Source organism: Bacillus sp. CH_48, from assembly GCF_038008465.1.
Classification (GTDB): domain Bacteria; phylum Bacillota; class Bacilli; order Bacillales; family Bacillaceae_G; genus Bacillus_A; species Bacillus_A thuringiensis_S.
In genome coordinates, this window is the sequence record NZ_JBBOZF010000001.1 from 5,507,076 (window position 1) to 5,562,997 (window position 55,922).

Sequence of the window (55,922 nt, forward strand, 5' to 3'; positions counted from 1 at the left end):
GGCTGTGTGAGTCCAAGTTCTGGTCCTATAACATGAACGATCCCTTGCTCTTCATCTCCGATATCCGCTAATGGCACCTGAAATTGTTTACAATTTTCCCGAAGTGTATCTAGTTGCTGCTTCGCAATACGATCGGTAATATTCCAAACATCTTTCGTTGGAATATTATGATCCATCGTTGCAAATGTTAAATCTGGTCTGCGGACTCTTCGATTTGTAAGCCGCAAGCCTTCAAAGGCTTGCGGTGACGTTACTTCATGAACAAGATGTAGATCGATATATAATAAATCCAATCCATTTTCATTAGTCGCAACTACATGTCTTTCCCAAAGCTTATCTAGTAACCTTTTCCCCATTATTTTTCTCTCCCTACTAACGCTTGCTCTTCCATTTCTTGAATAACTGCCTTTGTAAATGAAATTGTCGTTTCAGTCCCCCCGATATCTGCTGTACATTTTCCTGATTTAAGGACTGCAGAAACTGCTTCTTCAATTGCATATCCTTCCCTCGTTAATCCGAACGATTGCCCAAGCATCATTGCAACAGAACGCATCATCGCAATTGGATTCGCCTTATTTTTCCCCGCAATATCCGGCGCTGATCCGTGAATAGGCTCGTATAATGAAGGCCCCTTTTCAGCGTGACTTGCTGATGGAAGCATTCCTAATGATCCAGCTAATACTGAAGCCTCATCACTTAAAATATCACCAAATAAATTTTCCGTTACAATAACGTCAAATCTTCCTGGATTTCGAATTAATTCCATAGCCGCTGCATCTACTAAAATGTGTTCTACTTCCACATTTGGGTAGCGAAGTGCTACTTCTTCTGTCACAGTTCTCCATAGTTTACTAGACTCTAAAACATTCGCTTTATCAATAGATGTTACTTTTTTCTTCCGCTTATTCGCTAATTGAAAAGCATACGAAACGATACGTTCAATTTCATGGCGATGATACGTAAGTGTATCTGTCGCCACTTCTTCCGTTCGCTCTTTCGGATAAGAAAAATAAATTCCGCCTGTTAATTCACGAACGACAACGAAATCAATTTCATCCGCATTTTTTAATGGTGATAAATGTGCAGTTGCACTTTCTACCGTTACAGGGCGAACATTCGCAAATACACCGAGTCCTTTTCTTAATGCTAATAATCCTTTCTCAGGCCTTTCTTTCGCACTATCCCACCTTGGTCCACCTACTGCTCCAAGTAAAACCGCATCACTCGCTAAACAGGCGGCAAGTGTTCGCTGTGGTAATGGTTGCCCAGTTAAATCGATAGCAACACCACCAAAGTACTCATCTTGCAAATGAAAATGATGTCCATATAGCCTTTCTACCATATGCAATACTTCCTTCGCACTTTCCATAACTTCTGGACCGACACCATCACCAGCTAAACAAACGATACGTTTTTCCATTTTTAACACTCCTTTTAACTGAATTTTCAGAACTTTAATTTGATAGGTGAGGAAAACTTCTCTCACCTATCAAATATTTATTTCACAAGCGCTATAAGAGATTTTAATTTCCCTGCTGCATGGACATAAGCTCTCGCCGACGCTTCCAATACGTCTTGCGCAACTCCGAAACCTGATATTTGGTGACTACCTTCTTTTAATTCAACATGAACGTGAGCAAGTGCATCTTGACCTTGTGTAATAGATTGTATGCGATAATCTGCCAATTCACATTCTAGTCCTAAAATTCTTTGAATCGCATTGTATATCGCTTCAATACTACCAGAACCAGTGGCTGCATCTTCATATACATTTCCTTCCTCATCCTTCAGCACAACTGTTGCGCATTGTGTACTATTTGATACGAAATGCACTTGTAATTGCGTAATGTTATATTGCTGGGCTGCAAATGCTGCTTCACCAAGCATAAGTGCGCGTAAATCTTCCTCAGTAATTTCCTTTTTACGATCAGCCAATTTTTTAAACGCTTCGAATACCGCATCTCGCTCTTCATTTGTAAATTCATAACCAAGCTCTTTCATTTTTTCCGTAAACGCATGACGGCCAGAATGTTTCCCAAGTACAAAGAGATTTTGAGATTCTCCTATAAGCGCTGGTTCGATAATTTCATAAGTTGTTACTTCTTTTAGAACCCCATCTTGGTGGATGCCTGATTCATGAGCAAATGCATTCGCTCCAACGATTGCTTTATTTTTCGGTACAACCATACCCGTTAACCTGCTTACTAATGTACTCGTCGCCTTAATCTCTTTTAAAGTCATAGAAGGTTCTGCTTTATAAAAATCTTTTCTAATATGAAGAGCAACCGCAACTTCTTCTAACGCTGCATTCCCTGCTCTTTCTCCAATGCCATTAATCGTTCCTTCTACTTGCAATGCTCCGCCTTCAACCGCAGCTAACGAATTTGCTACTGCCATACCAAGATCATCGTGACAATGACAAGAAAAAATCGCTTTTTCATATGATGGAACGGATTCTTGTAAGTATTTGAAAAGAGAATAATATTCTTCTGGATTCGTATATCCAACTGTATCCGGAATATTAATTACATTCGCTCCTGCGCGAATCGCAGTTTCTACTGCTTCAGCTAAAAATGCTCTCGATGTTCTTGTCGCATCTTCTGCAGAAAATTGTACTGTCGGAAATAATGATTTTCCAAGCGTAACCGAACGATGAATACTATTTAACACGTCTTCTTTTGACATACAAAGTTTATATTTCATATGAATATCACTCGTAGCTAGAAATACGTGTAGACGAGGAGATACAGCACCTTTCACTGCTTCATATGCTCTTCGAATGTCACTTTCTTTCGCTCTAGCTAAACTCATAACCGTAGCATTTTGAATTGTATTCGCGATGCGTTTTACTGATTGGAAGTCACCTTCGGAAGCTGCCGCGAATCCAGCTTCCATTACATGAATACCAAGCCTCTCTAATTGCCTAGCAATTTGTAATTTCTCTTGTTCATTTAAATTTACTCCTGGTGATTGTTCGCCATCACGAAGCGTTGTATCCATGAACAAAATCTGCTTCATATTATTTAATCCCTACCTTTACTCGCGGCTGTACGAAAGGCATCATTTCACGTAATTTACGTCCAACTACTTCAATTTCATGTTCATTCTCTTTCTCATTTGTCGCGTGGAAATTTGGTCTTCCTGCTTTATGCTCTGCAATCCAGCCTCTTGCAAATGTACCATCTTGAATTTCTGCTAATACTGCCCCCATCGCTTTCTTCGTATCTTCAGTAACAACGCGTGGTCCTGATACGAAGTCTCCCCACTGCGCTGTATCTGAAACTGAATATCTCATATTTTCAAGTCCACCTTCATACATAAGGTCAACGATTAGCTTCAGTTCATGTAAACATTCAAAATATGCAAGTTCAGGCTGGTATCCCGCATCAACTAACGTTTCAAACCCTGCTTTTACAAGTGCAGTCACTCCGCCGCAGAGTACAGCTTGCTCTCCAAATAAATCTGTTTCTGTTTCTTCTTTAAATGTCGTTTCTAATACACCAGCTCTCGTTGCTCCAATTCCGTCAGCATAAGAAAGTGCTTTTTCAGTCGCAACTCCTGTTGCATCTTGATATACGGCAAATAGTGCAGGAACAGCCCCGCCCTCGGCGAACGTACGGCGTACGAGATGCCCCGGTCCTTTTGGCGCTACTAGAAATACATCTACATTAGCTGGTGGTTTTACTTGATCAAAGTGAACATTAAATCCATGTGCGAACACGAGAGAATTTCCGGCTTGTAAATTTGGTTCAATTTCAGCTTTATATACTTCTGGTTGTAATTCATCAGGCAGTAGAATCATTACTACATCAGCTTTTTCCGCTGCTTCTGCTACTGTATATACAGAAAATCCATCTTCATTCGCTTTATCCCAAGACTTACCTTTTCTTAAACCTACTACTACATCAAATCCGTTATCACGTAAATTTTGCGCATGCGCATGACCTTGCGAGCCATATCCGATGATTGCTACTTTCTTTTCCTTTAATACATTTACTGTTACATCTTTCTCATAATAAACTTTTGCCATTTTCATTTCCCCCTATATTTAAATGATTATTGAATTAACATAACTTGCTTATCTTGTTTTTTCATACTACGTGTAAATGCTGTTACACCTGTTCTCGCAATTTCTTTCAAACCGTATGGTCTAAGTAATTCAATTAACGCTTCCACTTTATCTTGCGTACCTGTTACTTGCACAACTATGGAATCCTTCCCAACATCTATTACAGCGGCTCGAAACGGTTCAATTAAACTATATAATTCCGCCCTTGCTACAGAAGTTGCTACTTTAATAAGAGCAAGCTCTCTAGCAATCATTGCTTCTTCTGTAATATCTGATACTTTCAGAACATCGATTTGCTTATGAAGTTGTTTAATTAACTGCTCAACTTGCTGTTCACTTTCCACATGCACAACTATCGTCATTCGCGATATATCTGATGATTCCGTATGACCTACTGAAATACTTTCAATATTAAAATGTCTTCGTGTCATAACCCCTGTAATTCGGTTTAACACACCACTTTGATTTCGAACTGTCGCTGTAACAATTCTCTTCACCTTTTTTCCACTCCTTCCATTTGGTGAACGCCTTTCCCGGGCGCAACCATCGGCATAACTTTCTCAGATTGAAGTACACGGCAATCAATTAAGACTGGTTCTTTTAATTCAATCGCATGCTTCAACTGCTTCTTTGCAAGAAGTGGATCATCAATACGAACAGCTTTTATACCATACGCATTCGCAAGAGCGACGAAATCTGGTTGACACGACAATAAGGAATGTGAATATCTTTGATTATAAAATTCGTCTTGCCATTGCCTTACCATTCCTAAAGCTTCATTATTTAAAATAAATACTTTAACAGGTAAAGAATGTTCTTTTAATACACTTAATTCTTGTAGAGTCATTTGAAACCCAGCGTCACCAACAATTGCAATGACTAGTTCTTCAGGCTTTGCGATTTGCGCACCAATTGCTGCTGGAAATCCGAATCCCATCGTTCCCAATCCGCCAGAAGTTACCCATTTATCTGGATTTTTCAGCGGATAATATTGCGCTGCCCACATTTGATGTTGCCCAACGTCTGTTGTTACAATCGCTTCTCCTTTCGTGATTTCATATAGCATATCAATCGCGTATTGAGGTTTAATACTTTCAGAGTTTCGTTTATAAGAGAATGGATACTGTTCTTTTCTACTCTTTAATAAAGAGATCCATTCATGATGATTTTCTTTCCTTCCTTCTGGTTGAAGTAATACTTCCAATGCCCGCTTAGCACTTGCAACAATAGGAATTTCAGTCGGCACATTTTTTCCGATTTCTGCTGGATCGATATCGATATGTGCGACAGTCGCTCCTTTAGCAAAATAAGTTAAATTTCCAGTAAGCCGATCATCAAATCTCGCGCCTACATTAATGAGTAAGTCGCATTCATATAACGCCATATTGGCTGTGTAAGAACCATGCATTCCCCCCATCCCTAGAAAAAGTTCATCATCTGGCGGAAAGCCACCAAGACCAAGTAATGTATGCACAACAGGAATTTCATATTTACGCGCAAAACTTGTTAACTCTTTTGATGCTTTCGCATGCAATACACCTGCTCCAGCTAAAATTAACGGCTTGTTTGCAGCACTAATTGCTTGTAATAATTTGTTTATTTGGAGTAAATTCGGTTCATAATTTGGGTTGTATCCTGGTAAATCCATTTGCACATCATTACATCGTTCTCCTTGCTCTACTACCATATCTTTCGGAAGATCGATCACGACTGGGCCTGGTCTTCCTGTTTTAGCAATATGAAATGCTTCTTTAATAATTCGAGGTAAATCTGAAGCCTTTCGCACTTGATAGTTATGTTTTGTCACCGGCATTGTAAGCCCCATAATATCCGCTTCTTGGAAAGCATCACTTCCAATTAACGTTGTTGCTACTTGCCCTGTAAATACAACAAGTGGTAATGAATCAATCATCGCATCTGCTAGACCAGTAATCACATTCGTAGCACCTGGACCACTCGTTGCAATGACAACCCCTGGATTACCAGTAATTCTGGCATACCCTTCAGCAGCGTGAATTGCTCCTTGCTCATGCCTTGTTAAAATATGAGGAATTTCACAATCATACAGTGCATCATAGAGAGGTAAAACAGCACCACCAGGATAACCGAAAATCACTTCTACTCCTTCCTTTTCTAGCGCTTCTAACAATAGCTGTGCACCAGTTGCCAGTTTCTCTTCCGTTTTTGAAGACATTGTTCTTATAAGCCCCCTTTTTGAAAACCTTTATCAATAAAAAAAATCCTACGTCCACACTCCAGCTATGTGCTGAAGGGACGAAAGATTTCGCGGTACCACCCTTCTTTGCAAGAATACTCTTGCCTCAGTGACCCATAAATGGATCTAGCTAATAACGGAGCTACCGTCTAAGCCTAGACAAATGCTTCAGCTTAGCACTCAAGGGCGATGTTCGTCGACGTGAACCATCGGTTTTCAGCAACCACCGACTCTCTGTGAGGCTTCACAATCAACTACTCCTCCCTCTCAACGCTTTCTTATGTTATAAAAAGTTGTTATCCAACTTTATTTTCTTCGTAAATTTTCTCTCCATCTTCTATAACTAACTTTCGGAATTCTTCCAATAAACGATTCGTATGTGGACCCGTTTGCCCTAAACCAATCGTTCTACCATCTACTGTCGTAACAGCAATAACTTCAGCAGCTGTTCCTGTTAAAAACACTTCATCAGCTACATATACATCATGTCTTGTAAATAACTCTTCTCTTACGTCATATCCAAGTTTTTCGCCGATTTCTAAAATGGCGTTTCGTGTAATACCTTCTAACGCTCCAGCAGAACTTGGTGGTGTAATTAATTTATTTCCTTTAACAATAAACACGTTATCTCCTGATCCTTCAGCAACATATCCTTGATCATTTAACATAAGTGCTTCTTGTACTCCAGCTAATTTCGCTTCAATACGAACTAAAATATTGTTTAAGTAATTTAAAGATTTTACTTGAGGGGATAAAACATCGGGACGATTTCGGCGCGTTGCAACTGTTACAACTGGAATCCCTTTCTCATAATATTCTTGTGGGAATAAAGATAATTGTTCTGCAATTACTACTACATTCGGCTTCTTACATGAATCGGGATCCAATCCAAGATTTCCTGCTCCTCTTGATACAACAAGGCGAATGTATCCATTAGATAATTTATTTTGTCGAATCGTCTCAACAACAATATTCGTTACTTCATCTAATGAATATGGAATTTCTAAAAGGATTGATTTTGCTGATTCATACAACCGGACAAGATGCTCTCTCAAACGGAAAACATTACCGCTATAAACTCTAATTCCTTCAAATACTCCATCGCCATATAAATAGCCATGATCATATACCGAAACTTTTGCTTCATCTTTCGGAACAAATTCTCCATTTAAGAAAATCCATTGCTCATTCACTGGAAGTGCCTCCTATGTTCTATGAATTTTTTATTGTTTCCTAGTTTACTCTCCTTTTTAAATAAATCAAGTAAATTTTTAGAAAATTTATAATTTTTAATCGTACGTACATCTTTAATTATATTGATTTAACAACATTGTTAACGTTTACAAAAAGTCTGAAAATTTTTTTCGCCAATTTTCACTAAAAAAATATTTGTTTAAAAGAAGGATTTTCATCAATTAATACGAATCTATTGTATTCAATAAACGGACGTCCGATTTTATAAATCCGAGAATATATAACGACTTTTGCTGAAAAAGGGGGAAAATAACAAAAATAGCGCTGTCTAAAAATAACATTCATATTTTTCATTTCGTAATCATAATCCTATTTTTAAAAAACAATTTGTCAAAATGAAGGAGGAAATAAATATGGCATGTGTACAAATTAAAGGAACGAGACAAGAGGTAGTAGAAATGTTGCAATTATTTGATCTAATGGACACGAAAGGTTTTTGTAAATTCGATAATTACGTAGAGGTAGAACCAAACACGCAAGAACATAATCATTTTATTGCTTCAATCGACATCCATTCAAATACTTCTTCTGCACAAGATACATTAAACGATCAATTCGTTAGTCAAATGCTTACTGGCGTATATAACGACTAAACAAAGATTTACTTCCTACCGTCTTTTCATAAATATATGCAGTGAACTTGAGCATACTAGCAATTAGATGGTAGGAGGTGAGAATTATGGCTAGAATTGGCGTTGAAAACTCATTAACAGACGTTCAACAAGCTCTTCAGCAACAAGGTCATGAAGTTGTTACACTTAACTCAGAACAGGATGCACAAGGGTGTGATTGTTGCGTTGTAACTGGGCAAGATTCTAATGTGATGGGCATTGCAGATGCATCAATTAAAGGATCAGTCATTACAGCTCACGGTTTAACAACGGATGAAATTTGTCAACAAGTTGAAATTCGCACTTAAAAAAAGAAAGAGGACTCCTTTTGAAAAGGAGTCCTCTTTTTTATATTCACCTAACGGGAAAGTAACATATACTGGATGAAAGCCCTACCTCTCTCTCATCATTACGGTTCCACTGACCGCTCCTTGATTCACTAGTATACCTATAAAGCTTACACTTATAATTTATAGGGTTTGTTCACAAAAGTTGTTGGTAAGACTACCCGATCTTTCGCAAACTTTTCGTATTACATTTATAAGATTTATTTACTTTATACTAGCTGTAACCGAGACACGAATTAAAATTTTAACATCAATAAAATAAATTGTCAACATTTTTTGTAAATTAAAAACAGACAGTAACGGTTTGTCTGTTTTAGAATGGAGCTTTTTCTTTTATTACATATACAACAAAACCGCTTACTAACATACATAAACCAACTACTAAGTTTTTGATATTAATCATAAATTCCTCTCCCTTATTCCACACATCATATATATTTACAGTTCAATTATTCCGATCATCCTAAAGCGCACTTTTTCTAATATATCATAATTCCTAAAAAATGCAAGTTCACTTTTGGCGACCATTTACAAATTTATCTACAGTGCTTGGTACCGTATTTAAAGCCTTTTCAATTAAATGTGTACTACTATTGAGGTGTAATACTTGCACACCGTTAGAACCGACTACTAAAAAAGCAACTGGGCTAATAGAAACCCCAGCCCCGCTTCCTCCTCCAAATGGATGCCCTTGCTTTTTCTCTTTATGCTGATTTTGCCCACCGTTATGTTTTTCAGTAATGAAATCCCCTTTAAAATCACTTCCACCAGCTCCAAAACCAAAAGCCACCTGAGATACTGTTAATACTACATTTCCGTCAGCTGTTGAGACCGGGCTCCCAACAATTGTATTTACATCTACCATCTCTTTTAAATTTGTCATTGCCGTTTTCATTAAATTTTCAATTGGATGTTCCATTATGTATTGCACCCTTTCCTCATTATTCCTTTTTATACTTTCCAAAATAGAGGAAGTCATACTAACTTTTCCTATTTCAAGAAAACATTTTCCTCCTTTTAAAAGATACTACTCCCTGTACATGCTCCGGTATAGTGAAACTTTAATCAGTAGGATGTGTACGTAGCTCGACTCCCACAAATAGCAGGATAAAAAAGAAAAAGAGATACATACTACTATTGAACCTTGTTATGAAAGGAGTCATGACTTTGACTGAGAAATTTGATGATTATAAAAGAAGAGATAGAATAGATAGTGATTATAGTGACTATAAAGAAGAGTACGCCGCTGAGGTTGCACCACAACGCATTGATTATGATTACGATGATAAAGACGATAAAGATGTTGTAAAATCATCCGCCGCTGGATCAACTGCTGGTTTTATCGCTCTTGCGCTATCTATCTTATCGCTATTTACATTCCCAACACTATTTGGTCTTGTTTCTGTTTTACTCGGTATTTACGCTTATAATCGCGGAGCTACTGTAACTGGCGGTATCGCTGCAGTTGTCGGTGGGATTGCTGCACTTATCGCAATTTTATTCCGAGTAGCACTTATTGGTTTATTGTTCTCCCTGTTCTAAAAAAGAAAAAGGTATCTCGCTTAACGCGGGATACCTTATCCTGTAAACACATCTTCCGATGGATATTTTATTTTTTGTTTTGCTGGTCGCGCTAAAGAAAACACAAGTGTTAACGGTCCAATTAATCCGCAAAACATAACAAACATAATAATACATTTTCCGAATGCCGAGAGCTTTGCAGTAATTCCCATCGTTAATCCGACTGTGCCAAACGCTGATATTGTCTCAAATAATAATTGAATAAAGCTGAAGTTTTCTGTAAGCATTAATATAAATACCGCTGTAAAAATAAGTATTTGACTGGCAACAGCAATCGCTAAGGCCCTCGTTACTGTCGACATTTTAATTGTACGCTGAAATAAAACAATTTCTTCCTTTTTTCTAAAGAAAGAAAGGACAGATGTAATTAAGATAACAAACGTTGTTAATTTAATTCCTCCACCTGTTGATACACTTCCTGCACCAATAAACATTAAAATCATCGTAAATAATATAGATGATTCTTCCATACCTCCATAGTCAATCGTATTAAATCCAGCTGTCCGCGGGGTAATACCTTGAAAGAAGGAAGCCCATAGTTTTTCATTTAAAGATAAATTCCCTAACGTCTTCACATTATTATATTCCAATACAAAAATTACAATCATTGCTATAACATTTAACACTACTGTTCCAATAATCATTATTTTTGAGTGAAGTGATAATTTTCGAAAACTGCGACTATACCATATATCAATTAATACGGTAAAACCGAGTCCACCTATTACAATTAAAGAGCAAATCCCAATATTAATAATGGGATCCCCTACATATCTTGTTAAATTATCTGGCCATAAAGCAAATCCTGCATTATTATAAGATGCAATTACATGAAAAATACTATAGTATAAACCTTTTCCAAAACCAAACTCTGGAATAAAGCGAAACGATAAAAAGATGACCCCAATAAGCTCAATACAAATCGAAAATATAAAGACACGCTTTACTAATTTTACAAGACCACCTATATTTGTTTGATTAAATGCTTCTCCAATTAATAAACGATGGCGTAATCCGATTTTTTTGCCTAATACCCAAACAATTAAAATGGCAATTGTCATAAGACCTAGACCACCTGTTTGAATTAAAAACATAATAACAATTTCGCCAAACATCGTAAATGTACTTGCTGTATCCACTACTCCCAAACCAGTTACGGTCGCTGCTGACGTTGCTGTAAAGAAAGCATCTACCCAACTAATATGTGCTTTCGTTGCGAATGGTAACTTTAATAACAAACCGCCAACCACAATTAAGCAGAAAAAACCTAATGCTAATATTTGTGGTGGGTTTAATCGTATAAGACGATTATACAGCCCTTGTTTTTTTGTTACTTCCATATCACTAACTCCCTTATTAAAGTGAAGCTTTCCCCTCATAAATAAAAAGCTTTTAAAAAGCCCTTAAACAATTGGGACAAACCTTATATTCTTATAATATAGTTGAGCATAATCCTTTTTTTCATAGATTACAACTTTTATTTATATTCAGATTCCTTTTTGTTTTATGCTGGAAAACTATATATCCTAGCTCAATATTGCTAGCAATAACAATTTCATATGTACTATTTTTCAAATCCCCATATCTTTCACTCTATGTTCACATAGAGGTCACATCCACCTTTTATAGTATATGTATCGAAGCTGTTCCTCCCTAATTTTTAAGACATTCCCCAGTGTCTTTGAATAGCTTCCATCCCTAATTAAATTGACATAAATTGTCCCCTTCCTTGACCATCTTATAAATGATGGTCTTATTTTTTTGTCTTTCTATCTTTTCTTTAAAACTTCCTCTCTCTTTCACTCTATGTTCACACAGAGGTCACATCTACCTTTTATAGTATATATATCGAAGTTGTTCCTCCCTAATTTTTAAGACATTCCCCAGTGTCTTTGAACAACTTCCATCCCTAATTAAATTGACATAAATTGTCCCCTTCCTTGACCATCTTATAAATGATGGTCTTATTTTTTTGTCTTTCTATCTTTTCTTTAAAACTCCCTCTCTCTTTCACCCTATGTTCACATGAGAGTCACACCTACCTTTTATAGTATATATATCGAAGTTGTTCCTCCCTAATTTTTAAGACATTCCCCAGTGTCTTAAAGCAGCTTCCATCCCTAATTAAATTGACATAAATTGTCCCCTTCCCTAGACCATCCTATGTGATGGTCTATTTTATTTTCCAAACACAAAATCAGTCTATCTACACTTAAATAAAAAACAAAAAATTCAGAAAATATTGTTAAATTAGGTATTTTTTCAGTATAATTACTTTAGAAAGAACTTTCGCAAAAACAAAAGGGGGGATTTTATTGAAACAAACAAAAGCAATCTTAATCGCATTATTTCTAGGTCTAGTTGTTGGACTCACTCTAAATTTAGCCGCTCCATCTATCTTTGAGCCACTAAATCAATATGTGTTCAACCCAATTGGTCAATTGTTTATTCGCCTTATTAAAATGCTAGTTGTTCCTGTTGTATTCATTTCTATCGTACTTGGCGCTGCCGGCCTTGGAGATCCGAAACAACTTGGAAGAATCGGTTTAAAATCAATTTCATTCTTTCTCGTAACAACTGCGGTTGCCATCTCTATAGCGGTTACATTTGCACTTATTATAAAACCAGGAGCTGGCGGTAATTTTAAAACAGAAGGTCTTAAGTATGAAGGTGCAAAAACTGAAACATCTTTCGTCGAAACATTGCTAAATATCGTACCAGATAACCCAGCAAAAGCAATGGCTGACGGAAACATGTTACAAATCATTGCCTTTGCCGTATTGATTGGACTCGGTATAGCTATTTTAGGAAAACGAGTTCAAGGTATCCATTCATTACTTGAACAGGGCAACGAATTAATGATGTATCTTGTTAATCTCGTTATGAAATTAGCCCCAATTGGAACATTCGGTTTGCTCGCTTCATCCGTTGGTAAAATGGGTCTTGCAGGCGTCGCTGCGATGTTCAAGTATATGATTGTCGTTATGTTAGTACTCATTATTCACGGGGTCTTTGTATATGGCGGCCTATTAAAGGTATTAGCAAAAGAAAGTATCGTCCGGTTCTTTAAGCATTTCGGACCGGTAATGGCAATTGGCTTTAGCACATCTAGCTCTAATGCATCTCTTCCATTTGCAATGAAAACCGCACAAGAGAAGCTTGGAGTTCCAAAAGCAATCAGCTCATTTGTACAACCACTCGGTGCAACGATTAATATGGATGGTACCGCTATTATGCAAGGGGTAGCAACTGTATTTATCGCTCAAGTATACGGAGTTGAACTTACATTACCGCAATTAGCTATGGTCGTATTAACTGCTGTACTAGCTAGTATTGGTACTGCTGGTGTACCAGGTGTTGGACTTGTAATGCTTACAATGGTTTTAAATCAAGTAAATCTACCAGTAGAAGGTATCGCTTTAATTATTGGTATTGACCGTATTCTAGATATGTCAAGAACAGCTGTAAACATTTCTGGTGATGCAATTTGTGCAATGATTGTCGCAAAATCAGAAGAAAAATATAATACTGATCAATCGGCAGCATCTTAAATCAAAAAAGGAGTGAATATATTCACTCCTTTTTTGATTTACTTCCTTTTTTCGAACGATATTCTTTCCCTTTATTATCATTACCAGTTTCAAATTCAGTGCTAAATTCCTGATTAAACTGGCCGGACTTTGGTGATCCTTGATTACCGCTCCCTTTACTACCGTTACGATTCGTCATATTTCTCCCTCCCTTCCTTGTATTAGTAGTATGGCGCTCTATCTTTTTTCATACACATTTTATTTTTTAACATCTACTACACACGAAAGAAGACCTTCCATATATAAGGAAGATCTTCTTTTTCATCACGTAAGCGTTTTCTTGTTTATAATCACTTAAATAAGTTTTTTGGAAATCGAAATCATTACACTCATTTCATCTTCTGAAAGTGCAGAGAATCTTTCTTGTAAATATTGTTTTTTCGCATCTTCCATTTTCGCAACTAAATCTTTCCCTTGTTCTGTAATCTCTAAATACACAACTCGGCGATCCGATGTAGAACGTGAACGAGTTACAAAACCTTTATTAATTAATTTTTCTGTAACAGCTGTAATATGACTATTCGACACATTTAATTCATTTGCTACACGCGATACCATTTCTTTATTCGTACGATTTAATATTCTCAGGACGATGAATTCATTCCACGGTATGTAACCACCGAATATTTTTCCGATATCATTACGCAATGTGCGAAACATAGCAAACACATTTGTCGATAGTTCTTCCATTAATTGCTCTCGATTTTGAGACAACTTTGACAGCTCCTTTTATTTCATTTAGTTAAATAAAAACCTTATTAATAATTTTACATGAAATCTTACTTTTTGTCACCTTATTTTCCCATAATTCGTAGTTTTTTAATAGGTATTTCATGATAAAATGAAGTTAACTTCCAGAAAAAGGGGGTATTTTAATGCATGAGGAGGAGAAATTCTCAAATCTCAGCCTAAAAGATAAAACGATTATCACTAGTATTATTGCTCTTTTTCTCATTATCGTTTTTGCATTTATATTTTTTGTATATGTAGGAATCTTTCAAATTACAGGTATAGAGTATAGTTCACGTACTGCGTTACTTCTCTTTTTTTTATTAATCACTTTCTTAGACAGTATTACATTTTTCATCTTCAGTTTCTTCAAAGCGCTGCTATATCCACTGACACAAAACATGCCAAATTGGATTTCTATTACTCTTTTCTCATTCATTGAAATTACACTAGATTGGTTCGTCATTCATACTGCTGATAATTGGATAGAAAGCGTACAAATGTCCAACACAGCTGAATTATGTGTCGTACTATTCTTTTTCCTCTTAAATAAATTATTAAGTGACGAGAAAGAGTAAGAATACAAGCTTTTCTATATAAAAATTGGTACAATGAAAGCAAATCTTACTAAAGAGGTGTTAATTATGAACTTACAACAATGGGCTGATAAAGGTATGTCCTTTGATACATATGTGAATGAAATGCAAGTAAACCAATACGAGCTACTACACATTTACAATAACTTTTTAATTCCAAATGAATTACTTCCTGTATTAGAAGAACGTCAAAATGACGGCTGGCGTGTTATCGTATTAACTGCTGATTGGTGTGGTGATGCTCTTTTATGCGTACCTGTTATGAAACGAATTTCTGAAGTTGCAAATATTGATATGAGTTTATTAATTCGCGATGAAAACTTAGAATTAATGGATCAATATTTAACAAATGGAACAGCACGTGCGATTCCAATCTTTATTTTCATTGATAAAGATGGAAATGAACAAGCCGTCTTTGGACCACGCGCTCCAAAAGTACAAGAATTAGTAACTTCAATGCGCGCTACATTACCTGAAAAAGAAGATCCAACATTCGAAGAAAAACAAAAAGAAATGTATGCTAATTTCCGTGCTACATTAGCTGATGATACTTCTCTTTGGGAGCATGTAATGGAAAATATGGTGGAAAAAATAGTAAAATAAAAAAACCTGCCGAGCTCGGCAGGTTTTTTTATTACATAATGAAGAAATAGAATACCGCAGCTAAAATGAAACGATAGTAAGCGAACGGTGTTAGTTTTACACGAGATAATAATTTCAAGAATGAAACAATTGCAAGCATCGCAACAACGAATGCAGTTACAAATCCTGTTACAAATAGCGTTATATCTGCTGAGCTTAATACATCCCAGCTTTTAATTAAATCTAACCCACTTGCAGCTACCATCATCGGTACCGCTAAAATGAACGTATATTCAGCTGCCGCTGTATGCGACACGCGAGCTAATAAACCACCACTGATTGTAGAACCAGAACGAGAAAACCCTGGCCAAAGAGCTAAACATTGGAACATTCCAATTGTAAATGCCTGTTTATATGTGATTTCATCTAACGTTCTTGCTGTACTTGGTTTTGAAAACTTCTCAGCAACAATCATTAAAATACCACCGGCTACTAAGCTAATAACAACTGGTCCTGGACCAAATAAAACCTCTTTAATAGTGCTATGGAATAATACGCCAAGTACCCCGGCAGGAATCATCCCGATAATAATATGTAATAAATTTAACGATGGTCCGTCTGTTACTTTTCCTATTCCAACTAACGACCATAGACGCTTCCAGAATATAACAACAACTGCTAAAATCGATCCCAATTGGATAACAACTTCGAAAACTTTCGCTCTCTCATCTTCAAATCCAATTAAATGTCCTGTTAAAATCATATGTCCTGTTGATGATACTGGTAGAAACTCTGTTAACCCTTCAACAGCACCCATGATTAAACCAATTAACCAATCAGCCACAAGTAGTGCCTCCTTAATAACAAATAATATGTAATTTTTTCACACCTTATCATAATACCTTATCCCTTTTCAAAGTGCATCCTTTTTTTATTGGTTTCATATGTTGTAGGCGCGTATTTCTTTTCTAATCTTTGATTAAATTGTATGATAGTAAGAGTTTGTTTTTTTATACGGAAAGGGGATTTTATGAAAGAAACTACTTCATTCTCACAAAAGTTAAAGCAATTTGTATTACTATTTTTTCCGATTTTCGTAACGCAAATGTCATTATTTGCGATGAGTTTTTTTGATACAACAATGTCAGGACATGCAAGTCCAACTGATTTAGCAGGTGTTGCAATTGGAACAAGTATATGGCTTCCAGTTAGTACGGGATTAACAGGAATTTTAATGGCTACTACTCCCATTGTTGCACAGCTCGTTGGATCCAAGAAAAAAGAGGACGTTCCCCACGTTGTCATACAAGCAGTTTATTTAGCAATTTGTGCTAGCTTCGTTGTTATCCTCATCGGTTTCTTCGTCGTTTCACCTATTTTAAACGGCATGCGCTTAGAAGAACCTGTGGAACGAATTGCAGCTCAATTTTTAAGTATTATCGCAATAGGAATTATACCTTTATTCACGTACACTGTTTTACGTGGATTTATTGATGCATTAGGAAAAACTCGAACAACGATGATTATTACATTACTATCATTACCAATTAACGTAATATTAAATTACCTATTAATTTTTGGTAACTTCGGTTTCCCAAAGCTTGGTGGTGTCGGAGCAGCAATTGCTTCCACTGCAACATATTGGTGCATTTTAATTATTACAGTCATTATTATTCAGACGAAAGAGCCTTTTGCCTCTTTTAACATTTTCAAACAATTATATCGTCCTTCTCTTTCGAGTTGGACAGCATTCTTAAAGCTTGGCGTCCCTATCGGATTTGCTATCTTTTTTGAAACAAGTATTTTCGCTGCGGTAACGCTTATGATGAGTAATTTTAGTACGACAACTATTGCAGCTCACCAAGCAGCTATGAACTTTGCTTCCTTGTTATATATGACTCCGCTAAGTTTAGCAATGGCAATGACTATTGCAGTCGGATTCGAAGTCGGAGCAAAACGTTACGATAATGCAAAACAATACGGACTGATTGGAATTGGATTAGCCCTTGCCTTTGCTTTATTATATTCGATTCTTCTCTACTTCTTTGATAATCAAATTGCTTCTATTTATACGACAGATGCAAAAGTTCATCATTTAGCAAAAGAATTTCTTATCTTTGCGATTTTATTTCAAATTTCAGATGCAATTGCAACCCCTGTACAAGGAGCTCTGCGTGGTTATAAAGATGTAAATGTTGCTCTAATTATGACTTTAATTGCTTATTGGATAATAGGTCTACCACTAGGTTACATACTAGCAACGTATACAGAATGGGCCGCAAAAGGCTATTGGATCGGTCTTATTATCGGTCTAGCATTTGGCGCTGCCTTCCTACTTATCCGTCTCTTTCAAGTACAACGAAAATATGCAACACAAAACAGCCGCTAATAATAAAGCGGCTGTTTTCTTTATGCATATTTTTTCTTGTAACGTGTAATATAATGAAAAAGAAAGGTGGGTACATATGGACGACAAAGAAAAAAAGCAATCATTCGATGAAGAATTTGCCCCTGAAATTTCACCTGGATATCGGCAAGATGTACATAAGCCACCTAAATATAAAAACACTTCGTTTTTAATGGGCATTACCATTTTCGCTGCTGTATTACTCATACTTATCATTTTCGTTTATTTTTGATGAAAGGTGCCTATTATATGAAGAAACAAAATTCCAATCGTTCAAAAAGAACTGTTAAAACACAAAAAGGATATGCAGGAGATTCTGTTCATACACTTAAACAAGTCGAGCAAGGAAATTTATATATTGCTCAAAAAGAACTTGGTCAACAAAATGAAAATCTTTAAAGGCCCTTGATTCCTTGAGGGCCTTTTTATTCCGCATTAAGTAGTACACCCCCAAATGTTCTATTGAGCAATGAATTTCCTTTATTGTACGCGCTGCTTTTGTTCTAGCACCATAAATATATTATTAACCTTTACAATTTTCACTTCATAATTCAATTTCATTTTGCTTCTCTTACCATTTTCAGTACCCGCAACGTACGCTACAGCTTGATAAAGAAAACTCTCATCGGTCTCTTCACGTATCTCCTCGTTTGTAAATTTATACTCTAAATCTTGAAAACGATTTGGATAATAATTTCCCATTAATTGTTCATACCCTCTATTTAAAAATAGTTCTTCACCTTTTCGTTTCACATCTTCTTTATTAGTAAACTCAAACACTGATAGTTGCTCGGTCACAAAATGCTCTCCTACCTTTTTCATTTCATTATGAGTTAAATTTTCTATACTTTTGTTCTTTAATTCCTTATTTAACTCGTACTGATCAATCGGTTTAAAGGTAGCAAAAACCTTCTCTTTATATGACCAAAACAATACAAAAGCGATACATAGAGAAATGATTAACAATCTTTTTTTCGTAATACTCCCGCCCTTCTTCATAATGATAGCTATATTTTAACATATAGAAAGAAAATTCTGATATCATAAAGTAGAATAACTTAACTCAGAAACGAGGAACAATTATGGACTCTTACAAACATTATATAAAAGAAGCTTTGCCTAATCTTTCTATACGTTCATATAAACAAAATAAAGGAGGATGGGATAATGTAGCAGTTATAGTAAATGATGAGCTACTGTTTCGTTTCCCGCGAAAACAGGAATATGCAATGCGAATTCCGTTAGAAAAAGAACTATGCACAATTCTCACTCAATCACTACAAGAAATCAAAGTTCCACAATATCACCTAATTTATAAAAATGAATCTGATGAGGTTCCTCTTTGTAGTTACTATACTCTCATTCATGGTGAACCATTAAAAACAGAAACAATTGCCACGCTGGAGGATACAGAGCTGAAAGCAATTATTACAAAATTAGCTACTTTCCTTGCGGTACTACATAGTATTCCTTTAAACCAAGTTACAACGCTATGTTTCCCTATTAGAAAAACATGTACCTACTGGAAAGAGCTACAAACAAAATTAAACCAATATCTCACTACTAACCTTACTTCATTACAGAAACTAGCCTTAAATCGCTTATTTGAAAATTTCTTTGCATGTTTAGCTACATCCACTTTTCAAAACACAATCATTCACGCTGATTTTACACATCATCACATTTTATTTAACAAGCAGAACAAAAGCATTTCAGGTGTTATCGATTTTGGTGATGCGCAAATTGGCGATCCTGCTTTTGATTTTGCAGGACTATATTATGATTTCGGACATGAGTTTACTACATCTGTATATGAACAGTACAGTACACTTATTTCTCATCATGATCCATTACTCATTCACCGCATTACTACCTTTTATCAATACAGTCCTTTACTACATAATATTATTTATAACTTTGAGTCAGAGAATGAACTCGAATTCATTACAAGTACAGAACAGCTAAAAACGATATTACAGGGATGAGATTACATTCTCTCCCTGTATACTCTTTCCTCATACATCATTAACTTTTTATCCATTTCAACAATAACTTTATACAATTGAAATGCCTGTAAGATTTGCAGTTGAATTTCAAAAGGAGCATTTTGTTCTTTTAACCATTGAAATACTTTCGTTTCATCTTTCATTGATTATTCCTCCCTTTATCCCGCTATTTGCGGGCAGTAAGACCCCCACCTCAAAATTCAGCGGAAGCAAAGAAGTTAGGTGGGGATCGGGCTGCCCGTTAAAGCCCGATTGGTTAAGGCTAATAATCAGTGGGTGATGAACAAAACCCCACTGATTAAAGTTTCACTTTATTAAAATCTGCTACAAATATACCGTAAATGATGAAAAGCTTTTCATGTCAATAACAAAAAAGGATGCAAAGTTGCATCCTTTAATGAACTATATTTTTCTTCTGTTTCGCTTCTTTCTTTACTTCTTCCCTTTGGCATTCACTACGAAACGCACAACTTATACACTCAGAACGAAAATGACGCTCAGTATAATGCTCAGGTTGCTGTAACATTTCTTTCATTCTAGATAAATCAGCCATTCCAGTTATAATATCTTCCTGTTTCGGAATGTACTCATACTTAGTTCCTTCTATTAAATTAATAACTTCAATTTTTCCTGGAAGAACGCCGAAAGCTTTATAACTGAATACTGTCATTAGCTTCTGACAAAGAGCAAGCATTTCCTCATCCGCATCGACAACATACTTTTTAATTACAAACGACTCAGCATTCCACTCACCAACTTCAAATGTCAATGACATGTGGACACCTAACTCTTCCATATATGTTTGAAACTTCTCGTATAAAAACAATGGTGGTGTCTGACTATCATCCCTTTCAACAAACTGTAATAAGTGATCCGTTAGCTTCGCTAATACAATATAGTACTCCGTCTTCGAAGCAAACATATTAATCCTTACTTTTTTCCAATACTTTTCTATTAATATTAAAAGTACAATTTTCGTTTGTTGACCCGCAGGTAGCGTGTAATACTCGTTAATAATTTGATTCACAATCATTTGCGCTATTTGTTGCCATTCAAATGAAGAAGGTTCTCTTCTTTTTATATGACGAAAATAAAATTTATGCGGACACCGCATAAAATCATACAAATGATAATCTGTCATCGTTTTGATTGAGATTTTCTCATGCACTTGCTCTTCAGCTCCCTTCTGCCATTAAGAAAGGTGTTTTACAAATTTAGCTCCAAACTGTAAACATTTTTCTACATCTTCATCTTCTGGCGTTAATTCTACTTTTAGTCCTTCTAACACAACTGCTGCTCCGCGCTCTTGTAGCTTTTCTATTAAAATGTCAACCGCCACTCCGTATTTCGGATAAGCCGAATCACATGATCCGAATACGGCCGCTTTTTTCCCAGTTAAATCAATAGAATCCATTGCATCATAAAAATCTAAGAAATCATCAGGAAGATCACCATCTCCCCATGTGTATGCACCTAAAATAATTCCATCATACTGTTCCAATATAGAAGCTTCTGGTGAATCCATAATATCAATAACTTCAATTTCATTTTCTGTTTCACGAATTACGCCGGCAATATGGTCAGCCATTTCCTCTGTATTTCCACTCATACTTGCAAAAATCATTACTAACTTACTCAACTGAACCTCTCCCTTTACTTTGTATCTCTTTTTCTGTTTGAATGCTCTTCTTCTCATCTACATATTCAGACCGAATTACATTTCGTTGCCATTCCATATGCTGATCAACATCTTTATTTTTATCTTTTAATCCCCTCCGTAGAAGGTGAAATTTTTTTCTCATTAACATGTCGCATCCATCCTATTGATAATAATTATCAATTTCAACTATATTTAGATTAATTGACATTGATTATCAATGTCAACAACTATTTTAAAAAAAATGATTAAAATGTACAAGCTTGTCCGTTAGCTATTCATATACTATAAATGAGCATAGTTCTTTCTCAGCCCTCTCTGACGGAAAGAAATAAAAGCAACTGCGATAGAGCGCAGTTGCCTTTTTTTGTTTTTCTATGATTTTAGTAATCTTATAGTAGTCTCTAAGAATAGCTCCACTCCACAAATTAATGCTGATTCATCCACGTCAAATTTCGGATGATGATGTGGATAACAAGTATATATATTTTCATTACCTGTTCCTAATTTAATGAAACAACCGGGTGCTTTTCTTAAATATGCTGAAAAATCTTCCCCACCCATAGAAGGTTCAAGCTTAACAACACGCTCATTCCCAAACAAATGTAGTGCACTTTCTTCTACTACTTTCGTAATATATTCATCATTAATAACAGGATCATATCCATATCGATACGTATATGTATAATCTCCTCCATGTGCTTTTGTAATTCCTTTCACGATTTTCTCAATTTTTTCTTCCGCTTCTATTCTTAATGTTTGATTAAAAGAACGTACAGTTCCCATTAAAGTTGCTGTACTTGGAATAATATTATCAGCCATTCCCCCATGGAACTGCGTAACTGAAACGACTCTTTGCATGAAAGCACTTGTATTTCTTGATACGATATGTTGTAAATTTGTAATAATCTGTGCTCCGATAGCAATAGGGTCAATCGTTTCTTCTGGCCGCGCTGCATGTCCTCCTTTGCCTTGAATCTCAACTGTAAATACGTCTGGAGCTGCCATCATTGGCCCATACGCAATACCTATCTTTCCGCGCTCCAATCCAGACATAACATGTAAACCTATTACATAATCAACACCGTCCATAACGCCCGCCTCGACCATTTCTTGTCCACCACCAGGGTATGCTTCTTCTGCATGCTGAAAGAATAGACGAATTTCCCCTACAAACTCTTCCTTCATATTTGATAACATCTCTGCTGTACTTAATAAAATAGCTGCATGAGCATCGTGCCCACATGCATGCATCACTCCTTTATTTACAGACGTATAAGATTTCCTTGTCTCCTCTTGGATTGGTAAAGCATCTATATCAGCTCGAATCGCAATCACTTTCCCTTGCTTCACGCCTCTTTTAATTGCTAGTACACTATACTTCGTCGGTCTCGTTACTTCAAAAGAAGAAAACGAGCATAATGTATCATATATAAATTGCGAAGTTTCTTTTTCATGAAATGATAATTCCGGATACTTGTGGAAATGTCGTCTCCATTTTATAATGTTTTCTTCTGAAATAAGATCCTTCCAAACCCTCGTCATTAGAGATTCCTCCTTTTAAGAAACTTTAGGAATTCATACATTAACTATGAAAAAATGCAAACAAATATTGCATTTCTATACATTCTCTCAGGGCAATTTTATACATTCACACAATCCACTTCCTATTTACATATCAAACCCATTACAAATTCATGCTGAATGTAATATAATTGCTAAGTTAGGGATTTTCTTTTTTAGTATTTAGTGCTAATATCAGAAAAGAGCCTTTTGACTTATTTTTACCTAAAATGTGGGATTTTGTTTTTTTCACAATAATGTAGGACATGATACCTACAAAGAGCTATTATTTCATTAAGAGAGGGAAAGACATGGAAAGATTAAAAGAGATATGGTCTCGACCACTCACACAATGGGTTGCAAAGACGGTTTATTATCTTGCAATTTTATTTGCATTACTTTGGTTGTATGGATTCCATGATACAAACACAAGTACATTTATTTACAATGAATTCTAGGGTGGGAACGTTATGAAGTTATTAGAACTAATTGAAAAGTGGGCTATTGAAACGCCTGATCAAACTGCTTTTGTTTGGCGAGATGCGAAAATTACGTACAAACAATTAAAGGAAGATTCTGATGCGTTAGCACATTGGATTTCTTCTGCGTATCCAGATGATCGTTCACCAATTATGGTGTATGGCCATATGCAACCTGAAATGATTATTAACTTTTTAGGATGTGTAAAAGCTGGACATGCTTATATTCCTGTAGATTTATCTATCCCAGCTGATCGTGTACAACGTATCGCTGAAAATTCTGGTGCGAAATTACTTTTATCGGCAGCAGCAGTAACTGTAACTGATTTACCAGTTCGCATCGTAAGTGAAGACAACTTAAAAGATATTTTCTTTACTCATAAAGGGAACACTCCAAATCCTGAACATGCGGTAAAAGGTGATGAGAACTTCTACATTATTTACACATCAGGAAGCACAGGTAATCCAAAAGGGGTTCAGATTACTTATAACTGCCTTGTTAGCTTTACAAAATGGGCTGTAGAAGATTTTAACTTACAAACAGGGCAAGTATTCTTAAACCAAGCACCTTTCTCATTCGATTTATCTGTCATGGATATTTACCCATCATTAGTAACAGGTGGTACACTTTGGGCAATCGATAAAGATATGATTGCACGTCCAAAAGACTTGTTTGCTTCTTTAGAGCAATCGGATATACAAGTATGGACTTCGACACCATCTTTCGCAGAGATGTGTTTAATGGAAGCTTCTTTCTCTGAGAATATGCTACCGAACATGAAAACATTCTTATTCTGCGGTGAAGTGTTACCAAATGAAGTAGCTAGAAAATTAATTGAGCGTTTCCCAAATGCAACAATTATGAATACGTACGGTCCAACAGAAGCTACTGTCGCTGTAACAGGTATTCACGTTACAGAAGAAGTACTTGATCAATACAAATCACTTCCAGTTGGCTATTGTAAATCAGACTGTCGCCTTCTTATTATGAAAGAAGATGGCACGATTGCACCTGATGGTGAAAAAGGTGAAATCGTAATTGTCGGTCCAAGCGTAAGCGTTGGATACTTAGGAAGCCCTGAATTAACAGAAAAAGCATTTACTATGATTGACGGTGAGCGTGCCTATAAAACAGGCGATGCTGGCTATGTAGAAAATGGTCTTCTATTCTATAATGGTCGTCTTGATTTCCAAATTAAGCTGCATGGTTATCGAATGGAATTAGAAGAAATTGAGCATCACCTTCGTGCGTGTTCTTACGTTGAGGGAGCAGTTATCGTTCCAATTAAAAAAGGTGAGAAATACGATTATTTATTAGCGGTTGTTGTTCCTGGAGAGCATTCGTTTGAAAAAGAATTCAAATTAACATCTGCAATCAAAAAAGAACTCAATGAGCGATTACCAAACTACATGATTCCACGTAAATTCATGTATCAATCTTCTATTCCAATGACACCAAATGGAAAGGTAGATCGCAAAAAATTATTGAGTGAGGTTACAGCATGACCGCATATGGATCATTTTATTTTTTCGCTATAGTGGGCATTTTATTAATACCTACTATCATAGCTGGATTAAAAGGTAAAATGTTGCGTAAATATAATGCCGTTTTAACATTAGTCATGCTTGCTATTATCTTCTCAGATAAACCAAAGCAAGCAATGATGTTAGCTGCATTTATTATTTGGCAATATGCCCTTATTAAAGGCTATTTAATTTTAAGAAAACAAAATAATAGTACATTCACATTTTGCATAGCTGTTATTTTATCGATTTTGCCTCTTATTTTGGCAAAAATCGCACCATTTGCATCGTTATTACCTGAGTTAAAACTTGTTGTTTTTCTAGGTATATCTTACGTAACATTCAGAGCAGTTCAAATGGTATTTGAAGTTCGTGATGGTTTAATTAAAGAGCTTTCTTTCTTTAACTTCTGGGAATTCGTTTTATTCTTCCCTGCGATTTCAACAGGACCTATCGATCGTTACCGAAGATTCCAAAAAGATATTCAAAAGCCGCCTAGTGCTGAAGAATATCAAAATTTACTATATACAGGACTAAATCGTATTTTCCAAGGTTTCTTGTATAAATTTATTATTGCTTACTTAATAAAGCAATATTGTATGGATCCAGCATTCGCTCAACACGATACAATCTTTTCAAATATGATTTACATGTATAGCTATAGCTTATATCTATTCTTTGATTTTGCTGGTTATAGCTCTTTTGTAATTGGTGTAAGTTATATGATGGGAATTAAAACGCCAGAAAACTTTAATAAGCCATTCCTTAGTCGTAATATTAAAGACTTCTGGAACCGCTGGCACATGAGTTTATCATTCTGGTTCCGTGATTTTATTTACATGCGTTTCGTCTTTTTTGCAACGAAGAAAAAGTTAATTAAGAACCGTTACACAATTTCGTATATCGGTGCATTTTTAAACTTTTTCATTATGGGAATTTGGCATATCCAAGGAAGCGCTGTTGCGCAGTATATTATTTATGGTCTATATCATGCCGCACTGTTTATTTTATTCGATATTTTCGAACGAAAAAACAAGAAGCATAAGTTTTGGCCAAACACTAAATTTACACGCATCCTTGCGATTGTAATTACGTTCCACGTTGTATGTTTCGGTTTCCTAATCTTCTCTGGACACCTTAACAGATACTTTTAATGCACCCTTCTTATTCCATTAAGAAGTTGCACATATAATATATTTCGGATATAAAGGAGATTTTAAAAATGGCAGAATTCAAAGAGCAAGTATTAGATATTTTAGAAGAAGTATGTGAAAACGATATTGTGAAAGAAAACTTAGATGTTCAATTATTTGAAGAAGGTATCCTTGATTCTTTCGCTGTAGTATCTTTATTAGTTGAATTCCAAGAGCGTTTAGATATTGAAGTTTCTATTTCTGATTTTGACCGTGACGAGTGGGCTACACCAAACATGGTTATTAAAAAGTTGGAAGAAATCCGATGAACAAAGCAAAATTTGGTCCGATGCTTTTAGCATTGGCCCTTTTTGCTGTATTCTTACTTATTCCAACGCGCTTCCTACTTCCACTTTTAAGTGATGAAAAAGTAGAACAAGCTGCTACTTCTTTAAAAGAAGAAAAAATTCAAAGTATGATTTTACAGCAAAAGATGTTAGCAAATCCAAAATATCTTCCGATGTACGGTTCATCGGAATTCGCACGTATGGATGCTTTCCATCCATCTAATTATTTTAAAGTAAAGCCTGAAGGGTTCACACCATTCCTTCTTGGACGCGGCGGAACACAAGACCTTGTACATGTGTTAAACTTCGCATCTACAATGGATCAATTGAAAGATAAGAAAATGGTATTCGTTCTTTCTCCGCAATGGTTTGTACCACAAGGTATTGATGAAACGCACTTTGCACCTAACTTTTCAAAGCAACAAGGTTACCATTTCATTTTCAACAATGATTTAAAACCTGAAATGAAAAAACAAATTGCAAAGCGTTTATTAAACTTTGAGATTGTAAAAAAAGAAACTTTATTAAAAATTTCGCTTGAAGGCATTGCTTATGATGATACGAAGTATAAAGTAAAAGCACTTGCTGCTAAACCTTTCGCTTATATTTATCGTAACATTTTAGATCGTAAAGATTTATTTACAGCTATGTTTAATATTAAACCGCACAAAGAAAAGCTTGATCCTTCATTAAAACAAATGAACTGGGAAGAGGCTCGTAAACATGCGGATCAAACAGGTGCAGTAGAATCTGGATCTAATGAATACGGTATTGAAGATGATTATTTCAATAGCAAAATTAAGAAAAAATTAAAGCAACGTGAAGGTTACTTAAAAAATGATGCTTATGACCAATCGCCAGAATATGAAGATTTACAAATTGTACTTGATTTATTAAAACAATCTGGTGCAAAACCGCTCTTCATTTCTGTTCCTGTCAAAGGTCCTTGGTACGACTACGCTGGCTTCCCGAAAGAACGCCGCGAAGCATACTATAAGAAAGTTCATGAGCAAATCGAAAAAGCTGGTTATCCAATTGCCGACTTCTCAAATCATGAATACGATAAATACTTCTTAAAAGATCATATGCACTTAGGTTGGAAAGGCTGGGTTTACATCGACGAAGCCATCCAACAATTTTATAAAGCAAACTAATGAAAAGACCGCTTGAATTACTCAAGTGGTCTTTTTGTATATATTTTGTAATTGCTCGATTGCATTCTCCGCTTCTTTCATAACTCGCTCCACTACATGCTGAGCTGATTCGATTCGTGCCAACGATGCTGCCTGTCCTGCCCAAAGTGACATATATTCTTCCTTATTTTGCTTCGCTGCCTCTTGGCGTATTTTAGAAGTTAATACGTTTTGCACTGGATACATCGGAAGCCCTTCTTCTTTTCCTTCATGTCTCTCTATAAATTCATTCCGGATACCCCGTGCATATTTCCCGGAAAACGCACGAGTTACCGTTGTGCTCGTATCTGTACTATGTAAAACCGCTTCTTTATACACATCGTGCGTAATACTCTCTTCACTTGTTAAAAAGGCCGATCCCATTTGAACACCTTCTGCTCCTAGTGCCAATGCCGCAACAAGCCCTTGTCCGTTCATTACACCACCTGCTGCGACAATTGGGATATGCGGAACAGCCCCTACTAACTGAGGTACTAACGCAAAAGTACCAATCATAGCATCTCGTTCTTTCCCAATAAACGTTCCTCTATGCCCTCCTGCTTCGCTACCTTGTCCGATAATAATATCTACTCCTAGCTCGGCAAGTACTTTCGCTTCCTTCACATGGGTAGCTGTTCCGATAACTTTTATTCCACTTCTTTTTAAATCATTTATTTCTTCTTTTTCTAACGTTTGAAATGCAAAACTAACGACCGGTACTTTTTCATCTAATAGCACTTGTAATTGTTCCTTATAGCTTTTTGGAAGCTTTAACGTTCCTTCTACTTCTATACCTAATTCTCTATTCACTCCGCTTAGTAATACTTTCGCCTCATTTACCTTCTCTTCTTCTATTTGTATCTCTTTCGTTACAAGTAAATTAACACCGAAAGGCTTATCTGTTAGTTCTCTTATTCTATAAATCGCTTCACAAATTTGTTCTGGGCTCATATAGCCCGCTCCAAGCGTCCCTAATCCTCCGCTATTACTTACTGCTGCAACGAGTTCTGGCGTCGTAATCGCGCCTGCCATACCGGCTTGAACAACGGGATACTCAATTTTTAATATGTCTGTTACTCGACTTGTAAACATCATTTTCCCTCCTATTTCCCTTATATCTTCTTTATTTGATAAGCTTTCCCCTGCTTTTGCAAGGGTTGAACTTCATATGAAGCGAATATATTGAAAGATAAGGAGGCTGAGCTTAATGATTTATCCAAATGCATTAAAACAAGGTGATACAGTAATGATTATTGCACCATCTGGTCCACCTACAATCGAAAATGTATTAAAAGGTGTGAATGTATTACAAGAGATGGGGTTATCCGTAATAATCGGGAAGAGTGTTTACGAGAAATATGGATTTTTAGCCGGAAGTGATCAATTTCGGCTTGACGATATACATGAAGCATTTACAAATAATGAAGTGAAGGCAATTTTTTGTGCACGAGGTGGTTATGGAAGTGCTCGTCTTCTTCCTCACATTCAATATGAAGTTATTAGGCAGAATCCAAAAATCTTTTGGGGATATAGCGATATTACAGCTTTACATACTGCTGTTTCACGTTATGCAAAGCTTATAACATTTCATGGTCCGATGATTGAAGAACTAGGAAAAGGTATTGATTCCCTATCTTTATCCTCTTTTAATCAGCTATTCCATCCGTATTCAACCATTTTATGTGCATCAGAATGTATCGTACCTAGCTCTCACAGTACAGTTACAAGTACGTTAGTTGGAGGAAATTTAGCTGTGTTAACAAGTATAATTGGCTCGCCCTACGAGATAAATACGGACAATACACTTTTATTACTTGAAGACATTGGTGAAGAACCGTACCGCATTGACCGTATGTTAAATCAGCTACTTTTATCTGGAAAGTTTAATGAATGCAGGGGCGTTATTTTCACAAGTTGTCACGACTGCACTCCTTCAAAGCCATCTCAATCATTGCAAACAATATTATATGAATATTTCGCACCATATCATATACCTGTCCTATTCGGTTTACCAATTGGACATATAAGTCCAAACATCGGTATTCCACTTGGAGCTACAGCGACAATAAACACAAATAATAAAACAGTCTCTATTTCTTCTGGTATAGCCACTCCATGTTCAAATTAAAAAGGAAAAGCGATTACGCTTTTCCTTTTACTTATAATAATTAAAAATTCGTCCAGATGCGATATCTGCAATTTCTTCTGGAATAAATGTTTTACTTATATCAGTGCCAACATTTAATACAGCTGTAGCATCTTTCTCAATGCTACCAAATAACTCTTTCCCACGTATCGTAATAAGGGGCGTTCCTTCTGGCAACACATCTTTTACAAATTCCATTTGTGTAAAGAACGGAACGATCCATCTACCTTCTCCTTGGAAATGACGCAAACGAAGTATTCCTTCTGTTGCCCCGTCCTCTGCTTCTAGTGAACCAGCAACATAAAACTCAGTAGATAAGAGCAATTCATAAAATTCCTTTTGCTTCTGTTTATCATCCCCTGCTACAACAAGTACCTCTTCTAATTTCTTTACTGAAATTTGCTCCATATGATGCCACCCCTATTTCAAAATGATTGTACTTAGATTATACGAAATATTCTTATTTTTTTCTACATAATTCGCAATTATTTTTTCAAAATAATTTTAATGCTTCTTTTGTCGTCACAATCGTAGCAAACTCTTCATGTAAATTTACAAGTGTCATATTGTGAATATCTTCTGCACTATACTCTTTACCATCTAAACCTTTACGGTTAAAAGTAGCCGTTGCATCACTCACTAAATACGTTGTAAATCCTAAATTCCCTGCCATTCGTGTCGTAGTTTCCACGCAATGATTTGTCGTTAATCCTACAACTACTACTGCATTACATTTGTCCTCTCTTAATTGCTCTTCTAAATTCGTCCCAATGAACGCGCTGTTAACGAATTTCTGAATAACCACTTCACCAGGTAGTGGTTGCACTTCTTCTTTAAAGTTTACCGTTTCCCCTCTCTCATAAAACATTGACCGAGCATCTTCTTTATTTACATGTTGAATATGAAAAACTGGTCGTTTCCTTTTCCTCCATTCTGCTAACAAAATTCTCATGTTTTCTTCAGCAAAAATATTATTTCTCTCGCCCCAATCTTGTAATTGAAATGCCTTTTGTACATCGATTATGATAAGTGCTATTTGATTTGTCATCATTTCCTCCTTAATTTGGCTGTAATTGAAATAGAAAACCAAGTTGTTGTGACGCAGTAATAAAGCAAACATAGGCGCAAAGCTCTACAATTTCTTTTTCTGTCCAATATTGTTTTAATGCGTGAAACATAGTATCATCTATCGCTTTTCGGTCATGAACAAATGTATGCGCAAAAGTAACGGCTACACCAATCTCCTCTGCCTTTTGCACATCATCAGGTCTTCCCTTTGCCATACAGTACGGACATTCATTCCCATACGCTAATGTTCTTCTCACTTGCTCCTTCAACTCTGCTGAAAGAATTCCTTTATTGTACAGTGTATCCTCTAACGTACTCCACGAATGTAATATATCCGAATTATGCCCTAATAACTTTTGAAACTTTGTATCTCCTACATTTGATAATGAAATTCTCTCCATCATTTCCCCTCCTATTTCCTTCTGTTTTATTGTAAAATAAATAACGTTCACTTTACATTTCATATGAATCTTAATTTATATTTTCCCTTTACAAAAATCATTATTTTACTGGAGGTATATTTACAAATGCAACTAGACCGTATTGATCGAAAAATTTTAAATGAATTATATAATGATAGTCGCCTTTCTATGCGTGAATTGGCGAAACGAGTAAACTTATCTGCTCCGTCTACTGCAGAACGTGTTCGTAAACTTGAAAGTGAAGGCGTTATTCAAAAATATACAATCGATATCGACTATAAAAAAGCAGGACTAGTTTTAGATTGTATTTTAGAAATCACTTTAAAAAATGGTGATACAACACGTATGCAACAGTTTATTCAGTCTTATCCATCTGCAAGTTTTTGTTACCGAGTAACAGGAAGCTTATGCTACATTGTAAAAATTTCTGTTCCTTCACTCGTTGAACTTGAAGAATTTATCAATGATGTTTCTTCATATGCAACGACAGTTTCTCATATCGTATTATCAGAAGTATCTCTTACTCCTGATATTGAACATATCTTCCCAGAAGATTAATTTATTTTTATTCATAAAATATAAAAAAACCCCTTACAATAAGAATAAAAATAATATATTATGTATTAAAATACATAAAGTTCGAGAAAGGGGCTTTACATTGAAAATCTGGTTTTATGAAAAAACGGCACAATTAGATGACTTACTTGGTATTTGGGACAATGTTCCAACCATCCCGCGAATTGGTGAAAAAGTGGAGATTTTAAAGACGGTCCGCACTGTTACAGATATTAAATATGTAAAGAACGGTAATAATTTCCGTGTGGAAATTATTACAAATTAAAAAGTAGCTCCTAAGGAGCTACTTTTTAATTATCTATTATGTGCTTTCTTTATAACGATTTTATCTTCTTCTACTGATACTGTTACATAATCATTTTCTTCTAACCGAAGCTTATTTACAACCTCATCTGGTAACTCTATGGCCATCAATCTATCGGTTATGATCACTTGACTATACACTTCATTTTCTTGTGATGCACTCAATACTTTTAGCTCATTTATAAACCGTACTGGTGGCACGCCAACTTCTTTTACTGTACGCCATTGTTTCCAAATGTAAGGAATTAACCAAAGTAATCCGACAATCGTAAGACCGATACCAATCCATAAATTACTTTGCGCTTGTAATTCAGTAATTGAGATTGTACCACTTTCTTCTCCACCGAAAAATTGCATACTTGTTGCAATCAAATTATTTAGAGCGTGCACAGCTATATTCGTCCATATATTTTTTGTCTTTATGTATAAAAGACACATAACGACACCAAACATGAACGCACCAATAACATCAAAATGTCCTAGGCCAAAAATAATTGAAGATATAATTACAGCTTTTTTAATTCCCCATTTATGAGCCATTCGCTGTAAGAAAAATCCCCTAAAAATAACCTCTTCCATAATAGGTGCTAACACACATGCTGAAATGAAAGTAAATATCGTCATATATACGTTACTCGTATTAATAACATTTCCGTCTTCTAGCATAGTAACTAAGAAATTCGGTAACGTATGTGCTAATATGTAAAATTGAATCTGAGATATGCCAACTGAAAAAATCATCCCCATTATCGTTGCTAATACAATTAATCCCCAAGATAAACGTCCTGGCTTATCAAAAAAACTGTTAAATACAACATTATTTTTATTTGTTTTTACGTATAGCCAAAGTAACGGAAATACAAAAAATACAGTTATTTGTGAAATAACCTCCATCGTATTCTCAGAAACATTTGCTAGACCTAATGGTATCATTATAAGGAACACCCCTATAATCATCCATCCAAAAAAGCTACGTAGCCTTATACGTGAAAATGCATAGTGCATATAGAACACCCCCAAAGATAGTAAAAATAAAACTTTAATCAGTACTTTATAGGCAATCCTTTCCCTATAAATAGCAGGATAACTAAATTATAATATGAATATAGTTGAAATCCTTCCTATTTTTCTCAAATCATTTCAAACAGCATAGCTCTTAAAATACCATATCGCTGTTCTTCAAGTTGCAATCCAAGTGAAATTTATGTAATAAAAATCCCCGTTTTTACAAGCGGGGATTTCTTTTATTATAATACGTCACGTTTTTGGAATAATGCACTTGATGCTGCAAGTAACACAACAAAGTATGCAGCTACAAGTAATAATGAAGTTGTAAACGTAAATTCTGTAAATGTTGGTTCCATTCCACCATTGATTAATTTATTACTATCGTAAGCTCTTAAATCCAAATGGTTGAATACTACAAACTTCGCTACACCTTTTGCAAACATTATTAATACCATGTTAATTGCACCTTGTAAGAAGAATAGGAACATCGTAATAATTAATGGTAATACAGACTTTCTAAAGACATTTGCTAGGAAAAATGCAAGTGTTGCAAAAAAGAACGGTGAAAGTAGTTGATATAAAGTGGACTTCATTACGATTCCTAACGTTAATTCTGTTTTACTACCATCCATTACAATACCGCCAATAATCATTGCAATTAGCATACCAGCTAATACGATAAATAACATTGCTAATAACACTGTAATATATTTAGAAAATAAAACTGCAAGTCTTTTTCTTGGACGGATTAACAATTGTTTAATTGTACCTTTTTGGAACTCATCAGTAAGAGTACGGGCAGCAAGTGTGATCCCAAAAATCGTTGTAAATAAAACAATTAAGCCAATCTCTGAGTTTGCATAATCTAAATATGATCCCTTAAACTCATCACCTTTTCCCCACTTCAACATTGCTAAAGTACCTAAAATTTCGAGTGCCGCAATGACACCAATTAAAATATACATACCTTTTTTCGCATGCAACTTTAAAAATTCATTTTGAATTAATTTAAACATTACGCTTTCACTCCCCCAGTAATCGCTAAGAACTCATCCTCTAACGTTTTATTTTGAACAGTAACTCCGTATACAAGCACATCAGCATGAACAAGTTTTTTTACAATTTGTGGAATGTTGTCTTTTGTTAAAGATGCTACAATTACATTCCCTTTTGCTTTACCTTTAATGATTTCATTCGCTTTCTGAACTTCATCTACTTCAAACGCTACAACGACTGCCTCATCATGTTTCACTTTTTCATGTAAGTTGTACTCTTGTACAAACTCACCTTGTTTAATAATAACAACGCGATCACACATTAATTCAATTTCACTCAATAAGTGACTTGATACGATTACAGCAATATTCTCTTCTTTCGCTAAACGTTGTAAATAATCACGAATTTGGCGAATACCAGCTGGATCTAATCCATTTGTCGGCTCATCTAAAATTAAGATTTTCGGCTGATGAAGTAATGCCTGTGCAATTCCTAAACGTTGTTTCATACCAAGTGAATATGTTTTCACCTTTTTATGAATCGCATGCTCTAATTCAACAAGCTTTACAATCTCAGCAATGCGCTCTTTACTAATTGGAGTGATGGCCATGTTCGCAAAATGCTTTAAGTTTTGCATTCCTGTCATATAATCATATAGTTCAGGATTTTCTACAATCGCTCCAATTTGCTCTAGTGCCTTTTCACGCTCCGAGCGAATACTATGTCCACAAATTGTAATATCGCCCTCTGTCATTGAAATAAGACCTGTCATCATACGGATCGTCGTCGTCTTACCGCTACCGTTCGGCCCAAGGAATCCGTATACTTCTCCTTCACGAACCTCAAATGATAAACCACGAATAATTTCCGTTCTACCAATCCTTTTTCGAACATTCTCTAACTTTACTACTACGTTTCCCAATGCTGATTCCTCCTTTAGACTTCTAGTTTTTTATCGACTATGTAACCTGTAACTACTAGTAATATAATTGTTAATAAACAATTAAAAAATAGATTTAAAATTGTAATCTCGGTACCAGAATAAAATGATGTATTTAAAAAACCATTTTTATCTATAAATCCAATATTATTTATAGCAAACACATACTTTTCTATTTGCTGAAAAATATACGTTATTCCTCCATTAAATGCTGTAAAAATGACGAACAAAACTAAACAAGCAATCTTATTCATCGATGATTTCACATTGAATAGTTTCACAATTACTATAATAAAATAAATAGAAACTAGCATATTAAGAAAATCTAGTCCCCATAAGAAAATAGATAACATATGATGTAATATTCCATAATCATATAAACTGTGTATCGCTTGCTGAATACCTAAATTAGTTTTGCCATTGTAAATATTTAAAGAAAAATAGTATAGAAAAATGATTCCTATTCCTAGCAAAATCATAAAGAGTAGTACACAGAATAAAATATTTGCACATATATACTTTTTTGCTGAAATAGAAGTATAACGTAGCATAGAGTCTTTTAACATTTTCCGAAAAGACGATATACCTGTTAGAAGAATTGCAAATCCATTTATACCTAGCACGATAAAAAATATAATAATAATTATATCTTGCCTACCTGAAATTCTAACTCCTGAAACTCCTTTCATATTAAATAAAAGAATTAATGAAACTGTAATAAAACCAAAGTAAATAATAGCTATCTTTCTCTTATTACAATTATACAGATAATGAAAAAGCTGACTCATTTCTCATAGGCCTCCTTAAACAGCTCATGTACTGCTTTACCCTTTTGAAATCTTAGTTCTTCTACATTTTCATGCAATATTATTTCTCCATCTTTCAAAAAGATTACTTCATCGAATATATTTTCAATTTCTCTTATTAAATGAGTCGATATAAGTAGCGTACAGTCTTGACGATAAAATTTAAGTATTAGCTCAAGTACATGTTCTCTAGAAACAAGATCAATTCCGCCCAATGGCTCATCTAGTACATATAGCTTCGCTTTTCGAGAAAACGTTAAAATAATCTGCAGCTTCTCAACCATACCTTTTTACAATGCTGTAATTTTTTCTTCTAGCGGTATTTTAAATTCCGCTATCGTATCTACCGCTTTTTGAATATCGAAGTCTTTATAAAAATCCCGGTAGAAAAATAAAGCGTCTTTTACAGTCATCCAATCATCAAAGATTGGCTTATCGGACATAAATGAAACGATTTCTTTCGTCTGTAATCCTACCTTTTTACCGTCTATTGTGATACTGCCTTCAGAAGGGTGTTGCAAGCCTGCAATCATTTTCAATAACGTCGTTTTCCCGCTCCCGTTATCTCCAACAAGCCCAACGATTTTCCCTTCCGTAATCTCTATGTTTAATTCACGGATCACTGCTTTTAATCCGTATCTCTTCCATAAGTTTTCTATTTTTAATAGCTCTGTCATTGGCTCTCCTCCCTCTTATCATGCAATGAAGAACGAAGAATTGTAAGAATTTCTTCTTCTGAAAAACCTAAATTGTCCATTCCATCTATAAAAGAATGAAGTAATTCTTTCGCCATCTCTTTTCGCAGCTCCATTATTTTCTCCCCTTCATTCGTTACATACCGTCCCATTCCTCTACGTGTTACAACAACTCCATCCCGTTCTAGCTCTTGAAATGTACGCTGAATCGTATTTGGATTCACTTGTAATTCACTCGCTAATTCACGGACAGAGGGAATTTTATCACCAGGCAATAACTGTCCTGTTACGATCTCTTTTTTTATGTATTCCATTACCTGAATGTAAATTGGTATATTTGGAGAAAACTCTATTTTCATTTCTTCCCTCCTTTTGTATTGGTGTACTAGTTAAATAATACACTGATACAAAAAGTTTGTAAATACCCATTTAATTACAAAAAGTTCTATCCGTTAACCGAATAGAACTTCCCAAACATAAATCGCTATATAGAAATAATAGTGTTATGTAAACAAAATTATAAAGAAAAGCTGTCTTATCAATGAATAAGACAGCTTTTCTTTATAATCCTATATTAAAAGTTAAACACGAAGTCATCGTCAGCTAACTTTTCAACGTTCGTTGCTTTTACGTAACCATTTCCTTTTACAGAGAAGAAATCATGGTTTTTCGTATCTGTACGTAAACCATTTAAAACGATTGGGTTAATTTCTTCTTCTTCAAACTTCGGCTCAAGTCCTAAGTTCATAAGCCCTTTATTCGCATTGTAACGAACGAAACGATTTACATCTTCTACAAGACCGATAGAAGTGTAAATTTCTTCTGTATAGGCCATTTCAATTTCATATAGTTCCATTAATAACTCTTGTGTTTCTTTTTGCACTTCTTGTTGCTCTTCTGCAGAAAGTTCTGCGAAGATTTGTTGTGCTAAAATACCGACGAATACGCCGTGAATTGACTCATCCTTTACCTTCACATAAGTTCGCTACTCCTATGCCGTTTATACAGCTTACAGTTTCCTGTAAGAAGAGACTATATCATCTACCTTCTCAGGTAGCCCTCCATTTCGATTTAAGGGATTCTCACCCACCGCTTGGCCCTACTCCTCTTGCGGAATTTCACCGCCATTGGGATAGTCGTTGAACGTTCCTTTATCTACGTATCGCACCCACCACTGTCTATACAGTTTTCGATGTCTGATACTTCCGTACATGTTATCGCTAGATAAAGGCTTCGCTGCTGATTGCCCTATCAGCTATTCTCCTTTCCATCTATTGATAGTTAGAGAATAACCTGAATGCATATATTCATCAATAATAATACAGATAAATTTACAATAGGGGGTCCCAGCAATTAAAAGGGTTTTTCAATTGGTATCTCTACCAAAAGCCGCCATAAGTTAACGGATAATAAGGTTAATAATTTCACCACTTGCCGTCAGTTTACCTTGACCAGCTAAGTAAAGCGGATAGAAGAATCCACTATAGAATAAGTAACTTTCTAAGAACACACTTGCTACCATTGCCATGTATAACTCTTTTTTCGTTACTTCAGGCTTTAATAAACGACGATAGTAACTAGTAATAATACCAGCTTTTTTCTCAAGTAACGGATGATTGTCTACCCAGTCAAAAATATCATCAATTTCTTCTTCTGTAGCTAATGTTGTGAAAATGTGACTATAACTTTTCGCATGTACTTCTTCCATAGCTCCCATGAAAGCTAATACACTTTTCGCTTGTAAATTTTCAAGATGAACAAGTACAAGTGGCATTCCTTCGCCACCTTGTTTCGTATCTAAAAGTGTTAAACCACCTAATACACGCTTATAAGCAATTTGCTCTTCTTTCGATAATTGCACCCAAGTATTTTTGTCAGACGAAACCGCTATTTCTTCTTCTGTCCAAAACTGAGCGATGTTTTGCTTCCAAAACATTAAACTGAAATCATCTTCCTTTTTATTCCAGTTAACAGCGCGCATTGAATCACCCCTATATCTATTATTGTTCTACTGAACGGTTAAATTTCCATCTAACAATGAAAAGCTAACCGTTTAGTAGAACAAACCAAGTATGAGCAGGGTTCATAACCCTGCTCATACTATTGGGTTATTCATTTAGTATGGCAATATGCCATTAAACGGTACACGCCACACACTCTTCCACGCTTAATTTACGTGTTCTCGTATAATACAGACTCTTTAAGCCTTTTTTATGTGCATAGATGTAGTAACGTGCTAATTCACGTGTTGAAATATCACTATTAACGTAAAGAATTGTACTAATTCCTTGATCAATATGTTCTTGAATTTCTGCGATTAAATCAATTAATTTAAACTGATTCATATCGTAAGAAGATTTATAGTACCAGAACGTATCTTTTGATAAATACGGCATTGGATAATATGTTGTCGCGTTCGCATATGTTCTTGATTCGATTTGACTTACGATCGGCATTACGCTTGAAGTTGCATTTTGAACGTAACTGATTGATTGTGTTGGAGCAATGGCAAGACGATATGAGTTGTATAAACCATTCTTTTGCACTTGCTCTTTTAAACTTGTCCAATCTTCTTTTGTCGGAATATGAATTCCTTCAAATAGTTGCTGAACTTTTTCAGTTACTGGGCTGTAATCTGTCGTTTCATACTTTTCGAAGTATGTGCCATTCGCATAATCAGATTTATCGAAGTCTTTAAATGTCTCGCCTTTTTCTGTAGCGATTTCCATACTTTTCTCAATAGAATAGTAATTTAACATCATAAAGAATGTACGAGCGAATTCTTTCGCTTCTGCACTTTCATAAGCGATTTTATTTTTTGCTAAATATCCGTGTAAGTTCATTGCTCCAAGTCCAACTGAATGAAGCTCGTCATTTGCTTTTTTCACAGTTGGTGCATTCGGAATAATCGTCATATCAGAAACAGCTGTTAAAGCTTCCATTCCCGCATGAACTGCTTCACGAATTTCTTTATTTTCCATTACGTTTACGATATTTAACGATCCTAAGTTACAGTTAATATCACGACGGATAATGTCATCTGTACCGTAATCATTTATTTCTGAAGTTTCTTGAAGCTGGAAGATTTCTGTACATAAGTTCGACATCTTCACAGTTCCAATATCCTTCAATGGATGTTGATTATTTGCATTTGATTTAAACATTAAGTATGGGTAACCAGACTCAAGCTGAATCATAGCGATTTTAATAAGCATATCACGTGCACTAATATCTAGTGGCTTCTTCTTCACTTTCGGATTGCTCATTAATTCATCGTACATTTCATCAATGTCAATATCATCTAAATGCTTGCCATATTCTTTATAAACCGTATAAGGCGCGAAAACATGGAAAGGTTCGTTTTTCTCAGCAAGCTCAAAGAACTTACTTGGAACGATAATTCCGATTGATAGAGACTGAATACGGCTCTTCTCATCGGCATTTATTTTTTTTGTATCAAGGAATTCAATAATATCCCAATGGAAAATGTTTAAATATACTGCGCCGGCACCTTTTCGTTGGCCAAGCTGATTCGCATATGAAAACGAATCTTCAAGCAATTTCATAACAGGCACTACACCACTTGCAGCGTTGTCGATACCTTTAATTTGCTCACCACGTGCGCGTAGCTTAGATAAGTTTAAGGCTACTCCCCCGCCGATTTTCGATAATTGCATCGCAGTATTAATGTTAAAACCAATTGAATTTAAGCTATCGTCCATCTCTAACAAGAAACAAGACACCATTTCTCCTCTTCTGCTTCTTCCCGCATTTAAAAAGGTTGGTGTCGCTGGTTGGTAGTTTTGTTTTACAATCATGCTTGCGAATTGTTTTGCCTTCGAAACATCACCGCGTCCTAAGTATAATGACACAATTGCTACACGATCTTCATAGCTTTCTAAGTATTGTTTTTGATCATTCGTTTTTAACGCATAATCTTTGTAGAACTTAGATGCTGCCATATAAGATTGGAACTCGAAGTTTTCACCATAAGCGATGTTATATACTCCCTCTACTTCCTCCAAGCTATACTCGTCCAGAACGTTGTAATAGTAATCATGTTCTTTCATATACTCCATTCGCTCTGCCACGCTATTAAAAGGAACGGTATTCTCTCTAGCTTCTTCCATAAAGACTTCTAATGCCTCTTTATCTTTATGAAGCTGATAAAAACCGTCCTGCATTTGCGTGATTTCATTATTCAGTTCAATGTGTCGCAATCTCCCGCACCCTTTCCTTAAAATATTCTACATCGTTATTTGTTCCAGATAACTCAAATTTTGATACAATAGGCACTTCATATTTAGTAGAAATCTTGTCAGCACTTGCACCGAACATGTCTCCCCAGTTACGATTGCCGCTTGCAGATACGCCTTTTAATTTTTCATTATTGCGCTCTAAAAAGTCTAAAACACGTTCTGGTACATTGCCAAAACCTGTTGTATACGTAATAAGAATAAAGTCTTCATCTATTACTAGATCTTCATCAATTTGAACGGCCGGCATATTTAATTTGTGAATGAAACGCTTCACGTTTCCTGTCATAGAATCATATGCAACTAACATTTCCGACCCTCCCTCTCAAATCTATATTCTCTATATGTCGTTCTTGATTTCTCTATATATTGTATTACGTTTCAAAATAAGACACAAGATATATGTATAAATTCTTTCTTTTTTTAACTTTTACTTTTCGACATGATAGCCGTTTTTTTTCAATACAATGACTATGAAACAACATTCTAAAACTCATGTCAATAAAGTGCTTTTCAAAAAAGTTGTCAACGAATTTAATCTTATTTTAAAAAAAGTTAACAATATATTTTGTCATAAAACGGTAGATGCTGAAGAAATATATTTCTCCAGCATCACGCAAAAAAGAACAGATATGAAACTATAATCTGCTCTAAAAAACGATTACATTTATCAAATTTACCTTATTAAATATATTATACATATACTTTCGTTTTTCGTTACATACTAAAAGATAACTATTATAGAAAAAGATTATTATTATGGAACTTCAATTTATTTATGAAAAGTTTATTCAGAGTGCTCAATACGCAAAATATCTTTTACAAATATGTGATGTGGATTTTCATCTTTATCAAGCATTGTACATACAGGAGCCTCTTCATCAAAGTATACAATCATTCCTTCTACGTACTGATATGTATGTTGAACTTGTACAGTTACTTTAATTTCTATCGCTTCTTCATATGCTCTTTTTATTTTCTGAAGCATTTTTGCTGAACATTTTCGTTTCTCTGGATACATAACCATTCCCATAAATCTATTGCCGGCTCTATCTTTCCACATATAATCCCAATGTGGTAAAATGCCTTGTTTAAAATCGCCCATAATTCCCCTCTCCTTTATCTTTTATTTATCCCGCATTAAACGTTCGATTGGTGTCGGCTACTAATCAGTGAGGGATGCCCTGCTGATCAAAATTCCCCTTTATGAACGTGGCGTTTCTGAATATGTATAAATCACTTGCCCGCCTCGTTGTGCGTTACCAATGAAATGCTTAAAGTCTTCTCTATTTACAACAACTTCTCTGAACGTATAAAATACATCTTTCGTAACAACATACTCCGTTATTTCACCATTTTTCAGCTGATCTAAAATTGTATTTGCTAATTCTTTATCCATGTATTTCACCTCTCTGCAATATTTTATTTTATCGTATATTCTATAGGTCAACAACTGTAAAATTATCCCGCTATTTGCAGGCGGTCCGATTGGTGTTGGCTACTAATCAGTCGTGGAATGAACAAAAGTCTTACTGATTAACGTTTCATTTTATCTCGTTGTTATGCCATGATTTTATTTTCGTTATTTCGCAAACAATATCGTTTTACTATATGTCCACTAAATATCATATACTAACATAGCTACTTCTCTATATCAAACATTTCGGCATTCAATTATGCAAAGTTCCATACCACTATGCTACAATATACAAATAGAACTAGGAGGGATACTATGATTCGGAAAGCAAAAAAGACAGATGCACTGGCAATAGCTCCTTTATTGTATAATGCTCTGCATGAAATTGCTGAAAAAATCACAGGTAGCACAGTTAAAGCAGAAGTATTACTAGGACTTGAGACATGGTTCTCAAAAGAAAATAACCGTCTGAGCTACGAAAACTGTTTTGTCTATGAACAAGACGAGAGTGCAGTTGGAATTATTGTCGCTTATCACGGTAGTGAAGCAACACAGCTTGACGCACCAATTGTACATCACTTAAGAGAATTACATAAAGATGAATCAATTACGTTAGAAAAAGAAGCTGAGCTTGATGAGTATTACATTGATACATTATCAGTTTCAAGTGCACACGGCGGAAAAGGTATAGGTTCTAAATTAATTGAAGCTGCCGAAATCTATGCAACTGAAAAAGGGCATGAAAAAATCGCTTTACTTGTTAATTTAGAAAACACACGCGCCTATTCACTATACGAAAAGTTAGGTTATAAAAAAGATGAAATTGTTATGCTAGTAGGCGAACCTTATGCTCATCTCGTAAAAACATTAAACGTCAAAATTTCTATATCTTAAAAAGAAAGCACACGATTTATATAAATCGTGTGCTTTTATGTTAAATTCGTATTTAATATATTTCCATCCATCGCCTCGTGAAACGTATATGTTGTACATCCCCATGGCTTTCTATGCAAAATAGGAGAACCAGACCATCCCATTGCCCTCAGCTCCGTTCCAATCATCGAATTAAAATACTTATGACCTACAAGAGCAATACTTCCATGTACGAGAGCATAACGATGTAACAGGTAAGCCGCTTGCCTTGCCCTCTCTCTTACTTCCTTATAAGACTCAACATCTTTATGGTAGCCAAGTATCCATAATGTTCGTCCAATGAACATCCATACCTTAATTGTGCATTTCAACCACTTCGGAGCAAAAAAGCATGAAGGAACTTCAGCTTCTCTAAAAAGAGAATTTTGCATAAAAGATAAAGAATCTGTCAATTCAGCTGCTGATTGTACAGCACGCCTTTGATCACTTGTTAAGACAAATTTCGCTGCTTCAATTGCCTCTATTGTTTCTATCGGCATTTTAGCTTTTTGTATCATTGATTCGGAATCATACTGTTTCATCCATTCGTGAAATGAATTAATTGTCATCGGTTCTCTTATACGACCTAAACAACCATGACGAATAAAAGAAATCTTCATTCTTTTCACTCTCCATTCATCACTTACGAACTCTATTATGCACTAGTTCTAAATATCATACCACGCAAGAAAAGAAAGTTATATACCTTTACATCTCCCCACCACTATCATGTGTTATCGAAGCATGGGTACCATCCATCCCATCAAAATATGTATTCGTATCATATTGACGAATCTTTTTTAAATGCATATAAGAAAATAAAAATAAAATTAAAGCTATAACACTCCCCACAAATTCAAACATCATTTTACCGCCTCTAATTTCTCCCACTTCAGCAGGTTATTCTACTTTTTCATTATACCTCGATATAAAGATTTCCGCATTTTTGCTATTTTTTCAAATAACATGGATTTTCTACATATTTTCTTACAAAAAGTGAATTTTTTTCGAATTTTTACTTTGGAAACATTTACAAAGTAGGAAATATGGTTCAAAATAGGAGGAAATAAAAAAACCCAAATTTATTCTTTTTTTGGGAAAACTGTAACAAGGAGAGTTGCTTATGCAGATCGCAGAAACTGGAGATATCATCGAATTTAAAGGTGGAATGCAAGGCCGTGTTCAAAAAGTAAATCAAAACTCTGTTATTGTTGATATAACAATTATGAAGAATTTTAGAGAACTAGATATGGAACCTCTTACAGTTGTAAGTCATAAAAACTATACTGTCATTAATCAAAATGCATAATATAATAGAAAGAAAGGGCCTGTATAGTATACAGGCCCTTTCTTTCTATTAACGATTATCAATTGTTTCCGGATATAGATCGTGGTTCATCATGCGGTAGTCAGCCATTTGTTCATACTTCGTCCCCGGGCGACCGTAGTTGCAGTATGGATCAATTGAAATGCCACCACGTGGTGTAAATTTCCCCCATACCTCAATGTAACGTGGATCCATTAATTTAATTAAATCGTTCATAATAACGTTCATGCAATCTTCGTGGAAATCACCATGATTGCGGAAACTAAATAAATACAACTTTAAAGATTTACTCTCTACCATTTTTTGCTCTGGAATATAGCTAATATAAATTGTTGCAAAATCTGGTTGTCCTGTTTTCGGACATAAACTTGTAAATTCAGGACAATTAAATTTTACAAAATAATCACGGTTTGGATGATTATTATCAAATACCTCTAATATTTCTGGGCTATATTCAAATAAATATTTTGTATTTTGATTTCCTAGTAATGTTACATCTTTTAAATCTTCATCTAATCTTCCTGTCATTTTAAACATCCCTTCTCATTATACGCCGCGTTTATTTCCCCATACTAACGCATGAAGCTGGGGCAATACTTTTGCATCATTCATCTCTTTACAATTTACAGCTTTATCAATCAGCCACTCATACTTATCTAATAATTTTTTAATAAGCATCGCATCATCCACTGTTTTTGTATCATCGTTTCCTACTTGCAAGAAAAATGGTACATCTGGATAACGTTCGTGCATCTTAACTGCATATTCAAAATCATGATCATCGAATACTACTACTTTTAAACTAATATCTTTTCCTGCTAGTTTCTGAATAATAGCATCTAACTTCTGAAAATCTGTTTTCATCGTCGAACTTGGTGGTTTTGGAGAAATTGTTACTTCATCAATTTGAAGTAACCAATCTTGCCATTTACTCCCTTGAGTTTCAATTGCCGTCCGCATTCCATTTTCTTTTAATATAGAAAGAAGAAACTCAATATTTTTCAGCAATGCCGGATTCCCGCCTGAAATCGTAACATGAGAAAATTTTTCTCCTCCAATTGCAACAAGCTCATCCCAAATATCTTCTGCTGTCATCTGTCTAATTTGATTTTTAGCTGATCCATCCCATGTAAAAGCAGAATCACACCAAGCGCAGCTATAATCACAACCAGCCGTACGGATAAACATTGTCTTTTGCCCTACAACCATTCCTTCACCTTGAATAGTCGGACCAAATATTTCTAAGACAGGGATTTTACTCATCGAGCATCCACTCCCGTCTTACTTCCGCATAACTAGTCGGCGTCTCAAATAGACGAACAAATTCTACGCGAGCTCCTTTATATTCGTTCACTCGATTCTCTTTAGTTAGTGCCTCTGCCATCTTTTCATAAATCCAAACGACCATATTTTCAGCAGTCGTATTCATTGCAGGTAACGTTTCGTTTAAATAACGATGATCTAAATAAATTTCGATTTCATTCTTCCAAATCTCTTTTATATCACCAAAGTCAATTGCAAGTCCTATTTCATTTACATATCCACTAATTCCAAATACAACTTTATATGTGTGACCATGTAAGTTTTTACATTTCCCTTCATAACAGTGTAAATGGTGTGCTGCATCAAATGTAAATTCCTTGCTGACCATTACTCTTTTATTATGGTATTTGAGCTGTTTACGCTGAATATCCTTGTCCATTTTTTGCAAATTTTCTACGATGCGAAATCCAAAGAAATTATCCATTAGTTGTTCGCTCCTTCGCGTTCTTGTAGGTACGTATCTAATCCTGCTTTACGAAGTTGGCACGCTGGACATTCACCGCAACCATCACCAATGATTCCGTTATAACATGTTAATGTTTTTTCTCGAACAAACTCAAATGCTCCAAGTTCATCTGATAATTTCCATGTTTCAGCTTTATCAATCCACATAAGTGGCGTGTGAATGACAAACGGGTAATCCATGGATAAATTTAAAGTAACGTTTAACGATTTCACAAACACATCACGGCAATCTGGATAACCACTGAAATCAGTTTCACATACACCCGTTACAATATGACGTGCTCCAACTTGTTTTGCTAATACAGCAGCAAATGATAAGAAGAGTAAATTTCGTCCATCTACAAATGTCGATGGCAATTCACCTTCTTCATGTGTAATCTCAATATCCGTTCTCGTTAACGCATTTGGAGCAAGTTGATTTAATAGACTCATATCTAGTACCGTATGCTTTATTCCTAGCTCTTTTGCAATTTTCGCTGCACAATCAATTTCTAGCTTATGACGTTGATTGTAATTAAACGTTACAGCTTCTACCTCTGCAAACTGCTCTATTGCCCAAAATAAACATGTTGTACTATCTTGTCCTCCACTAAAAACAACAACTGCTTTTTCTTTTTTCATTTCACTCATTCTCCTTCTCTACTATAAATAAGAAGAAAGAACGTTCTTGAACTGTCACAATAAAAAAACAAAACAATACCTAAGGATATTGTTGTTTCCATAGTTTTTTATAGAGGGAGTTCGCGAACCTCTCCCGCGCGGTGCACGGAATTTCTTCTTTCATTGACACAGCTTATTGTAACATATTGTATACTAGCGTAAAAATTTCTGATTTTTCCGCTATTTATTATTTCATTTCTTTCATTTTATAGTATGATTAATTTAATATAAGAAGAGAGGAGGCATCCCACTGAAATCCTTTATTATTTATCTCTTTTTAAATATATTATTCATCCTTATTACAATGCTCGTATATCATTTATTTTGGAATCAAAAAGGGAAACGCTCTCCTAAATTAAATTCAGCTATATTTATTGTATTGTGTTGCCTCGCTACCGTACTCTGTATTACATTTGCAGCAAAAACAAATAATGGTTTTCAATTTGATATGCGCCATATTGTATTAATTGTCGGTACATTAACGGGAGGGCCTATTGCTGGTGGTTCTATCTTAGTTGTATTAAACATATATCGCTTACTATTAGGTGGGGTAGGTGTTTTCCCATCTCTTATCGGTTCTGTTCTTCTATTTATTGTTCTACTATTAACATATAAATTTTTCAATCGAACTTCTAATCGTATAAAAATAACACTTGCTATTATCTACAGTCTCACATACGGATTTAGTTGGATACCTTTCTTTCTTTCAAAGGTTACAAATAAGACTGATTATATACCGCATATTATTGTATATGAGTTATGTTCAATGCTTGGTACGATCCTAATTTTATATTTACTACACATATTACAAACTCAAGTTCGTCTCCAAAACGAACTTATAAATGCTGAAAAGTTTCATTTAATTGGTGAAATGGCAGCGTCTATCTCTCATGAAATTCGCAATCCATTAACTTCAACGAAAGGGTTTTTACAACTGTTACAATCAGATACATGCACTGAGCAGGAACGAAAATTATATATCGACATTGCCATTAACGGCATCGAACAAGCAAATCATGTTCTTACAGATTATTTAACTTTTGCCAAACCAAGCATTGAAAAAGAACAAACATTACAGTTAGAAGAAGAATTACTACATGCATTGTCGTTAATTACACCGCTTGCTAATTTAACAAATGTACGTACTCATTATATAAAGCAAAGCACTTCTTTTTTTATCGCTGGAGAAAAACAAAAACTAAATCAATGTTTATTAAATATTTTAAAAAATTGCATTGAGGCTATGCCAAAAGGCGGTGATCTTTATTTCACATTAGTTCCTGATCATAAGCATATTCAGTTATATATAAAAGATACAGGAATCGGTATGGATTCAGAACAAGTAAAACGTCTTGGTTCGCCTTTCTATTCAACGAAAGAAAAAGGCACTGGACTTGGAATGATGGTCGTATTCAGTGTTGTTCAAGCTATGAACGGAAAAATTGATATTATAAGTGAAAAAGGAATCGGTACAACCTTTTTATTAACTTTTCCACTCATACAAAAAACGTGATGAAATAATCATCACGTTTTTTCTGTTCCTTCAACTAATTCAGCAAAAGCTTTCACTTTTCCGTGCGGTTGTTGATTTTCTTTACGTGCTTTCCAGGCGCGCTCCTCTTCTCGCTTCTTCTTAGACATATTTTTTCAACTCCTTCTTTTCTTTCTCCATGTAGTATTCCAAAATAAGAAAGAAAACTATGCACATATCAAAAAAGAAGTGGTTTCCCACTTCTTCCACTTTAGCGTTGCAAAATTGCATGTTTCGCCTCTTTTAACTGCGTAAGATGTCTTTGTTCATGCAAATCAAGAAATTGAACCCATTGATACAAATTCAGATCATTAAAAACAGGATGCTTTAATCCATTTTCAAATAGATCTTTTTCATCTATAACACTATGAAGCGCGTGTAATAGTTCTTGTCGTGAATGTTCTAGTAATTGAATTCCTTGCTGTTTTTTCATTAAAGTTTCTGTTGGTTGCATTTGCTGAGGAGCTTCTCGTTTATGTGTGCGATCAAGCGTAAGTTGGAGGTCTTTAAATGGAGTCATGTTTCTTTCGTTTTTTTGTAAAGCATATACAAGGGCAGACGTGACAGATTGTTCAACTAAATGCAAGTGGTGTAAAATTTGAGTAATACTCCATTTATCACGGCGTGGCTTTACATTCACTTCTGTATCATTTAACATTTCAATTTCTGATAATAGCGTGCTTCGGGTAGACTGTAATGAGTTTACTAAACTTTCTAAACTCACATCCATATTAGATTGAAGCATACTTGTTCCCCCCTTTTGTTGGTGAAAAGAGGTGCTCCTTATTAGAAACACCTCTTTAGTATTCTGAATTTTCTTTTATTATCTCATCATTTTCCCATTATGTCGATGTTAAACATGTGAAAAAAAGCGCATGTTTTTTACAATTTTGTGTCGTCAATCGCATGTAACCATGCTTCAATTTCTGTAATAACACTTTTCACACAGCCTTCAGCAAATGGTGATGTTAAATTTGCAACTTCTACTAATTCTAAGAACGATTTACTTCCACCTTGTTGGCACAGATTCACATAATCTTCCCACGCCTCTTGTCTATTATCTCTTGCACGTTTCCAAAATTGTAGCGCACAAATTTGAGCAAGCGTGTAATCAATATAATAGAAAGGTGAACTATAAATATGCCCTTGACGTTGCCAAAAACCACCGCGCTCTAAATAATCATTATCCTCATAATCACGATGCGGTAAGTATTTCTTCTCTATGTTACGCCATGCTGTCTTACGCTCTTCAGGTGATGCTTCAGGATTTTCATATACATAATGTTGATATTCATCAACTGATACGCCATAAGGTAAAAACAGAAGTGCTGAACTTAAGTGAGAGAAGTAATATTTATCTGCATCTTCTTCAAAGAATAGCTTCATCCATGGCCATGTAAAAAATTCCATACTCATAGAGTGGATTTCACACGCTTCATATGTTGGCCAATTATATTCTGGAATTTCAAATTTACGACTTTCATATACTTGGAAAGCATGACCTGCTTCATGTGTTAATACATCAATGTCACCAGATGTTCCATTGAAGTTTGAGAAAATAAATGGCGCTTTATAATTCTCAATATATGTACAATATCCGCCACCAGCTTTTCCTTTTTTCGCAACTAAATCTAATAAATCATTATCTAGCATGAAATTGAAAAATTCATCTGTCTCAGCCGATAACTCTTTATACATCGTCTTTCCATGATCAACAATCCAATCCGCATCTCCTTTTGGAGTTGGGTTCCCTGTAGCAAACTCAAAGTTTTCGTCGTAATAAGCTAACTTCTCTACACCGATACGTGCTTGTTGTCGCTTTCTTAATTCCGTTGTAACGGGAACGATATAATCCAGCACTTGCTGACGGTAATTAGCCACCATCTCCGCATTATAATCTGTACGGTACATTCTTGCATATCCAAGTTCAACAAAGTTTTTGAAACCTAAAGATTTTGCGATTTTCGTTCTCACTTTAACAAGCTCATCATAAATACGATCTAGTTCTTCCTCATTTCCAGCTAAAAATCCGTAGTATGCTTCACTTGCTGCTTTACGTTCGCTTCTTTCTTTTCCTTGCATAAACGGAATCAGTTGCGATAACGTTCTTTCTTCTCCAGCAAAGTCAATTTTTGCAGATGCTAATAACTGTGTATATTGCGACGATAATTTATTTTCTAATTGTAAATCTTTCACGACTTCATCTGAATATGTTTTTAAATCACATTCTGCTAGAGCAAATAATTGTTTTTCATAATACGCCTCTAATTCTTCACGAAATGGAGAATTAATGAGTGCCTTATAATATTTTGTACCATATCCTTGTACAACTGGAGAGAATTCATCAAAGAAATCCTGCTCCTCCTTATAAAAAGTATCCGTCGTATCAACAGAATGGCGAATGTAACAAAGGTTTCCCATTGTACCAAAATCGTTGCGAATTTCATTAATTGAATTAATGACTTGTTTTTGTTCTTCTACAGTTTTTGCGTTATCAAACTTCTCTAAAGCAACAGTAAATTTCTCTTTTAACTCTTCAATATTTGGGCGTTTATATTCATAGTCTTTAAATGACATGAACGAGCCTCCTCTCCATTACATACCTTTACTATAATTCAATACGTATTCCCGAATTCCCTCTTAATTTTCAACAAAATTCGGCAGTTACTACCCTGAGTTCATTGCAAATAAAAAAGCCTTGGATTTATTTATCCAAAGCTCCTTTGGAACATATTATTATTTTTCATACTTCCCAATTTTTTTTAATAGATCAAGTAATTCATCTTTTTCATCTTTCGTTAACATTTCAAAAGACTGATGTATAACTTTCTCATGCCCCGGAAAAATAGAAGCAATAAAGTTCTCGCCAGACTCAGTTAATTGCGCGTAAATAACACGTCTGTCATTCGGGCATGGGATTCTCTTTACTAATCCCTTTTTCTCCAGCTTATCTACAACATATGTAATGCTGCCACTGGCTATTAAAATGCGCTCACCAATTTGCTGGAGTGGTTGACCGCCTTTATGATATAGCAGTTCTAATACAGCAAATTCCGTTGGATTTAACCCGTTACTTTGTATAGATTTATTTGTAGTATCCATAACAGAACGATGTACACGAGATAATGCAATAAATACTTTTAAAGATTGAGAAATATCTTCTCGTTCATTATTTGATGTCATACAACTTTCAACCCTTCACTTAAATTCTCAGCAATAAAAAGAAAATGCCACTTCATACTTCATGTGAATTCCGAATGAGCATTCACTCATCCATTTCCTCTCCCCTAATATATTAAGAATCATTCTTGAATAAAAACATGACAATTTTAACATAGTTTATATATAATGATAATAAAAAAAGAAGGAGTACCACATTTGAAAGTCAAATTCCAAAGCATAATTATATATATATTGCTTGTTATCCTACCGACAATAGGGATTGGTGCTACATTTTATTCGTATCATACATATAAAATGAAACAGGAAAACAAATTATCCGCTCATACAGTTCTCTTTTTATATAGAGATTATTTAGATCATCATCTTGGTGAAGCAATTTCTGCTTTAGACATGCTTGCAAAAGTTGTAGGCACCGAGACTGGTAATATAAATGGCATTAAACAAATTGTACATGATACAGATGGAAACGATGCACGCTTTTCTGGTCTATATTACGCTACACCAAAAGGGGTCATTACAATCGCATCTGAAGATGAATCAAAGCCCGTAGATGTTTCAGACCGTAAATATATTCAAGACGTTCTACAAACTAAAAAAACCACTGTATCATCAGTCATTACTGATCGCGTTCTTGGACATAAAGCTATTATGATTGCTGCCCCCATATTCAATAAACAGAAGGAGCTCTCAGGATTATTATTAGCTAGTTTACGCTTTGATTACATTTCATCTTCTTTAAATGCCATTAAACCACAATACCATTTTGAGGTAACTGATAAACATGATGTAGTTTTTCTAACCGATGATAATAATGACACAAGTGATACGCATTCTAATATGCTTACTACTCCACTCCAAAGATTAAATTGGAAGGTCTCTGTTTCACCATTACCTATTCATCAAAAAAACTTATACCAGTGGGTTGCAATAGAGTGTATCGCTACTTTATTTTTAATGTCTATTTTATTTTTACTTGCTCAATATATGTTGTTAAAACGTCAAACAAAACTTGAAAGACAACAAAATGAACTACAGAAAATTGAATTAGTTGGAACTTTTGCAGCAAGTACAGCACACGAAATCCGTAATCCTCTTACTGGAATTAAAGGACTCGTCGCTCTATTAAAAGAGAAATATAAAGATGAACAAGATCAGTTCTACTTTTCCGTAATTGAACAAGAAATAGAGCGAATCAATGAAATTGTAAGTGAATTTCTTATTCTCGGCAAGCCAACCGCCATCATCGAACAAACATATGACGTAAGAACAATTCTAAATGAGGTAGCATTAATTATTCAATCTGAGGCGAATTTACATAACATTGTATTCCATTTACATTTGCCAGACCATCCTGTTCATATCCGTTGTTCGAAAGACCATATGAAACAAGTGGTTTTAAACATTACAAAAAATGCAATTGAGGCCATGACTTCTAGTGATACACTAACCATTGTAGTAAAAAACAATGAAACACACGCACAATTGCAGATTACAGATACTGGAAAAGGGATTCCGCAACATATTCAAAAACACCTCTTTCATCCGTTCTTTACTAATAAAGATACTGGAACAGGTCTTGGACTTGTCATATGTAAACGAATTGTAGAGATGTATAATGGGCATATTTTTATTGACAGTACAGAAAACGAAGGAACGACAGTTCATATCGAAATTCCGTTACACATAGTATAATTATCCTTATCCTATAAGGGTAATTATACTTATTTCATAAAACCAGTGACAAGCATTCGCCAAAAATTATTTGATTTTCCTTCATACCCGATTTGGAAAATTGGTATTTTTATAATTGAAAACCATTTCGGTGTTTGTTTTTCTTTATAACACTGATATTGTAAAATAAGCTTGTCCAATTCTTGACTAACTTGAATTGTCTCCCTACTATTTAGCCCACTTGTTAATCCTAGTTGAATCATTTCTTCACGTTTCATATGAATATCACGTGAAAGCTTTTCTAATGTGTACTTCCTTTTTACAGTAAACATCCATATCCCCCTTATTATACTTCCATGCTCTCAACTTCACTTCTCCATTGACCTTTTGAACTACTTAATCATATACAAATTTGAAGAATCAGAAATTTTAACATTTTCTCCCTGTAATTTACAAATCTTTACCCTCACTTTGAGAATTATTACAAATTATTCTATCTTTGTAAATACATTCGCAATAATAGACATTTTTTTCATCTTCTTTTTTTACAAATTCTACGTAAACCGGGGATTCTTAATTTTCCACCTACTTTTCTTCGACATTTTTTGTTTAATTTATATAAAAAAGCAAAACATAATGATGATTGATAAAGTGAAACTTTAATCAGTGTTTTTTGTTCAGCCCCACTGATTATTAGCATTCACCAATCGTGCGTTTATAGGCAGTGAATCTCCCACCTATCCAGCCCAATGTTGAGGTGGGAGTCTTACTACCCACAAATAGCGGGATAACAATAGAAAGGAAATATTTATATGCGAAAATATACGATTACATTGTTCATCATTGTTTTGTTTTTACCGTCCTTCTTATTTCCTATTCAAGCAAATGCTCATACGAATAAAGTTGCTATTGTCATTGATGATTTCGGCAATAATATGAAGGGGACTAATCAAATGTTATCACTTCCCATTCCGCTCACTGTTGCTGTTATGCCTTTTCTTCCTTCCACAAAAGAAGATGCAATAGCTGCCCATAAAAAAGGCCATGAAGTTATTATACATATGCCAATGGAACCTATTAAAGGTAAAAAAGAATGGCTTGGACCGAAAGCAATTACAACCGATTTAAGCGATGAAGAAATAAACAACCGACTTGAACAAGCGATTCAAGAAGTTCCGCATGCAATTGGAATGAACAATCATATGGGGTCAAAAGTAACAGCGGATGAAAGAATTGTTCGCCTTATACTTGCTGCTTGTAAAAAACACGGTTTATTTTACTTAGATAGTAAAACTAATACTAATAGTGTCGTCCCAAAAATCGGAAAAGAATTAGGAGTTCCTATTATTGAAAACCAACTATTTTTTGATGATGTGTATACAGCAGGACATATTTCAAAACAAGCCCAATTACTCATCAAAAAAATTCAAGAAAAACCTATTATGGTAGCTATCGGGCATGTGGGCCCCCCAGGTGAAATTACATCACGCGTTATTGAAACTTCTATCCCTAAAATTCGTGAGCATGCAGACTTTATTTTTTTATCTGATCTAGCATTATCCCCGCCTCCTGTTTCAAAATAAAGTTTATTACTCACAAAGAAAAGTACCTATCTATATATAACAGATAGGTACTTTTCTTTTTAACTTAAATATAATCTACATGACTCACTCTGAATCCTTTTTTCTCTATTTTTCCGATTAATTGCTTTAATCTTGTTTCATCTAACTCATCTGATATATTTACAATAACGCGGCGGATATATTGATCACCGTTATCAAGTGTAAACAACCCACCGATATTATATGCTTTTAACAATGTCCCAAGCTCTTTAATCGTTCCCTTACAATCTTGTGTTGCAATTGTTAATATATAACCACCTGTCCGCATACCAAATGAATCTTCAATAACATCAAATATATTCGAATGCGTTAACATACCGACAAATTCATTATAATCATTTAGCACGGCTAAAAACGGAAGCCGACGAATCACATAAAAGGCTCTGAAGAAGGAATCCTTTTCAAAAATAAATGCATTGGAATTGTCAAGCATATCTCCTGCACTTACATGCTCTAATCCGCTATTGCATTTTTTTTCTAATAAATCTACTTTATAAATAATACCCGTGAATTTCTTCTCATCTTCTGCTAATACCGGGATGGCTCGAAATCCCGTTTTGTTCATCGTTTGCAGTGCCTCTTCACCAGAATCATTTATTTTGCAAAATGTTACTTGCTGCTTTGGCAGAAAATGATATTTAACTCGCAAAATATGTTCCTCCTTACATGTCAACATGTAATCTATATATAATAAGGAGACCTATATTTTATGAGTGAAATTATTTTTTTAAAA

67 protein-coding genes, 4 pseudogenes, 1 riboswitch and 1 other annotated feature (1 of these 73 only partly in view) are annotated in these 55,922 nt (G+C 35.1%); of the genes and pseudogenes, 23 read left to right on the forward strand and 48 right to left on the reverse strand.

The window, feature by feature from the left end; translation table 11 throughout:
- The 7 genes from leuC to ilvE form a co-directional block, all read right to left on the reverse strand.
- On the reverse strand, positions 1–356 hold the start of the coding sequence (gene leuC / locus N2V92_RS27805; RefSeq protein ID WP_000518094.1) for a 3-isopropylmalate dehydratase large subunit. The gene continues 1,039 nt to the left of window position 1, outside the view; only the first 356 of its 1,395 coding nucleotides appear in the window; it begins with the start codon at positions 354–356; its stop codon lies beyond the left edge, outside the window.
- Complete coding sequence (leuB, locus tag N2V92_RS27810; protein ID WP_042597447.1) at positions 356–1,420, reverse strand: 3-isopropylmalate dehydrogenase; 1,065 nt, start codon at positions 1,418–1,420, stop codon at positions 356–358. The genes leuC and leuB overlap by 1 nt, the downstream gene beginning before the upstream one ends.
- A 77-nt stretch (positions 1,421–1,497) precedes the next feature.
- Positions 1,498–3,018, reverse strand: coding sequence for a 2-isopropylmalate synthase (leuA, locus tag N2V92_RS27815; protein ID WP_000809594.1), 1,521 nt, complete (start codon positions 3,016–3,018; stop codon positions 1,498–1,500).
- A 1-nt stretch (position 3,019) separates the two neighbouring features.
- Positions 3,020–4,030 carry a ketol-acid reductoisomerase gene (gene ilvC, locus N2V92_RS27820; RefSeq protein ID WP_001151745.1) on the reverse strand — a complete coding sequence of 337 codons (1,011 nt, stop codon included), beginning with the start codon at positions 4,028–4,030 and terminating at the stop codon, positions 3,020–3,022.
- Positions 4,031–4,056: 26 nt separating this feature from the next.
- Positions 4,057–4,566, reverse strand: coding sequence for an acetolactate synthase small subunit (gene ilvN / locus N2V92_RS27825; RefSeq protein ID WP_000822952.1), 510 nt, complete (start codon positions 4,564–4,566; stop codon positions 4,057–4,059).
- Positions 4,563–6,263 (reverse strand): acetolactate synthase large subunit, encoded by a 1,701-nt coding sequence (gene ilvB, locus N2V92_RS27830; protein WP_016077942.1) that lies wholly within the window; start codon positions 6,261–6,263, stop codon positions 4,563–4,565. Before ilvB ends, ilvN begins: the two co-directional genes overlap by 4 nt.
- Before the next feature lie 73 nt (positions 6,264–6,336).
- Positions 6,337–6,564: a binding site (T-box leader), on the reverse strand.
- Positions 6,565–6,580: 16 nt separating this feature from the next.
- Positions 6,581–7,477, reverse strand: coding sequence for a branched-chain-amino-acid transaminase (gene ilvE, locus N2V92_RS27835; protein WP_001005485.1), 897 nt, complete (start codon positions 7,475–7,477; stop codon positions 6,581–6,583).
- Between the two features lie 414 nt (positions 7,478–7,891).
- On the opposite strand from ilvE, the gene N2V92_RS27840 reads away from it, so the two are divergent.
- Both N2V92_RS27840 and N2V92_RS27845 read left to right on the forward strand, forming a co-directional pair.
- Complete coding sequence (locus N2V92_RS27840; protein ID WP_000752514.1) at positions 7,892–8,131, forward strand: DUF3911 family protein; 240 nt, start codon at positions 7,892–7,894, stop codon at positions 8,129–8,131.
- 86 nt (positions 8,132–8,217) lie between these two features.
- Complete coding sequence (locus tag N2V92_RS27845) at positions 8,218–8,457, forward strand: YkuS family protein (protein ID WP_000101020.1); 240 nt, start codon at positions 8,218–8,220, stop codon at positions 8,455–8,457.
- A 352-nt stretch (positions 8,458–8,809) separates the two neighbouring features.
- On the opposite strand, the gene N2V92_RS27850 is transcribed toward N2V92_RS27845, so the two are convergent.
- Positions 8,810–8,899, reverse strand: a complete 90-nt coding sequence (locus N2V92_RS27850; protein WP_000608225.1) for a hypothetical protein — start codon at positions 8,897–8,899, stop codon at positions 8,810–8,812.
- Positions 8,900–9,007: 108 nt separating this feature from the next.
- Positions 9,008–9,475, reverse strand: a complete 468-nt coding sequence (ytfJ, locus tag N2V92_RS27855) for a GerW family sporulation protein (protein ID WP_002083119.1) — start codon at positions 9,473–9,475, stop codon at positions 9,008–9,010.
- A gap of 188 nt (positions 9,476–9,663) precedes the next feature.
- Between ytfJ and N2V92_RS27860 the strand changes: the two genes are divergently transcribed.
- Positions 9,664–10,038, forward strand: coding sequence for a hypothetical protein (locus tag N2V92_RS27860; protein ID WP_000136546.1), 375 nt, complete (start codon positions 9,664–9,666; stop codon positions 10,036–10,038).
- 35 nt (positions 10,039–10,073) lie between these two features.
- Here N2V92_RS27860 and N2V92_RS27865 read toward each other — a convergent pair whose 3' ends face one another.
- A complete protein-coding gene (locus N2V92_RS27865; protein WP_000454114.1) occupies positions 10,074–11,417 on the reverse strand; it encodes a TrkH family potassium uptake protein in 1,344 nt (447 codons plus the stop codon).
- Between the two features lie 975 nt (positions 11,418–12,392).
- Between N2V92_RS27865 and N2V92_RS27870 the strand changes: the two genes are divergently transcribed.
- A complete protein-coding gene (locus N2V92_RS27870) occupies positions 12,393–13,628 on the forward strand; it encodes a dicarboxylate/amino acid:cation symporter (RefSeq protein WP_000814811.1) in 1,236 nt (411 codons plus the stop codon).
- Positions 13,629–13,650: 22 nt separating this feature from the next.
- Here N2V92_RS27870 and N2V92_RS27875 read toward each other — a convergent pair whose 3' ends face one another.
- On the reverse strand, positions 13,651–13,806 hold the full coding sequence (locus N2V92_RS27875) for a hypothetical protein (RefSeq protein WP_000184928.1): 156 nt from the start codon (positions 13,804–13,806) through the stop codon (positions 13,651–13,653).
- A 155-nt stretch (positions 13,807–13,961) separates the two neighbouring features.
- Complete coding sequence (locus tag N2V92_RS27880; RefSeq protein WP_000081433.1) at positions 13,962–14,381, reverse strand: MarR family winged helix-turn-helix transcriptional regulator; 420 nt, start codon at positions 14,379–14,381, stop codon at positions 13,962–13,964.
- Between the two features lie 161 nt (positions 14,382–14,542).
- Here N2V92_RS27880 and N2V92_RS27885 point away from each other — a divergent pair, with 161 nt between their 5' ends.
- Both N2V92_RS27885 and N2V92_RS27890 read left to right on the forward strand, forming a co-directional pair.
- Entirely contained in the window at positions 14,543–14,974 is a 432-nt protein-coding gene (locus tag N2V92_RS27885; protein ID WP_016097986.1) for a regulatory YrvL family protein, read from the forward strand.
- A gap of 33 nt (positions 14,975–15,007) precedes the next feature.
- Positions 15,008–15,595: a thioredoxin family protein gene (locus N2V92_RS27890; RefSeq protein ID WP_003260458.1), complete on the forward strand. Its 588-nt coding sequence runs from the start codon at positions 15,008–15,010 to the stop codon at positions 15,593–15,595.
- Positions 15,596–15,626: 31 nt separating this feature from the next.
- On the opposite strand, the gene uppP is transcribed toward N2V92_RS27890, so the two are convergent.
- Positions 15,627–16,418, reverse strand: a complete 792-nt coding sequence (gene uppP / locus N2V92_RS27895; protein WP_000796263.1) for a bacitracin resistance undecaprenyl-diphosphatase — start codon at positions 16,416–16,418, stop codon at positions 15,627–15,629.
- Between the two features lie 186 nt (positions 16,419–16,604).
- Between uppP and N2V92_RS27900 the strand changes: the two genes are divergently transcribed.
- The 3 genes from N2V92_RS27900 to N2V92_RS27910 all read left to right on the forward strand — a co-directional run bounded on the left by N2V92_RS27900 (position 16,605) and on the right by N2V92_RS27910 (position 18,380).
- On the forward strand, positions 16,605–17,963 hold the full coding sequence (locus N2V92_RS27900) for an MATE family efflux transporter (RefSeq protein ID WP_000665558.1): 1,359 nt from the start codon (positions 16,605–16,607) through the stop codon (positions 17,961–17,963).
- 76 nt (positions 17,964–18,039) lie between these two features.
- Positions 18,040–18,213, forward strand: coding sequence for a hypothetical protein (locus tag N2V92_RS27905; protein WP_000341062.1), 174 nt, complete (start codon positions 18,040–18,042; stop codon positions 18,211–18,213).
- A gap of 17 nt (positions 18,214–18,230) precedes the next feature.
- The gene (locus N2V92_RS27910; RefSeq protein WP_000744623.1) at positions 18,231–18,380 is read left to right on the forward strand and encodes a hypothetical protein; all 150 of its coding nucleotides are present in this window, start codon (positions 18,231–18,233) and stop codon (positions 18,378–18,380) included.
- 81 nt (positions 18,381–18,461) lie between these two features.
- Here N2V92_RS27910 and N2V92_RS27915 read toward each other — a convergent pair whose 3' ends face one another.
- Complete coding sequence (locus N2V92_RS27915) at positions 18,462–18,980, reverse strand: hypothetical protein (RefSeq protein WP_002083113.1); 519 nt, start codon at positions 18,978–18,980, stop codon at positions 18,462–18,464.
- A gap of 83 nt (positions 18,981–19,063) precedes the next feature.
- Between N2V92_RS27915 and N2V92_RS27920 the strand changes: the two genes are divergently transcribed.
- Positions 19,064–19,966, forward strand: a complete 903-nt coding sequence (locus tag N2V92_RS27920) for an aminoglycoside phosphotransferase family protein (RefSeq protein WP_000378990.1) — start codon at positions 19,064–19,066, stop codon at positions 19,964–19,966.
- A gap of 2 nt (positions 19,967–19,968) precedes the next feature.
- Here the strand turns inward: N2V92_RS27920 and N2V92_RS27925 are convergent, their stop codons facing one another.
- The 5 genes from N2V92_RS27925 to N2V92_RS27945 all read right to left on the reverse strand — a co-directional run bounded on the left by N2V92_RS27925 (position 19,969) and on the right by N2V92_RS27945 (position 23,189).
- Positions 19,969–20,130, reverse strand: coding sequence for a hypothetical protein (locus N2V92_RS27925; protein ID WP_000651086.1), 162 nt, complete (start codon positions 20,128–20,130; stop codon positions 19,969–19,971).
- A gap of 251 nt (positions 20,131–20,381) precedes the next feature.
- Positions 20,382–21,155, reverse strand: coding sequence for a hypothetical protein (locus N2V92_RS27930; RefSeq protein ID WP_000544580.1), 774 nt, complete (start codon positions 21,153–21,155; stop codon positions 20,382–20,384).
- Positions 21,156–21,179: 24 nt separating this feature from the next.
- Positions 21,180–21,626, reverse strand: coding sequence for a flavodoxin (locus tag N2V92_RS27935; RefSeq protein WP_000041154.1), 447 nt, complete (start codon positions 21,624–21,626; stop codon positions 21,180–21,182).
- Entirely contained in the window at positions 21,619–21,795 is a 177-nt protein-coding gene (locus N2V92_RS27940; RefSeq protein ID WP_000929009.1) for a hypothetical protein, read from the reverse strand. Before N2V92_RS27940 ends, N2V92_RS27935 begins: the two co-directional genes overlap by 8 nt.
- Before the next feature lie 224 nt (positions 21,796–22,019).
- Positions 22,020–23,189 carry an amidohydrolase gene (locus N2V92_RS27945; RefSeq protein WP_000199091.1) on the reverse strand — a complete coding sequence of 390 codons (1,170 nt, stop codon included), beginning with the start codon at positions 23,187–23,189 and terminating at the stop codon, positions 22,020–22,022.
- A gap of 329 nt (positions 23,190–23,518) precedes the next feature.
- Here N2V92_RS27945 and N2V92_RS27950 point away from each other — a divergent pair, with 329 nt between their 5' ends.
- From N2V92_RS27950 to dltD, 5 genes are all read left to right on the forward strand, one after another.
- Positions 23,519–23,665: a teichoic acid D-Ala incorporation-associated protein DltX gene (locus tag N2V92_RS27950; RefSeq protein ID WP_000440293.1), complete on the forward strand. Its 147-nt coding sequence runs from the start codon at positions 23,519–23,521 to the stop codon at positions 23,663–23,665.
- A 12-nt stretch (positions 23,666–23,677) separates the two neighbouring features.
- Positions 23,678–25,192, forward strand: coding sequence for a D-alanine--poly(phosphoribitol) ligase subunit DltA (gene dltA / locus N2V92_RS27955; protein ID WP_000770495.1), 1,515 nt, complete (start codon positions 23,678–23,680; stop codon positions 25,190–25,192).
- On the forward strand, positions 25,189–26,364 hold the full coding sequence (gene dltB / locus N2V92_RS27960; protein ID WP_000127955.1) for a D-alanyl-lipoteichoic acid biosynthesis protein DltB: 1,176 nt from the start codon (positions 25,189–25,191) through the stop codon (positions 26,362–26,364). The genes dltA and dltB overlap by 4 nt, the downstream gene beginning before the upstream one ends.
- A gap of 68 nt (positions 26,365–26,432) precedes the next feature.
- Complete coding sequence (dltC, locus tag N2V92_RS27965) at positions 26,433–26,672, forward strand: D-alanine--poly(phosphoribitol) ligase subunit DltC (RefSeq protein ID WP_000807310.1); 240 nt, start codon at positions 26,433–26,435, stop codon at positions 26,670–26,672.
- Positions 26,669–27,844 (forward strand): D-alanyl-lipoteichoic acid biosynthesis protein DltD, encoded by a 1,176-nt coding sequence (dltD, locus tag N2V92_RS27970; RefSeq protein ID WP_001030287.1) that lies wholly within the window; start codon positions 26,669–26,671, stop codon positions 27,842–27,844. The genes dltC and dltD overlap by 4 nt, the downstream gene beginning before the upstream one ends.
- Before the next feature lie 21 nt (positions 27,845–27,865).
- Here dltD and N2V92_RS27975 read toward each other — a convergent pair whose 3' ends face one another.
- On the reverse strand, positions 27,866–28,954 hold the full coding sequence (locus N2V92_RS27975; RefSeq protein WP_000495272.1) for an NAD(P)H-dependent flavin oxidoreductase: 1,089 nt from the start codon (positions 28,952–28,954) through the stop codon (positions 27,866–27,868).
- A gap of 115 nt (positions 28,955–29,069) precedes the next feature.
- Between N2V92_RS27975 and N2V92_RS27980 the strand changes: the two genes are divergently transcribed.
- Positions 29,070–29,990, forward strand: a complete 921-nt coding sequence (locus N2V92_RS27980; RefSeq protein WP_000640061.1) for a S66 peptidase family protein — start codon at positions 29,070–29,072, stop codon at positions 29,988–29,990.
- 27 nt (positions 29,991–30,017) lie between these two features.
- On the opposite strand, the gene N2V92_RS27985 is transcribed toward N2V92_RS27980, so the two are convergent.
- The 3 genes from N2V92_RS27985 to N2V92_RS27995 form a co-directional block, all read right to left on the reverse strand.
- Positions 30,018–30,416, reverse strand: coding sequence for an SseB family protein (locus tag N2V92_RS27985; protein WP_000435265.1), 399 nt, complete (start codon positions 30,414–30,416; stop codon positions 30,018–30,020).
- An 85-nt stretch (positions 30,417–30,501) separates the two neighbouring features.
- The gene (locus N2V92_RS27990; protein ID WP_000184442.1) at positions 30,502–31,056 is read right to left on the reverse strand and encodes a cysteine hydrolase family protein; all 555 of its coding nucleotides are present in this window, start codon (positions 31,054–31,056) and stop codon (positions 30,502–30,504) included.
- A gap of 10 nt (positions 31,057–31,066) precedes the next feature.
- Entirely contained in the window at positions 31,067–31,477 is a 411-nt protein-coding gene (locus N2V92_RS27995; RefSeq protein WP_000439752.1) for a carboxymuconolactone decarboxylase family protein, read from the reverse strand.
- Positions 31,478–31,603: 126 nt separating this feature from the next.
- Between N2V92_RS27995 and N2V92_RS28000 the strand changes: the two genes are divergently transcribed.
- Positions 31,604–32,056 carry an Lrp/AsnC family transcriptional regulator gene (locus N2V92_RS28000; RefSeq protein ID WP_170264804.1) on the forward strand — a complete coding sequence of 151 codons (453 nt, stop codon included), beginning with the start codon at positions 31,604–31,606 and terminating at the stop codon, positions 32,054–32,056.
- A gap of 100 nt (positions 32,057–32,156) precedes the next feature.
- Positions 32,157–32,339: a DUF3913 family protein gene (locus tag N2V92_RS28005; protein WP_000707107.1), complete on the forward strand. Its 183-nt coding sequence runs from the start codon at positions 32,157–32,159 to the stop codon at positions 32,337–32,339.
- Positions 32,340–32,368: 29 nt separating this feature from the next.
- Here the strand turns inward: N2V92_RS28005 and N2V92_RS28010 are convergent, their stop codons facing one another.
- The 13 genes and pseudogenes from N2V92_RS28010 to N2V92_RS28070 all read right to left on the reverse strand — a co-directional run bounded on the left by N2V92_RS28010 (position 32,369) and on the right by N2V92_RS28070 (position 42,477).
- Positions 32,369–33,382, reverse strand: a complete 1,014-nt coding sequence (locus N2V92_RS28010; RefSeq protein ID WP_000558811.1) for a CPBP family intramembrane glutamic endopeptidase — start codon at positions 33,380–33,382, stop codon at positions 32,369–32,371.
- A gap of 242 nt (positions 33,383–33,624) precedes the next feature.
- Positions 33,625–34,401: an ABC transporter permease gene (locus N2V92_RS28015; RefSeq protein ID WP_000475426.1), complete on the reverse strand. Its 777-nt coding sequence runs from the start codon at positions 34,399–34,401 to the stop codon at positions 33,625–33,627.
- Complete coding sequence (locus N2V92_RS28020; protein WP_044797920.1) at positions 34,401–35,303, reverse strand: ABC transporter ATP-binding protein; 903 nt, start codon at positions 35,301–35,303, stop codon at positions 34,401–34,403. The genes N2V92_RS28015 and N2V92_RS28020 overlap by 1 nt, the downstream gene beginning before the upstream one ends.
- Before the next feature lie 14 nt (positions 35,304–35,317).
- A complete protein-coding gene (locus tag N2V92_RS28025; protein ID WP_000080429.1) occupies positions 35,318–36,109 on the reverse strand; it encodes a hypothetical protein in 792 nt (263 codons plus the stop codon).
- Positions 36,106–36,804 (reverse strand): annotated as a pseudogene (locus N2V92_RS28030) (ABC transporter ATP-binding protein). Before N2V92_RS28030 ends, N2V92_RS28025 begins: the two are co-directional and overlap by 4 nt.
- The gene (locus N2V92_RS28035) at positions 36,801–37,181 is read right to left on the reverse strand and encodes a GntR family transcriptional regulator (protein WP_000687506.1); all 381 of its coding nucleotides are present in this window, start codon (positions 37,179–37,181) and stop codon (positions 36,801–36,803) included. Before N2V92_RS28035 ends, N2V92_RS28030 begins: the two are co-directional and overlap by 4 nt.
- A gap of 215 nt (positions 37,182–37,396) precedes the next feature.
- Positions 37,397–37,792, reverse strand: a pseudogene (locus N2V92_RS28040) (ribonucleotide-diphosphate reductase subunit beta); the annotation flags it as partial.
- 129 nt (positions 37,793–37,921) lie between these two features.
- Positions 37,922–38,023 (reverse strand): annotated as a pseudogene (locus N2V92_RS28045) (nuclease); the annotation flags it as partial.
- A gap of 201 nt (positions 38,024–38,224) precedes the next feature.
- Positions 38,225–38,803: pseudogene (locus N2V92_RS28050) on the reverse strand (ribonucleotide-diphosphate reductase subunit beta); the annotation flags it as partial.
- A 154-nt stretch (positions 38,804–38,957) separates the two neighbouring features.
- Complete coding sequence (gene nrdE, locus N2V92_RS28055) at positions 38,958–41,042, reverse strand: class 1b ribonucleoside-diphosphate reductase subunit alpha (protein ID WP_001215843.1); 2,085 nt, start codon at positions 41,040–41,042, stop codon at positions 38,958–38,960.
- Positions 41,029–41,388, reverse strand: a complete 360-nt coding sequence (gene nrdI / locus N2V92_RS28060; RefSeq protein ID WP_000959447.1) for a class Ib ribonucleoside-diphosphate reductase assembly flavoprotein NrdI — start codon at positions 41,386–41,388, stop codon at positions 41,029–41,031. The genes nrdE and nrdI overlap by 14 nt, the downstream gene beginning before the upstream one ends.
- 477 nt (positions 41,389–41,865) lie before the next feature.
- Entirely contained in the window at positions 41,866–42,183 is a 318-nt protein-coding gene (locus N2V92_RS28065; RefSeq protein ID WP_000502199.1) for a hypothetical protein, read from the reverse strand.
- A 99-nt stretch (positions 42,184–42,282) separates the two neighbouring features.
- On the reverse strand, positions 42,283–42,477 hold the full coding sequence (locus N2V92_RS28070; RefSeq protein WP_000356686.1) for a hypothetical protein: 195 nt from the start codon (positions 42,475–42,477) through the stop codon (positions 42,283–42,285).
- A 333-nt stretch (positions 42,478–42,810) separates the two neighbouring features.
- Between N2V92_RS28070 and N2V92_RS28075 the strand changes: the two genes are divergently transcribed.
- A complete protein-coding gene (locus N2V92_RS28075) occupies positions 42,811–43,389 on the forward strand; it encodes a GNAT family N-acetyltransferase (protein ID WP_000619541.1) in 579 nt (192 codons plus the stop codon).
- A 35-nt stretch (positions 43,390–43,424) separates the two neighbouring features.
- On the opposite strand, the gene N2V92_RS28080 is transcribed toward N2V92_RS28075, so the two are convergent.
- Positions 43,425–44,027 (reverse strand): phosphoglycerate mutase, encoded by a 603-nt coding sequence (locus tag N2V92_RS28080; protein WP_000703092.1) that lies wholly within the window; start codon positions 44,025–44,027, stop codon positions 43,425–43,427.
- 88 nt (positions 44,028–44,115) lie between these two features.
- On the reverse strand, positions 44,116–44,271 hold the full coding sequence (locus tag N2V92_RS28085) for a hypothetical protein (RefSeq protein WP_002083105.1): 156 nt from the start codon (positions 44,269–44,271) through the stop codon (positions 44,116–44,118).
- A 259-nt stretch (positions 44,272–44,530) separates the two neighbouring features.
- Here N2V92_RS28085 and N2V92_RS28090 point away from each other — a divergent pair, with 259 nt between their 5' ends.
- On the forward strand, positions 44,531–44,716 hold the full coding sequence (locus N2V92_RS28090; RefSeq protein ID WP_001165082.1) for a YkvS family protein: 186 nt from the start codon (positions 44,531–44,533) through the stop codon (positions 44,714–44,716).
- 48 nt (positions 44,717–44,764) lie between these two features.
- Here N2V92_RS28090 and queF read toward each other — a convergent pair whose 3' ends face one another.
- From queF to queC, 4 genes are read right to left on the reverse strand one after another with little or no spacing between them, the layout of a single operon-like run.
- Positions 44,765–45,262 carry a preQ(1) synthase gene (gene queF / locus N2V92_RS28095; RefSeq protein WP_001986050.1) on the reverse strand — a complete coding sequence of 166 codons (498 nt, stop codon included), beginning with the start codon at positions 45,260–45,262 and terminating at the stop codon, positions 44,765–44,767.
- Between the two features lie 18 nt (positions 45,263–45,280).
- Complete coding sequence (gene queE, locus N2V92_RS28100) at positions 45,281–45,997, reverse strand: 7-carboxy-7-deazaguanine synthase QueE (RefSeq protein ID WP_000036303.1); 717 nt, start codon at positions 45,995–45,997, stop codon at positions 45,281–45,283.
- Positions 45,990–46,481 carry a 6-carboxytetrahydropterin synthase QueD gene (gene queD, locus N2V92_RS28105; RefSeq protein WP_000368414.1) on the reverse strand — a complete coding sequence of 164 codons (492 nt, stop codon included), beginning with the start codon at positions 46,479–46,481 and terminating at the stop codon, positions 45,990–45,992. Before queD ends, queE begins: the two co-directional genes overlap by 8 nt.
- Positions 46,481–47,143 (reverse strand): 7-cyano-7-deazaguanine synthase QueC, encoded by a 663-nt coding sequence (gene queC / locus N2V92_RS28110; RefSeq protein ID WP_042597423.1) that lies wholly within the window; start codon positions 47,141–47,143, stop codon positions 46,481–46,483. Before queC ends, queD begins: the two co-directional genes overlap by 1 nt.
- Before the next feature lie 93 nt (positions 47,144–47,236).
- Positions 47,237–47,280: riboswitch (PreQ1 riboswitch) on the reverse strand.
- A 206-nt stretch (positions 47,281–47,486) separates the two neighbouring features.
- Between queC and kinB the strand changes: the two genes are divergently transcribed.
- Entirely contained in the window at positions 47,487–48,695 is a 1,209-nt protein-coding gene (gene kinB / locus N2V92_RS28115; RefSeq protein ID WP_002083096.1) for a sporulation sensor histidine kinase KinB, read from the forward strand.
- Positions 48,696–48,706: 11 nt separating this feature from the next.
- Here kinB and N2V92_RS28120 read toward each other — a convergent pair whose 3' ends face one another.
- The 4 genes from N2V92_RS28120 to N2V92_RS28135 form a co-directional block, all read right to left on the reverse strand.
- Positions 48,707–48,823 (reverse strand): DUF6254 family protein, encoded by a 117-nt coding sequence (locus N2V92_RS28120; RefSeq protein WP_000038355.1) that lies wholly within the window; start codon positions 48,821–48,823, stop codon positions 48,707–48,709.
- A gap of 101 nt (positions 48,824–48,924) precedes the next feature.
- Positions 48,925–49,458 (reverse strand): DinB family protein, encoded by a 534-nt coding sequence (locus tag N2V92_RS28125; protein WP_000941975.1) that lies wholly within the window; start codon positions 49,456–49,458, stop codon positions 48,925–48,927.
- 137 nt (positions 49,459–49,595) lie between these two features.
- Complete coding sequence (locus N2V92_RS28130) at positions 49,596–51,290, reverse strand: M3 family oligoendopeptidase (protein WP_000008588.1); 1,695 nt, start codon at positions 51,288–51,290, stop codon at positions 49,596–49,598.
- Between the two features lie 159 nt (positions 51,291–51,449).
- Positions 51,450–51,896, reverse strand: coding sequence for a MarR family winged helix-turn-helix transcriptional regulator (locus N2V92_RS28135; RefSeq protein WP_000203336.1), 447 nt, complete (start codon positions 51,894–51,896; stop codon positions 51,450–51,452).
- Positions 51,897–52,091: 195 nt separating this feature from the next.
- Here N2V92_RS28135 and N2V92_RS28140 point away from each other — a divergent pair, with 195 nt between their 5' ends.
- Positions 52,092–53,588 (forward strand): DUF3149 domain-containing protein, encoded by a 1,497-nt coding sequence (locus N2V92_RS28140; protein WP_000865060.1) that lies wholly within the window; start codon positions 52,092–52,094, stop codon positions 53,586–53,588.
- A 29-nt stretch (positions 53,589–53,617) separates the two neighbouring features.
- Here the strand turns inward: N2V92_RS28140 and N2V92_RS28145 are convergent, their stop codons facing one another.
- Positions 53,618–53,899, reverse strand: a complete 282-nt coding sequence (locus N2V92_RS28145) for an aspartyl-phosphate phosphatase Spo0E family protein (RefSeq protein ID WP_000495537.1) — start codon at positions 53,897–53,899, stop codon at positions 53,618–53,620.
- 480 nt (positions 53,900–54,379) lie between these two features.
- Between N2V92_RS28145 and N2V92_RS28150 the strand changes: the two genes are divergently transcribed.
- Entirely contained in the window at positions 54,380–55,150 is a 771-nt protein-coding gene (locus N2V92_RS28150) for a divergent polysaccharide deacetylase family protein (protein WP_042597420.1), read from the forward strand.
- A gap of 64 nt (positions 55,151–55,214) precedes the next feature.
- Here N2V92_RS28150 and cbpA read toward each other — a convergent pair whose 3' ends face one another.
- Positions 55,215–55,838, reverse strand: a complete 624-nt coding sequence (gene cbpA / locus N2V92_RS28155) for a cyclic di-AMP binding protein CbpA (RefSeq protein ID WP_001264214.1) — start codon at positions 55,836–55,838, stop codon at positions 55,215–55,217.
- Between the last annotated feature and the right edge of the window lie 84 nt (positions 55,839–55,922).

Coding starts and splice junctions, on each gene's coding strand:
- N2V92_RS27975 (WP_000495272.1), bottom strand. CDS start 28,954: ATGTTTACAAGTCGAGTAACAGACATATTAAAAATTGAGTATCCCGTT.
- kinB (WP_002083096.1), top strand. CDS start 47,487: ATGCTCGTATATCATTTATTTTGGAATCAAAAAGGGAAACGCTCTCCT.
- N2V92_RS28135 (WP_000203336.1), bottom strand. CDS start 51,896: ATGACATCAAATAATGAACGAGAAGATATTTCTCAATCTTTAAAAGTA.
- N2V92_RS27995 (WP_000439752.1), bottom strand. CDS start 31,477: ATGGAGAGAATTTCATTATCAAATGTAGGAGATACAAAGTTTCAAAAG.
- N2V92_RS28090 (WP_001165082.1), top strand. CDS start 44,531: ATGCAGATCGCAGAAACTGGAGATATCATCGAATTTAAAGGTGGAATG.
- N2V92_RS27950 (WP_000440293.1), top strand. CDS start 23,519: ATGGAAAGATTAAAAGAGATATGGTCTCGACCACTCACACAATGGGTT.
- N2V92_RS27945 (WP_000199091.1), bottom strand. CDS start 23,189: ATGACGAGGGTTTGGAAGGATCTTATTTCAGAAGAAAACATTATAAAA.
- N2V92_RS27850 (WP_000608225.1), bottom strand. CDS start 8,899: ATGATTAATATCAAAAACTTAGTAGTTGGTTTATGTATGTTAGTAAGC.
- N2V92_RS27865 (WP_000454114.1), bottom strand. CDS start 11,417: ATGGAAGTAACAAAAAAACAAGGGCTGTATAATCGTCTTATACGATTA.
- N2V92_RS28130 (WP_000008588.1), bottom strand. CDS start 51,290: ATGTCATTTAAAGACTATGAATATAAACGCCCAAATATTGAAGAGTTA.
- N2V92_RS28075 (WP_000619541.1), top strand. CDS start 42,811: ATGATTCGGAAAGCAAAAAAGACAGATGCACTGGCAATAGCTCCTTTA.
- N2V92_RS27940 (WP_000929009.1), bottom strand. CDS start 21,795: ATGTTAATGAGAAAAAAATTTCACCTTCTACGGAGGGGATTAAAAGAT.
- N2V92_RS27840 (WP_000752514.1), top strand. CDS start 7,892: ATGGCATGTGTACAAATTAAAGGAACGAGACAAGAGGTAGTAGAAATG.
- ytfJ (WP_002083119.1), bottom strand. CDS start 9,475: ATGACTTCCTCTATTTTGGAAAGTATAAAAAGGAATAATGAGGAAAGG.
- leuA (WP_000809594.1), bottom strand. CDS start 3,018: ATGAAGCAGATTTTGTTCATGGATACAACGCTTCGTGATGGCGAACAA.
- queD (WP_000368414.1), bottom strand. CDS start 46,481: ATGGATAATTTCTTTGGATTTCGCATCGTAGAAAATTTGCAAAAAATG.
- N2V92_RS28065 (WP_000502199.1), bottom strand. CDS start 42,183: ATGGGCGATTTTAAACAAGGCATTTTACCACATTGGGATTATATGTGG.
- N2V92_RS27905 (WP_000341062.1), top strand. CDS start 18,040: ATGGACGACAAAGAAAAAAAGCAATCATTCGATGAAGAATTTGCCCCT.
- ilvB (WP_016077942.1), bottom strand. CDS start 6,263: ATGTCTTCAAAAACGGAAGAGAAACTGGCAACTGGTGCACAGCTATTG.
- N2V92_RS27845 (WP_000101020.1), top strand. CDS start 8,218: ATGGCTAGAATTGGCGTTGAAAACTCATTAACAGACGTTCAACAAGCT.
- N2V92_RS27890 (WP_003260458.1), top strand. CDS start 15,008: ATGAAAGCAAATCTTACTAAAGAGGTGTTAATTATGAACTTACAACAA.
- queE (WP_000036303.1), bottom strand. CDS start 45,997: ATGAGTAAAATCCCTGTCTTAGAAATATTTGGTCCGACTATTCAAGGT.
- dltD (WP_001030287.1), top strand. CDS start 26,669: ATGAACAAAGCAAAATTTGGTCCGATGCTTTTAGCATTGGCCCTTTTT.
- N2V92_RS28010 (WP_000558811.1), bottom strand. CDS start 33,382: ATGCACTATGCATTTTCACGTATAAGGCTACGTAGCTTTTTTGGATGG.
- N2V92_RS28080 (WP_000703092.1), bottom strand. CDS start 44,027: ATGAAGATTTCTTTTATTCGTCATGGTTGTTTAGGTCGTATAAGAGAA.
- dltB (WP_000127955.1), top strand. CDS start 25,189: ATGACCGCATATGGATCATTTTATTTTTTCGCTATAGTGGGCATTTTA.
- N2V92_RS28070 (WP_000356686.1), bottom strand. CDS start 42,477: ATGGATAAAGAATTAGCAAATACAATTTTAGATCAGCTGAAAAATGGT.
- N2V92_RS27915 (WP_002083113.1), bottom strand. CDS start 18,980: ATGAAGAAGGGCGGGAGTATTACGAAAAAAAGATTGTTAATCATTTCT.
- N2V92_RS27980 (WP_000640061.1), top strand. CDS start 29,070: ATGATTTATCCAAATGCATTAAAACAAGGTGATACAGTAATGATTATT.
- N2V92_RS27885 (WP_016097986.1), top strand. CDS start 14,543: ATGCATGAGGAGGAGAAATTCTCAAATCTCAGCCTAAAAGATAAAACG.
- N2V92_RS28125 (WP_000941975.1), bottom strand. CDS start 49,458: ATGCTTCAATCTAATATGGATGTGAGTTTAGAAAGTTTAGTAAACTCA.
- N2V92_RS27875 (WP_000184928.1), bottom strand. CDS start 13,806: ATGACGAATCGTAACGGTAGTAAAGGGAGCGGTAATCAAGGATCACCA.
- N2V92_RS28025 (WP_000080429.1), bottom strand. CDS start 36,109: ATGAGTCAGCTTTTTCATTATCTGTATAATTGTAATAAGAGAAAGATA.
- N2V92_RS27925 (WP_000651086.1), bottom strand. CDS start 20,130: ATGAAAGATGAAACGAAAGTATTTCAATGGTTAAAAGAACAAAATGCT.
- N2V92_RS27920 (WP_000378990.1), top strand. CDS start 19,064: ATGGACTCTTACAAACATTATATAAAAGAAGCTTTGCCTAATCTTTCT.
- ilvC (WP_001151745.1), bottom strand. CDS start 4,030: ATGGCAAAAGTTTATTATGAGAAAGATGTAACAGTAAATGTATTAAAG.
- N2V92_RS28000 (WP_170264804.1), top strand. CDS start 31,604: ATGCAACTAGACCGTATTGATCGAAAAATTTTAAATGAATTATATAAT.
- N2V92_RS28120 (WP_000038355.1), bottom strand. CDS start 48,823: ATGTCTAAGAAGAAGCGAGAAGAGGAGCGCGCCTGGAAAGCACGTAAA.
- N2V92_RS27910 (WP_000744623.1), top strand. CDS start 18,231: ATGAAGAAACAAAATTCCAATCGTTCAAAAAGAACTGTTAAAACACAA.
- dltC (WP_000807310.1), top strand. CDS start 26,433: ATGGCAGAATTCAAAGAGCAAGTATTAGATATTTTAGAAGAAGTATGT.
- queF (WP_001986050.1), bottom strand. CDS start 45,262: ATGACAGGAAGATTAGATGAAGATTTAAAAGATGTAACATTACTAGGA.
- dltA (WP_000770495.1), top strand. CDS start 23,678: ATGAAGTTATTAGAACTAATTGAAAAGTGGGCTATTGAAACGCCTGAT.
- N2V92_RS28015 (WP_000475426.1), bottom strand. CDS start 34,401: ATGTTTAAATTAATTCAAAATGAATTTTTAAAGTTGCATGCGAAAAAA.
- leuB (WP_042597447.1), bottom strand. CDS start 1,420: ATGGAAAAACGTATCGTTTGTTTAGCTGGTGATGGTGTCGGTCCAGAA.
- queC (WP_042597423.1), bottom strand. CDS start 47,143: ATGAAAAAAGAAAAAGCAGTTGTTGTTTTTAGTGGAGGACAAGATAGT.
- N2V92_RS28035 (WP_000687506.1), bottom strand. CDS start 37,181: ATGAAAATAGAGTTTTCTCCAAATATACCAATTTACATTCAGGTAATG.
- N2V92_RS27900 (WP_000665558.1), top strand. CDS start 16,605: ATGAAAGAAACTACTTCATTCTCACAAAAGTTAAAGCAATTTGTATTA.
- N2V92_RS28085 (WP_002083105.1), bottom strand. CDS start 44,271: ATGTTTGAATTTGTGGGGAGTGTTATAGCTTTAATTTTATTTTTATTT.
- N2V92_RS28145 (WP_000495537.1), bottom strand. CDS start 53,899: ATGTTTACTGTAAAAAGGAAGTACACATTAGAAAAGCTTTCACGTGAT.
- N2V92_RS27990 (WP_000184442.1), bottom strand. CDS start 31,056: ATGACAAATCAAATAGCACTTATCATAATCGATGTACAAAAGGCATTT.
- nrdI (WP_000959447.1), bottom strand. CDS start 41,388: ATGTTAGTTGCATATGATTCTATGACAGGAAACGTGAAGCGTTTCATT.
- N2V92_RS27985 (WP_000435265.1), bottom strand. CDS start 30,416: ATGGAGCAAATTTCAGTAAAGAAATTAGAAGAGGTACTTGTTGTAGCA.
- N2V92_RS28150 (WP_042597420.1), top strand. CDS start 54,380: ATGCGAAAATATACGATTACATTGTTCATCATTGTTTTGTTTTTACCG.